At 67.8% G+C, this 55,549-nt stretch carries 58 protein-coding genes and 1 other RNA gene (1 of these 59 cut by a window edge); 29 read left to right on the top strand and 30 right to left on the bottom strand.

Annotated features, from left to right (window positions below; genetic code table 11):
• On the bottom strand, positions 1–299 hold the 5' end (the start) of the coding sequence (locus ABD768_RS30695; RefSeq protein ID WP_343980289.1) for an SDR family NAD(P)-dependent oxidoreductase. Its footprint begins 520 nt before the window's first position; 299 of the gene's 819 nt are visible here — the first part of the coding sequence; its start codon is at positions 297–299; the stop codon falls past the left edge of the window.
• Positions 296–2,107 (bottom strand): hypothetical protein, encoded by a 1,812-nt coding sequence (locus tag ABD768_RS30690; protein WP_344846454.1) that lies wholly within the window; start codon positions 2,105–2,107, stop codon positions 296–298. The genes ABD768_RS30695 and ABD768_RS30690 overlap by 4 nt, the downstream gene beginning before the upstream one ends.
• An 86-nt stretch (positions 2,108–2,193) precedes the next feature.
• Here ABD768_RS30690 and ABD768_RS30685 point away from each other — a divergent pair, with 86 nt between their 5' ends.
• From ABD768_RS30685 to ABD768_RS30670, 4 genes are all read left to right on the top strand, one after another.
• Positions 2,194–2,952 carry a MerR family transcriptional regulator gene (locus ABD768_RS30685; RefSeq protein ID WP_343980283.1) on the top strand — a complete coding sequence of 253 codons (759 nt, stop codon included), beginning with the start codon at positions 2,194–2,196 and terminating at the stop codon, positions 2,950–2,952.
• 41 nt (positions 2,953–2,993) lie between these two features.
• Complete coding sequence (locus tag ABD768_RS30680) at positions 2,994–3,554, top strand: GNAT family N-acetyltransferase (protein WP_344846452.1); 561 nt, start codon at positions 2,994–2,996, stop codon at positions 3,552–3,554.
• Between the two features lie 46 nt (positions 3,555–3,600).
• Complete coding sequence (locus ABD768_RS30675; protein WP_344846450.1) at positions 3,601–4,176, top strand: hypothetical protein; 576 nt, start codon at positions 3,601–3,603, stop codon at positions 4,174–4,176.
• 87 nt (positions 4,177–4,263) lie between these two features.
• Entirely contained in the window at positions 4,264–5,793 is a 1,530-nt protein-coding gene (locus ABD768_RS30670) for a WD40 repeat domain-containing protein (protein ID WP_344846448.1), read from the top strand.
• Here the strand turns inward: ABD768_RS30670 and ABD768_RS30665 are convergent.
• From ABD768_RS30665 to ABD768_RS30655, 3 genes are all read right to left on the bottom strand, one after another.
• Positions 5,756–5,977, bottom strand: a complete 222-nt coding sequence (locus ABD768_RS30665; RefSeq protein ID WP_344846446.1) for a hypothetical protein — start codon at positions 5,975–5,977, stop codon at positions 5,756–5,758. The two genes, ABD768_RS30670 and ABD768_RS30665, sit on opposite strands and share 38 nt — an antisense overlap.
• Positions 5,974–7,335: a hypothetical protein gene (locus tag ABD768_RS30660; protein WP_344846444.1), complete on the bottom strand. Its 1,362-nt coding sequence runs from the start codon at positions 7,333–7,335 to the stop codon at positions 5,974–5,976. The genes ABD768_RS30665 and ABD768_RS30660 overlap by 4 nt, the downstream gene beginning before the upstream one ends.
• Positions 7,336–7,418: 83 nt before the next feature.
• The gene (locus ABD768_RS30655) at positions 7,419–8,864 is read right to left on the bottom strand and encodes a flavin-containing monooxygenase (protein WP_344846442.1); all 1,446 of its coding nucleotides are present in this window, start codon (positions 8,862–8,864) and stop codon (positions 7,419–7,421) included.
• A 112-nt stretch (positions 8,865–8,976) separates the two neighbouring features.
• Between ABD768_RS30655 and ABD768_RS30650 the strand changes: the two genes are divergently transcribed.
• The 10 genes from ABD768_RS30650 (at position 8,977) to ABD768_RS30605 (ending at position 18,076) form a co-directional block, all read left to right on the top strand.
• Complete coding sequence (locus ABD768_RS30650; protein ID WP_344846440.1) at positions 8,977–9,648, top strand: TetR/AcrR family transcriptional regulator; 672 nt, start codon at positions 8,977–8,979, stop codon at positions 9,646–9,648.
• A 208-nt stretch (positions 9,649–9,856) separates the two neighbouring features.
• Positions 9,857–10,711 carry an EamA family transporter gene (locus ABD768_RS30645; RefSeq protein WP_344846438.1) on the top strand — a complete coding sequence of 285 codons (855 nt, stop codon included), beginning with the start codon at positions 9,857–9,859 and terminating at the stop codon, positions 10,709–10,711.
• Between the two features lie 286 nt (positions 10,712–10,997).
• Complete coding sequence (locus tag ABD768_RS30640) at positions 10,998–12,419, top strand: glycosyl hydrolase family 18 protein (protein WP_344846436.1); 1,422 nt, start codon at positions 10,998–11,000, stop codon at positions 12,417–12,419.
• 222 nt (positions 12,420–12,641) lie between these two features.
• On the top strand, positions 12,642–13,541 hold the full coding sequence (locus ABD768_RS30635; RefSeq protein ID WP_344846434.1) for an ABC transporter ATP-binding protein: 900 nt from the start codon (positions 12,642–12,644) through the stop codon (positions 13,539–13,541).
• Entirely contained in the window at positions 13,538–14,272 is a 735-nt protein-coding gene (locus ABD768_RS30630; protein WP_343980251.1) for an ABC transporter permease, read from the top strand. The genes ABD768_RS30635 and ABD768_RS30630 overlap by 4 nt, the downstream gene beginning before the upstream one ends.
• 24 nt (positions 14,273–14,296) lie before the next feature.
• Entirely contained in the window at positions 14,297–15,451 is a 1,155-nt protein-coding gene (locus tag ABD768_RS30625; RefSeq protein WP_344846432.1) for a sensor histidine kinase, read from the top strand.
• Positions 15,448–16,056 (top strand): response regulator transcription factor, encoded by a 609-nt coding sequence (locus ABD768_RS30620; RefSeq protein WP_343980245.1) that lies wholly within the window; start codon positions 15,448–15,450, stop codon positions 16,054–16,056. The genes ABD768_RS30625 and ABD768_RS30620 overlap by 4 nt, the downstream gene beginning before the upstream one ends.
• Position 16,057: 1 nt before the next feature.
• Positions 16,058–16,612 (top strand): 3'-5' exonuclease, encoded by a 555-nt coding sequence (locus ABD768_RS30615; protein ID WP_344846430.1) that lies wholly within the window; start codon positions 16,058–16,060, stop codon positions 16,610–16,612.
• Positions 16,613–16,634: 22 nt separating this feature from the next.
• A complete protein-coding gene (locus tag ABD768_RS30610) occupies positions 16,635–17,744 on the top strand; it encodes a sulfite oxidase (RefSeq protein WP_344846428.1) in 1,110 nt (369 codons plus the stop codon).
• Between the two features lie 92 nt (positions 17,745–17,836).
• Positions 17,837–18,076 carry a hypothetical protein gene (locus ABD768_RS30605; RefSeq protein WP_343980238.1) on the top strand — a complete coding sequence of 80 codons (240 nt, stop codon included), beginning with the start codon at positions 17,837–17,839 and terminating at the stop codon, positions 18,074–18,076.
• A gap of 5 nt (positions 18,077–18,081) precedes the next feature.
• Here ABD768_RS30605 and ABD768_RS30600 read toward each other — a convergent pair whose 3' ends face one another.
• The 4 genes from ABD768_RS30600 to ABD768_RS30585 are packed head-to-tail and all read right to left on the bottom strand — an operon-like array spanning position 18,082 to position 21,330.
• A complete protein-coding gene (locus tag ABD768_RS30600; protein WP_344846426.1) occupies positions 18,082–18,852 on the bottom strand; it encodes a DUF3592 domain-containing protein in 771 nt (256 codons plus the stop codon).
• Between the two features lie 45 nt (positions 18,853–18,897).
• Positions 18,898–20,292 (bottom strand): multicopper oxidase family protein, encoded by a 1,395-nt coding sequence (locus ABD768_RS30595; RefSeq protein WP_344846424.1) that lies wholly within the window; start codon positions 20,290–20,292, stop codon positions 18,898–18,900.
• A 28-nt stretch (positions 20,293–20,320) separates the two neighbouring features.
• Positions 20,321–20,731, bottom strand: coding sequence for a hypothetical protein (locus ABD768_RS30590; protein ID WP_343980230.1), 411 nt, complete (start codon positions 20,729–20,731; stop codon positions 20,321–20,323).
• Positions 20,728–21,330, bottom strand: coding sequence for a DUF1707 SHOCT-like domain-containing protein (locus ABD768_RS30585; RefSeq protein ID WP_344846422.1), 603 nt, complete (start codon positions 21,328–21,330; stop codon positions 20,728–20,730). Before ABD768_RS30585 ends, ABD768_RS30590 begins: the two co-directional genes overlap by 4 nt.
• A gap of 321 nt (positions 21,331–21,651) precedes the next feature.
• Here ABD768_RS30585 and ABD768_RS30580 point away from each other — a divergent pair, with 321 nt between their 5' ends.
• The 3 genes from ABD768_RS30580 to ABD768_RS30570 are packed head-to-tail and all read left to right on the top strand — an operon-like array spanning position 21,652 to position 24,013.
• Positions 21,652–22,452: an ABC transporter ATP-binding protein gene (locus tag ABD768_RS30580; protein ID WP_343980224.1), complete on the top strand. Its 801-nt coding sequence runs from the start codon at positions 21,652–21,654 to the stop codon at positions 22,450–22,452.
• Positions 22,449–23,237, top strand: coding sequence for an ABC transporter permease (locus ABD768_RS30575; protein WP_344846420.1), 789 nt, complete (start codon positions 22,449–22,451; stop codon positions 23,235–23,237). Before ABD768_RS30580 ends, ABD768_RS30575 begins: the two co-directional genes overlap by 4 nt.
• Positions 23,234–24,013, top strand: a complete 780-nt coding sequence (locus ABD768_RS30570; RefSeq protein WP_343980218.1) for an ABC transporter permease — start codon at positions 23,234–23,236, stop codon at positions 24,011–24,013. Before ABD768_RS30575 ends, ABD768_RS30570 begins: the two co-directional genes overlap by 4 nt.
• Here the strand turns inward: ABD768_RS30570 and ABD768_RS30565 are convergent.
• Both ABD768_RS30565 and ABD768_RS30560 read right to left on the bottom strand, forming a co-directional pair.
• A complete protein-coding gene (locus ABD768_RS30565; RefSeq protein WP_344846417.1) occupies positions 24,010–26,136 on the bottom strand; it encodes an alpha-galactosidase in 2,127 nt (708 codons plus the stop codon). The genes ABD768_RS30570 and ABD768_RS30565 overlap by 4 nt on opposite strands.
• A 107-nt stretch (positions 26,137–26,243) precedes the next feature.
• Positions 26,244–27,158: a nucleotidyltransferase domain-containing protein gene (locus tag ABD768_RS30560; RefSeq protein WP_344846415.1), complete on the bottom strand. Its 915-nt coding sequence runs from the start codon at positions 27,156–27,158 to the stop codon at positions 26,244–26,246.
• Positions 27,159–27,217: 59 nt separating this feature from the next.
• Here ABD768_RS30560 and ABD768_RS30555 point away from each other — a divergent pair, with 59 nt between their 5' ends.
• The 3 genes from ABD768_RS30555 (at position 27,218) to ABD768_RS30545 (ending at position 29,833) form a co-directional block, all read left to right on the top strand.
• Entirely contained in the window at positions 27,218–27,790 is a 573-nt protein-coding gene (locus tag ABD768_RS30555) for a helix-turn-helix domain-containing protein (protein WP_343980211.1), read from the top strand.
• A complete protein-coding gene (locus ABD768_RS30550) occupies positions 27,787–28,503 on the top strand; it encodes a hypothetical protein (RefSeq protein ID WP_344846413.1) in 717 nt (238 codons plus the stop codon). The genes ABD768_RS30555 and ABD768_RS30550 overlap by 4 nt, the downstream gene beginning before the upstream one ends.
• A gap of 133 nt (positions 28,504–28,636) precedes the next feature.
• Positions 28,637–29,833: an SGNH/GDSL hydrolase family protein gene (locus ABD768_RS30545; protein ID WP_344846411.1), complete on the top strand. Its 1,197-nt coding sequence runs from the start codon at positions 28,637–28,639 to the stop codon at positions 29,831–29,833.
• A 137-nt stretch (positions 29,834–29,970) separates the two neighbouring features.
• Here the strand turns inward: ABD768_RS30545 and ABD768_RS30540 are convergent, their stop codons facing one another.
• A complete protein-coding gene (locus ABD768_RS30540; RefSeq protein WP_343980202.1) occupies positions 29,971–30,621 on the bottom strand; it encodes an O-methyltransferase in 651 nt (216 codons plus the stop codon).
• A gap of 59 nt (positions 30,622–30,680) precedes the next feature.
• Here ABD768_RS30540 and ABD768_RS30535 point away from each other — a divergent pair, with 59 nt between their 5' ends.
• Positions 30,681–31,253, top strand: a complete 573-nt coding sequence (locus ABD768_RS30535) for a TetR/AcrR family transcriptional regulator (RefSeq protein ID WP_344846409.1) — start codon at positions 30,681–30,683, stop codon at positions 31,251–31,253.
• Positions 31,254–31,304: 51 nt separating this feature from the next.
• On the opposite strand, the gene ABD768_RS30530 is transcribed toward ABD768_RS30535, so the two are convergent.
• The 11 genes from ABD768_RS30530 to ABD768_RS30480 all read right to left on the bottom strand — a co-directional run bounded on the left by ABD768_RS30530 (position 31,305) and on the right by ABD768_RS30480 (position 40,229).
• Positions 31,305–33,611 (bottom strand): M4 family metallopeptidase, encoded by a 2,307-nt coding sequence (locus ABD768_RS30530; protein ID WP_343980197.1) that lies wholly within the window; start codon positions 33,609–33,611, stop codon positions 31,305–31,307.
• Positions 33,612–33,926: 315 nt separating this feature from the next.
• Entirely contained in the window at positions 33,927–34,169 is a 243-nt protein-coding gene (locus tag ABD768_RS30525; protein WP_344846407.1) for a hypothetical protein, read from the bottom strand.
• Positions 34,166–34,615 carry a MarR family transcriptional regulator gene (locus tag ABD768_RS30520; RefSeq protein WP_343980192.1) on the bottom strand — a complete coding sequence of 150 codons (450 nt, stop codon included), beginning with the start codon at positions 34,613–34,615 and terminating at the stop codon, positions 34,166–34,168. Before ABD768_RS30520 ends, ABD768_RS30525 begins: the two co-directional genes overlap by 4 nt.
• A gap of 89 nt (positions 34,616–34,704) precedes the next feature.
• Positions 34,705–35,081, bottom strand: a transfer-messenger RNA (tmRNA) gene (gene ssrA, locus ABD768_RS30515).
• A 98-nt stretch (positions 35,082–35,179) separates the two neighbouring features.
• Positions 35,180–35,737, bottom strand: a complete 558-nt coding sequence (locus ABD768_RS30510; RefSeq protein ID WP_344846405.1) for a DUF1707 and DUF4870 domain-containing protein — start codon at positions 35,735–35,737, stop codon at positions 35,180–35,182.
• Between the two features lie 102 nt (positions 35,738–35,839).
• Positions 35,840–36,310, bottom strand: a complete 471-nt coding sequence (gene smpB / locus ABD768_RS30505) for an SsrA-binding protein SmpB (RefSeq protein WP_343980186.1) — start codon at positions 36,308–36,310, stop codon at positions 35,840–35,842.
• A gap of 21 nt (positions 36,311–36,331) precedes the next feature.
• Positions 36,332–37,777: a peptidoglycan DD-metalloendopeptidase family protein gene (locus ABD768_RS30500; RefSeq protein ID WP_343980183.1), complete on the bottom strand. Its 1,446-nt coding sequence runs from the start codon at positions 37,775–37,777 to the stop codon at positions 36,332–36,334.
• A 57-nt stretch (positions 37,778–37,834) separates the two neighbouring features.
• Complete coding sequence (ftsX, locus tag ABD768_RS30495) at positions 37,835–38,746, bottom strand: permease-like cell division protein FtsX (RefSeq protein ID WP_343980180.1); 912 nt, start codon at positions 38,744–38,746, stop codon at positions 37,835–37,837.
• Between the two features lie 60 nt (positions 38,747–38,806).
• Positions 38,807–39,496: a cell division ATP-binding protein FtsE gene (gene ftsE / locus ABD768_RS30490; RefSeq protein WP_328320325.1), complete on the bottom strand. Its 690-nt coding sequence runs from the start codon at positions 39,494–39,496 to the stop codon at positions 38,807–38,809.
• Between the two features lie 198 nt (positions 39,497–39,694).
• Positions 39,695–39,856, bottom strand: coding sequence for a hypothetical protein (locus ABD768_RS30485; RefSeq protein WP_328320323.1), 162 nt, complete (start codon positions 39,854–39,856; stop codon positions 39,695–39,697).
• The gene (locus ABD768_RS30480; protein WP_343980176.1) at positions 39,849–40,229 is read right to left on the bottom strand and encodes a hypothetical protein; all 381 of its coding nucleotides are present in this window, start codon (positions 40,227–40,229) and stop codon (positions 39,849–39,851) included. The genes ABD768_RS30485 and ABD768_RS30480 overlap by 8 nt, the downstream gene beginning before the upstream one ends.
• 150 nt (positions 40,230–40,379) lie before the next feature.
• Between ABD768_RS30480 and ABD768_RS30475 the strand changes: the two genes are divergently transcribed.
• Entirely contained in the window at positions 40,380–41,429 is a 1,050-nt protein-coding gene (locus tag ABD768_RS30475; RefSeq protein WP_343980173.1) for a carbohydrate kinase family protein, read from the top strand.
• Here ABD768_RS30475 and ABD768_RS30470 read toward each other — a convergent pair.
• The gene (locus ABD768_RS30470; protein WP_344846400.1) at positions 41,347–42,582 is read right to left on the bottom strand and encodes an MFS transporter; all 1,236 of its coding nucleotides are present in this window, start codon (positions 42,580–42,582) and stop codon (positions 41,347–41,349) included. The two genes, ABD768_RS30475 and ABD768_RS30470, sit on opposite strands and share 83 nt — an antisense overlap.
• A gap of 238 nt (positions 42,583–42,820) precedes the next feature.
• Between ABD768_RS30470 and ABD768_RS30465 the strand changes: the two genes are divergently transcribed.
• From ABD768_RS30465 to ABD768_RS30445, 5 genes are all read left to right on the top strand, one after another.
• Positions 42,821–44,101 (top strand): ABC transporter substrate-binding protein, encoded by a 1,281-nt coding sequence (locus ABD768_RS30465; RefSeq protein WP_344846398.1) that lies wholly within the window; start codon positions 42,821–42,823, stop codon positions 44,099–44,101.
• Complete coding sequence (locus tag ABD768_RS30460) at positions 44,101–45,054, top strand: carbohydrate ABC transporter permease (protein WP_344846396.1); 954 nt, start codon at positions 44,101–44,103, stop codon at positions 45,052–45,054. Before ABD768_RS30465 ends, ABD768_RS30460 begins: the two co-directional genes overlap by 1 nt.
• A gap of 1 nt (position 45,055) precedes the next feature.
• Positions 45,056–45,904 (top strand): carbohydrate ABC transporter permease, encoded by an 849-nt coding sequence (locus ABD768_RS30455; RefSeq protein WP_344846394.1) that lies wholly within the window; start codon positions 45,056–45,058, stop codon positions 45,902–45,904.
• A 22-nt stretch (positions 45,905–45,926) separates the two neighbouring features.
• A complete protein-coding gene (locus ABD768_RS30450; protein WP_344846392.1) occupies positions 45,927–47,282 on the top strand; it encodes an FAD-binding oxidoreductase in 1,356 nt (451 codons plus the stop codon).
• A gap of 130 nt (positions 47,283–47,412) precedes the next feature.
• Positions 47,413–48,795 (top strand): polysaccharide deacetylase family protein, encoded by a 1,383-nt coding sequence (locus tag ABD768_RS30445; RefSeq protein ID WP_344846390.1) that lies wholly within the window; start codon positions 47,413–47,415, stop codon positions 48,793–48,795.
• On the opposite strand, the gene ABD768_RS30440 is transcribed toward ABD768_RS30445, so the two are convergent.
• Genes ABD768_RS30440 through ABD768_RS30420 form a run of 5 tightly spaced genes read right to left on the bottom strand, consistent with a single transcriptional unit; the run spans position 48,792 to position 53,054 of the window.
• Positions 48,792–49,784 (bottom strand): TIGR03842 family LLM class F420-dependent oxidoreductase, encoded by a 993-nt coding sequence (locus ABD768_RS30440; RefSeq protein ID WP_344846388.1) that lies wholly within the window; start codon positions 49,782–49,784, stop codon positions 48,792–48,794. The genes ABD768_RS30445 and ABD768_RS30440 overlap by 4 nt on opposite strands.
• Before the next feature lie 10 nt (positions 49,785–49,794).
• On the bottom strand, positions 49,795–51,201 hold the full coding sequence (gene hydA / locus ABD768_RS30435) for a dihydropyrimidinase (RefSeq protein ID WP_344846386.1): 1,407 nt from the start codon (positions 51,199–51,201) through the stop codon (positions 49,795–49,797).
• A 17-nt stretch (positions 51,202–51,218) separates the two neighbouring features.
• Positions 51,219–52,061 (bottom strand): nitrilase-related carbon-nitrogen hydrolase, encoded by an 843-nt coding sequence (locus tag ABD768_RS30430; protein ID WP_343980144.1) that lies wholly within the window; start codon positions 52,059–52,061, stop codon positions 51,219–51,221.
• Between the two features lie 60 nt (positions 52,062–52,121).
• Entirely contained in the window at positions 52,122–52,820 is a 699-nt protein-coding gene (locus ABD768_RS30425; protein ID WP_344846384.1) for a PhzF family phenazine biosynthesis protein, read from the bottom strand.
• Between the two features lie 48 nt (positions 52,821–52,868).
• Positions 52,869–53,054 (bottom strand): hypothetical protein, encoded by a 186-nt coding sequence (locus ABD768_RS30420; protein ID WP_343980129.1) that lies wholly within the window; start codon positions 53,052–53,054, stop codon positions 52,869–52,871.
• A gap of 91 nt (positions 53,055–53,145) precedes the next feature.
• Between ABD768_RS30420 and ABD768_RS30415 the strand changes: the two genes are divergently transcribed.
• Both ABD768_RS30415 and ABD768_RS30410 read left to right on the top strand, forming a co-directional pair.
• Positions 53,146–53,565 carry an SRPBCC family protein gene (locus tag ABD768_RS30415; protein WP_343980127.1) on the top strand — a complete coding sequence of 140 codons (420 nt, stop codon included), beginning with the start codon at positions 53,146–53,148 and terminating at the stop codon, positions 53,563–53,565.
• Complete coding sequence (locus ABD768_RS30410) at positions 53,562–54,110, top strand: TetR/AcrR family transcriptional regulator (protein WP_344846382.1); 549 nt, start codon at positions 53,562–53,564, stop codon at positions 54,108–54,110. Before ABD768_RS30415 ends, ABD768_RS30410 begins: the two co-directional genes overlap by 4 nt.
• On the opposite strand, the gene ABD768_RS30405 is transcribed toward ABD768_RS30410, so the two are convergent.
• Positions 54,089–55,246 carry a serpin family protein gene (locus tag ABD768_RS30405; protein WP_344846380.1) on the bottom strand — a complete coding sequence of 386 codons (1,158 nt, stop codon included), beginning with the start codon at positions 55,244–55,246 and terminating at the stop codon, positions 54,089–54,091. The two genes, ABD768_RS30410 and ABD768_RS30405, sit on opposite strands and share 22 nt — an antisense overlap.
• Between the last annotated feature and the right edge of the window lie 303 nt (positions 55,247–55,549).

Raw genomic sequence — 55,549 nt, 5'->3', positions numbered from 1 at the left:
GCATCCGGCACTTCCCCGGCGAGTGCCGGTACGCCGATGCCCGCATTGTTGATCAACAGGTCCAACCCGCCGAGCCGCTCAACCGCCTCGGCCACGGCCCCCGGAATCTGATCCGCCTGCGTCAGATCACACTCGATGACGTCATCACTCTTCTGCAGATCGAGCCCGACAACCGAAGCACCCCGAGCCCGCAACTGCTCGACAGTCGCCGACCCGAAAGCCCCAGCCGCACCCGTGACCAGCGCCTTCTTCCCGCGCAGATCCCAGGCACCCTTCCGCAACCCAGCCCGCCCACTCACGCGGACTCCCGCTCACGCCGCGACCCCTGAGCCTCCAGGTGCGCAGCCCGCAGGCGCCCACCGCGAGCTCCACGCCCGACCAGCCAAGCGATCCCGGCGATCTCCAGCGACCCGACGACGGCGAGCAACGCATACCCGCCGTTCCACATCCACCGCGGTACGTCGGTCCGCTCCTCCCGCCGCAACGTCTGCTGCTCCCCGATGAACTCGACCGTCTGCCCGTTCGACACCTGCTCGGCCGGCTTCTCGATCTTCAGGTCCTCCGGCGCGTAGACCCACATCGCGACCATGTCCCGCGCCCCTTGATGCAGCCGGATCATCGACTTCCACTTGCCGTACATCGGCAGCGGCTCGGTCGACCGGTAGGTGCCGTCAGCAACCTTCTCCATCGCGTGCGTCATCGACCCGCCACCCTGCCAGGCCAGCGCCTCGAACCACCGCGCCCCGTCCGCAGCGTCGACCGGATTCATCGAGACCGTCACGTACGCCGTCGGCTCCGACCCGATCGACGCCGGCTCCAGCGACACCGTCGCGCTCACCCCAGGGTCGGCCGACCGAGGTACGCAGAAGAAGAGCGCTGCCAGTACCACGACCAGCCCGACCGCCCCGAGCTGATGCGTCAACCGCACCGGCGGAGTCATCCGCACCTCGCCCGCCACCTCGGCGTACCGGGTAGCCAGCCATGCCCCGAGAAGCCCAGCACCAAGACCGGTCACCAAGCCGAAGCCAAGAGCCGGCGGAAGCATCGAGGCGGGCCAGTGAATCGGCATCCACACCTGCGACCACCCGTACTCCACAACCACGCCGACCGTGCCGATCAGCGCACCCGAGACGAGTCCCAGCCGGAACCGGTTCTTGTTGCCCAGAGCAAACGCCGCGAGCTCGACCAGTACCGCCTCGGCGATCAGCAGCGGGAAGTGACCGAGGATCTCGCCCAGCGGCTGATCCACCGCCCAGGCAATCCCGCCGCGAATCACCAGGTACGTCGCGAGCGCGCCGAACGTCACGAAGGGCCCGCGCCGCGCCCGCAGCAAAGTGAAGGCCAGCGTCGACCCGAAGACGATCAGAATCGGCTGCAAGATCAACGGAAACTGCGGTACCCCGTAGTTGAACTCGGTGCTGAACAGGTCCCACGCGATCAGCAGAGCGCCGACCGCGATGATCTCCTGCGCCCGCCGGCGCCAGTTGAGACCGGCCAGTTGCTCGACCTCGGCCGAAGCGAGCAGCCGGGCGAAGATCGAGAAGACCACACCGCCGATCATCAGCAGGTGCGTCGGCCCCCAGAGCGTGACGTCCTCACCGAACAATCGGTGCCAGACGTCGTCGAGCGGGAAGCCGACCAAGGCGAACGTGCCGCACACCGTCACCAGCGCCGCGCTGCACGGGATCCGCCAGCCCTTGGTCAGCTTGATCGTCCGGGCCGGCAACGGCTTGCGGGCCAAGGCGATCGGCAGGACGCCGGAGATGATCACGCCGAGGATGCCGAAGAAGATCGGGTAGTGCGCCGGCGTACCGAACGGGCCGGTGTCGCGGCCGCGGTCGATGTGCACCGCGATGTCCCACCAGACCCCGAAGGCGCAGGCGAGCAGCGAGACGGCGTGCAGGTACGGCGTCAGCGCAGCCCATCGGGGGACTCCGTCCAGTCTCCCGATGGTGTCCGCGAGGCGCCCTACCAGCGTCACCCGGCCGGTGCGTTCCCGCCACAGCAGCACGGCGAGTGCGAGGTACATCAGCGAGACCAGCCCGGTGACGATCGCGATCTGGCCGAATGACGCGGTTCCGGTGGTGGCCGCCAGAGGGACCGTCATGGGGAGCTCCTTCGACATACGCCAGAGGCAATGTTACATAAGCTATGTAACGTGTAATCTGGGAGACTGTCAAGGTGGGAGGACAGATGCCGGCCGAGTCGGGGCCAGAAGCCGAGTTCACGGTCGACCAGCTCGCGGCCAAGGTGGGCATGACGGTGCGGAACGTGCGCGCGTACGCCGGCCGCGGCCTGATCCCGCCCCCTCGCCTGGCCGGCCGCACCGGGTACTACGGCGCCGACCACGTCGCCCGGCTGACCCTGGTCCGCGAGCTGCTCGACAAGGGCTACACGCTGGCCGCGGTCGAGCGGATGATGAGCGAGCTCCCCGACGGCGCGCTGGCGCTGGGCGTGTTCGAGACGCTGGTCAGCCCGTGGACGCCGACCGAGCCCGAGGTGATCACCGAGCAGCAGCTGGCCGATCGGGCGGGCATCCCGCACAACCCGGACACCATCGCCAAGCTGGTCGAGCTGGGCATCGCCGAGCGGCAGGACGACGGCCGGCTCCGGATCCCCAACCCGGACCTGCTCCGTACCGGCCTCGAGGTGATCAAGCTCGGCGTACCGCTGGAGGCGATCTTCGAGATGCTGCCGAAGCTGTTCGAGCACGCCGACGCGGTCGCGAAGGTCTACGTCGAGCTGTTCCGCAGTACCGTCTGGCGGCAGTTCGCCGACGCGGGCCTGCCGGCCGACGGCTGGCCCGAGATCCAGCGCACCCTGGAAAACATCATCCCGCTGGCCGGCCAGGCCCTGGTGGCCTCCTTCCGCGAGGCGATGGGCCGCGAGATCGAGGTCGTCGCCTACGAAGAACTGGGCCTCGCCCCCGACACCCTCCCCTCGACCGGCTGACCCGCGTAGTCCCCGACCAGCCTGCCGTCAGGAGCCCACCGGTGAACTTTCGCCCGAGCTATCCGATCAAAACCGAGCGCCTCGATCTGCGTCCGCATCGGATGGACGATCTCGACGACCTCCTCGCCTTCCACTCCGACCCGGAGGTCGTCCGGTACGTCCCCTGGCCGGTCCGCAACCGCGAACAGGTCCGCGCCGCCCTCGAGGTCAAGCTCACCCAGGACGCGCTCACCGAGCCCGGCCAATGGCTCGTCCTCGCGATCGAGCTCCGCGAAACCTCCACCGTCATCGGCGAGGTCCTCCTCAAGTGGGACAGCGATATCAACCGCCAAGGCGAGCTCGGCTACGCCCTCCACACCGGCTACCACGGCCGCGGCCTGGCCGCCGAAGCCGCCCGGGCCATGCTCCGGATCGGCTTCGAGGACCTCGGCCTGCACCGCATCCAGGCCAGCGTCATCAACGGCAACACCGCCTCCACCAAACTCCTCGAACGCCTCGGCATGCACCAGGAAGCCCACCTGATCGAAAGCCTCTATTTCAAAGGCGAATGGTGCGACGACCTCATCTGGGCCATCCGCGAGCAAGAATGGCGGTCCAAGTAACAACCAAGAGGGGGAACACGCCACCGCCGGCACCTGTTCGATGGTGATGCCGGCCCGCTTCACCATCCGGGCAGCCGTCACCAACTTCACCATCCAGCTGGCGCAGAACTGCCGCACCGCCGGGCTCGAGAGCGCCACCTGGAACGGTTCGACCACCGGGTCGACCTGGCCCGAGCTGCTGATCTTCGACTCTCCCGGATACACCGACAAGCTCACCATGTACGCGAACCTCACGCCGGTCGGCCGGACCACGTGGATCGGCACCAGTGCCTACGACCACGACTTCAACGACGTCACCCAGACCAATGCGACGTCGTACACGAAGTACGGGTCGTCGGCGACCATCATCGGGGGCCGGAAGGGGACGAAGACGGCACTGGTGGCGACCGTCGGGTACTACAACCCGAAGCTCAACCAGTACGTCCGCTGGCCGAACAAGCCGGTCACCTTCCAGTACCAGGACAAGGGCAGCACGGTCTGGAAGTTCCTGAAGTCGGTGACCACCAGCAAGACCGGCCAGGCCGCCTACACCTACTACCCGAACAAGACCAGGACCTACCGGGCGTACGTCCCGCAGAACGCGACTTTGTGGGACTACTACACGGTGGCGATCAGCCGCTGACCCGAACCGCGTAACCTCAGGCTGAGCCGACAGTTATCGTTTGGTCGCACTATGTCACGATCGCCCGGCTCAGTCCTGAGGACATTGATGAAGAAGGCAGTTCTGGTATTGGTCACGGCCGTGGCCGTGATCGCCGCAGCACTGATCCCCTCGGGGCGGCCCGTCGTGGCCGCGACCTCGGCTTCGGGGCCCGGGTTCGGGTCGGCGTTGTCGGCGGTCCGGCAGTTGGCCTGGCAGACGAATGCGAGCGTCAACACGCTCGCTGTCGCAGGCAACACCGTGTACGCCGGTGGGCTGTTCACCCGGATCCGGCAGCCGGGCAAGGCTGCCGGCCAGGGCGAGTCGGTTCGGACGTACCTGGCCGCCTTCAACCGGACCACCGGCAAGCCGCTCGCGTTCGCCCCGAAGCTCAACGGCGCCGTGTGGTCGATCGCGACCAGCCCGAACGGGCGCTGGGTCGTGGTCGGCGGCGACTTCACCACTGTGAACGGGCTCGCCCGCAAGCACCTCGCGATGTTCAGCGTCGCCACCGGCAAGCTCGTCGTCGGCTGGCATCCGGCGGTCGCCTACCGGGTCTCCGCACTCGCGATCGGCGGCAATAGCGTGTACTTCGGTGGCTCGTTCGGCCGGGTCGACAACACCGAGCGCAACAACGTCGCCGCGGTCACCCTGTCCACCGGCGCGCTGCTGCCGTGGGACCCGGACGCCGACGACGACGTCTACGCGATCGACCTGGCCGACAGCGGCCGGCGGGTCTTCATCGGCGGCGGCTTCAACGAGATCCAGGGCGAGGACCACTACGCGCTGGCGATGGTGAGCCCGACCACCGGGGCCCCGATGCGGATGCCGGCCGCGGCCGCGATCCCCGAGCCGTCGCCCGACTGCCAGAGCCGGGTCAAGGACATCGACACGCTCGGCAGCAAGGTGTTCGTCTCCAACGCCGGCAGCGGACTGGGGTGCTACGACGGCGTACTGGCCGCCGATGCTGCCACCGGCAAGCTGCTCTGGCAGAGCAACTGCCTGGGCGCGACCGAGGCGATCAAGGCGATCGGGAACTGGCTCTACAAGGGTTCCCACGCGCACGACTGCAGCCGGGACGGCGGCTTCAAGGACGGGAGCGGCACCCACCACCTGCTGGTCGAGAGCACGATCAACGGCAAGCTCGGCCCCTGGCACCCGAACACCGACGCCGGCGGTACGACGGACGTCGGCCCGCTCGCCTTCGCCTCGGGCGGCAACGACCTGTGGGTCGGCGGCGACTTCTCCCGCGTGAACGGCGCCCTCCAGCAAGGGCTCGGGCGCTTCACCAATGCCGCTGGTGGCGCTCAGCCGGCGCTCCCGGCGGCGCCGAAGGTGTCCAGCACGGTCAAGAACAAGGCGACGGTCAGCTTCGCGACCGTGGTCGACGCGGACAACATCTCGCTGATCTACTCGCTGTTCCGCGGCACCACCAAGGTCGCGAGCTGGAAGCGCAACTCCTACCCGTGGACGAAGCCGGTCGTGACGACCTTCACCGACGCCAAGGTGAAGAGCGGCAAGACGGTCAGCTACCGCATCCAGGTCAGCGACGGCCGCAACGTCAGGACCGGCCGGGCAGCCGCGGTGAAGGTTCGCTAGCCGGTTCAGCAGGCTTCTCGATATCGCCGAGGTCGGCGTCCCAGTCGTCCTCGTCGTCGTCGACGGCGTTCGCGTCGTTGCGCCGGGCGATCCGGACGAACGCGATGATCAGCAGGATCGGCCCGAGGAACATCGCCGCCTCGGGCACACCACCCATGTGCAGCGCGATCAGCTGGGCGATCATGACGCGGTCACCAGCGCGATCCCGCCCGCGGTGAAGGCGACCATCGCCGCCAGCATCGGGTACTGCGCCCGCCGCAACTGCCGCCGCCGGAACAGGTGGGTCGCGCGATCGTGCGCGGACACCACCCCGAGCACGTGCCCGAGCACGATCGCGCCGATCTGGACGGCCGCGATCAGCCCGGTCCCCAGGAACGCGTAGTCGATGCGGGTGCTCCCGACCCCGAACAGATCCCAGCCGCGCCCGAACGGATCCGTTGCCAGCAGCAAACCTTCCTGCCCCTGGAACATCGCGAACGAGAAGTAGTGCGCGACGGCGTACCCGATCGCGATCGGCACCAGCGAGTGCACGAATGCCCCCGGCAGACCCGCATTGCCCAGCCCACCAGGACGGATCCGAGCCGCGCCCGTCGCCCGGGCGGCCAGCAGGAAGAGCATTGACACGACTGCGACCGCGACCAGCAGGCCGAGCGTGTAGACGAGCAGATGTCCGCCATGCCCGAGCTCACCGGTCTGGTTGGTCCAGGCCGACCACCGGCTGATGCCGTCGAAGGCGGTCGATCCGAGCAGCAGGCAGAGCAGCCCGACCATCCCCCGCTCCTGCGGGATCGTCGCGAGCCCAGCGAGCGGATTGCGCAGCACGAGCCGGCGATTGGAGTCGCGACCCAACGGGCTGAGCTTGGCGAGCGCCTCGGCGTACACCTCGAAGCTGTCGCCGATCGCGAACCAGGGCGGGCCGTAAACGATGCCCGCGGCAACATTCACCATCGCGTAGCCGGTCACGAAGACGGCGACGACGAGCGGCTCCGAGCCGTCGGGGAAGACGAGCTCCAGCCACAGAAACCCGAACAGCCCCGCGACCGCCGGCCAATAGGCGATCCCCTGAGGCAGCTCCCGGTACGCCGTACGCGGCACCCACCCGGCGATCGTGCGCAGCGGATTGGCGAGCCGCCACACCGGCCCGAACAGCAGCGACACCGGGATGATCCCGACCCAGATCCAGACGTAGAGCCAGGTCGGCGCCGGATTGCGACTCGGCGAATCACTCCCGAACCACGCCACCCCGAGCAACAACCCGAACGCCGCCAACCCAATTGCCTTGAGCAACCAACGAACGGTCCGGGCGTCGACCAACCCCGTCAGCCAGGCGAGCGGGACGTCGCCGGCCCCGGCCTGCCCGCGCAGCGGCGTACCGGCGCGCAGGCCCCCCGCAGTGGGTTCGAAGCGGGGTTTTGACCAGAAGGCGGCCAGGGCGAAGAAGGAGACGGCTACCGCGGCGGTTGCCGAGTAGATGGCGAGCCAGAGCGGTACCGGCAGGTCGCCCCGGCCACCGATGCCGTGCAGCGGGACCAGCAGCGTCACGGCGCCCTCCGATCGACTCGCTATCTGACCGATCGAATGTAACACGATCGATGTCACATAGCGACAGCTCGCGAGTGCACCGGTCAGCGAGTCCTGTACTCCGAGGCGTCGAAGTGCCGGGTCAGCTGCCGGAAGCGGAAGGTGAAGGACGGCCAGAGGGTCGTATTACGGCCGGCCGAGTCCAGATACCAGCTGGTGCACCCACCGCGGGTCCAGATCGTGTTGCGCATCGACGACCGGACGCCGTCCACGAACTCCCGCTGCACCTCCGGCCGCACCTCGACCTCCCGCAGCCCGGTCGCGTCCATCGTGCGCAGCGCGTCCAGGATGTAGGCGATCTGCGACTCGATCATGAACACCATCGAGCTGTGGCCGAGGCCAGTGTTCGGCCCGATCAGCAGGAAGAAGTTGGGGAAGCCGGCGATCGCGGTACCGAGGTGCGCCTCCATCCCGTCGGCCCACGCCTCGCGCAGGGTCTTGCCGTCGCGGCCGTGCAGCATGTCCATCACCGGCAGGTCGGTGACCCGGAACCCGGTGCCGTAGATGATCGTGTCGACCTCGTGCTTCACGCCGTCGTCGGTGACGATCCCGGTCGGGGTGACCTCGGTGATCGCGTCGGTGACGACGTCGACGTTCGGCTGGGCGACGGCCGGGTAGTAGTCGTCGGAGATCAGCACGCGCTTGCAACCGAGGGTGAAGTCCGGCGTCAGCTTCGCGCGCAGCTCGGGGTCGCGGATCTGCTGGGCGAGGTGGCGTTCGGCGATCTTCTGACCCTGCTTCATCATCGCGGGCAGCTTGGCGAAGCCGAGCACGAGCGACTCGCGGCTCCAGTAGATCCCGGCCCGGACGGCCTTCTGCACAAGGGGAAACGCGCGGTAGATGCGCTTCTCGGCAGCGCTGATCTTGCGGTCCGGCCGCGGCATCACCCACGGCGGCGTCCGCTGGAACAGGTGCAGCTCCTCGACGTCGGGCTGGATCGCCGGTACGAACTGGATCGCCGACGCGCCCGTGCCGATCACGGCCACCTTGCGGCCACTCAGGTCGAGGTCGTGGTTCCACTGCGCGGAGTGGAAGACCTCGCCCTCGAACTGCTCGATCCCGGGCAACTTGGGGATCGACGGCTCGGCCAGCGGACCCATCCCGGACAGCAGCACGTCGGCGGTGAAGTCGCCCTGGTTCGTGTGGATCAGCCAGTGATCGCCCTGCCAGTGCGCCGACTCGACGGCGTGGCCGAAGCGGATGTGGGGGCGGACCCGGAAGCCGTCGGTCACCTTCTGCAGGTACGCCTCGATCTCGGGCTGCGGCGAGAACGTGCTCGACCAGTCCGGGTTGGGCGCGAACGAGAAGGAGTACAGATGCGAGGGCACGTCGCAACGGCAGCCCGGGTAGGTGTTGTCCCGCCAGGTCCCGCCGACATCCTGCGCCCGCTCCAGTACGACGAAGTCGTGGTAGCCGGCCTGCTTGAGCCGGACCGCCATCCCGATCCCGGCGAACCCGGTCCCGATCACCACGATCCGATGCTGTTTCATACCTTCCCCACCCCGCCGCCCCGATCGGTGAGCAGTCATGAGTAACCCTCCAGAGGCCGACGACTTCGAACTTACTCCGAGTAAGTTACTCCGAGTCAGTTAGAGTGTGCAAGTGACCTCGACCACGGACAGCCCCGTACCGGCGACCGGCACCGCGGCCCCGGATGCCGTCGGCGGCGTGCCGGTGAAGCGGCGGCGGGACCGCGCGGCGCGGGAGCGGGAGATCCTCGACGCGGCCGAGCGGATCTTCGGCGAGCGGGGCTACCAGGGCACCTCGATGGACGACATCGCCGCCGCGGTCGGCGTCTCCAAACCGCTCGTGTACCAGTACTACGGCTCCAAGGACGGCCTGTTCCTCGCCTGCCTGTCCCGCCTGCGCGCCCAACTCCTGGACACGGTCTCCGACGCGGTCCTCGCCGCCGCCGACCCCGAGCAGGCCATGTACGCCGGCTTCGTCGCCTGGTTCACGTTCCTCGACGAGCACCCGAGCGCCTGGTCGGTGATGGTCGACGAGGGCATGCTCGCCGCCGGCCCCGCCGCCCAGGCCGCCGACGAGGTCCGCGCCGAGTTCGTCGCCCTGATCGCGATGATGGTCCGCCTCAACCTCCCCGCGGATCACCCACACGACGAGGAAGAAATCCAGATCGTCGCCCAGTCGGTCTCCGGCGCCACGGAACGCCTAGCCATCTGGCGCACCCGCAACGGCGGCACCCCCACGCCGGAGAAGTTGGCGGCCACCCTGCAGCGACTCCTGTGGCAGGGGTTGGACTCGTTGCGGGGGTGACCTTCGTCGGCGACACCGGCGCGCTAGCCGTCGAGCCGTCCCAACCGCCAGCCCATCAATCACCTCCGGTCACCCCTCCCCTCGCCCCCTCCACGCCTCCCTCCCGCCTCCCTCCCGCCTCCGGCGCGCCTGGGTCGTCGCGGCCTGCGATGGGATTGATGGGGTGGAGGTCGGCGCTCCCGATCCCCCCATGATCTGATTGACGTTTGTGCGTACATTCAGGGTCCCGCCGACCGCCATGGTCCTGGGCGGCGTCGTGTCCGTGCAGTTCGGTGGGGCGCTGGCCGCCAAGCTGATCCAGCAACTGGGGGCCGCAGGCACCGTCTCCCTGCGACTGGCACTCGCCGTACCGATCCTCCTGCTCATCGCCCGCCCGAGCCTGCGCAACCGCACCAAGCGAGACCTCCTGGCAGTTGTTGCCTTCGGCATCGTCCTCGGACTGATGAACCTCTCCTTCTACCTGTCCCTGGAGCGACTCCCGCTCGGCGTCGCCGTCACCATCGAGTTCATCGGGCCGCTCGGCCTGGCCGCCGCGATGTCCCGCAAACGCCGCGACCTCTTCGCCGTCGCCGGGGCCGCGCTCGGCGTCGTACTGGTCAACGGCCATGAACTGGGCAAGGTCGACTGGCTCGGCGTGGGATTCGCCGGGCTGGCCGGTGCCTTCTGGGCCGGCTACATCCTGCTCAGCGCGGAGACCGGCCGCCGCTTCGCCCAACTCGACGGCCTGGCGCTCGCGATGATCGTCAGCACCCTCATCACGGCCCCCATCGGCCTGATCACCGCCGGCAGCGACCTCCTGCACTGGCACTCCCTCGCGATCGGCCTGGCGATCGCCGTGCTCTCGTCGGTACTTCCCTACTCACTCGAGACGCTCGCGCTGCGCCGGATGAAGCCGGTCGTCTTCGGCATCCTGATGAGCATCGAGCCGGCCGTCGGCGCCACCGCCGGCTTCCTGATCCTCAGCCAGCGGCTCGCCGTCATCCAGCTGGCCGGGATGGCCTGCGTGGTGGCCGCCTCGATCGCCATCACCCGCACCTCCCGCTCCGAGGCGCCGGACATCTAGACCGCCGGATTTCCCAGCGGCCAGGGCATCCAAACATAGGATCTCCGCCGCGAGAATGCGCATTCTGAGTTGCTCTGACGTCTTGACGGCGGTCAGACATCCGAGCAAACTAACGATGACTTCGGTCAGATCTCTTCTATATTCACCTTCGCAACAGCCGCCCCCGGAAGGTGCTTGAGAAGATGCCACCGCTCGATCGCCTCTGCCCGCGACCGAGCGGCTGTCGTCGATCTGTGTGAGCCTGCCGGGTGCGGCGCGAGGGTCCATCCGAAAGGACACCGCCCCCATGAAGTCGTCAAGGATGAAGCTGCGAAGTCGCGTGGCCATCGCGGCCCTCGCGCTCGCCACCGGCACCGCCGGGTTGATAGCGACCTTCGCCCCGGCCCCCAAGGCCGACGCCGCCTCGACCGCCGCCACCGCAAGTAGCGCCGCCGCGGCGCTGCCCGCCGGGTTCAAGAGCATCGGCTACCTGCCGTCGTGGGCCGGCAGCGTCAGCGCCGTCCAGTACAGCAAGCTCACCCACATCAACTACGCGTTCGTCCTGCCGAACTCCAACGGCACCCTGCAAGGCGTCCCCGACAGCGGCAAGCTGTCCTCGCTGGTGAGCACCGCGCACGCCAACGGGGTCAAGGTGTCGCTGTCCATCGGCGGCTGGAACGACGGCAACGACTCCGCGTTCGAGTCGTTCGCGGCCAGCTCCGGCGGTCGCACGACCTTCACCAACGCGGTGATGGGCCTGATCAACCAGTACGGCCTGGACGGTGTCGACATCGACTGGGAGTACCCGGACCCGGGCGCCTCCGGCGACCACTACACCCTGCTGATGCAGCAGCTGAGCAACACGCTGCACGGCCAGGGCAAGCTGCTCACCGCGGCCGTCGTCTCCGAGGGTGACACCGCGAACGGCGTACAGCCGGCTGTCTTCGGCTATGTCGACTGGCTGAACATCATGGCGTACGACGGCGGCAGCCCGCACGCCAACTACGACTGGTCGATCGCCTCGGCCAACTTCTGGAAGAACCGCGGCCTGCCGAAGGCCAAGACCGTGCTCGGCGTGCCGTTCTACAGCCGGCCTGGCTACCTGACCTACTCGCAGATCGTCGCGATGAACCCCAACAACGCGAACGTCGACTGCATCCAGGCCAACGGCGCCCAGCAGTGCTACAACGGCATCCCGACGATCAAGCGCAAGACCACCTGGGCGGTGGCCAACGCCGGCGGCATCATGAACTGGGAGCTGTCCCAGGACACCACCGGCAGCACCTCGCTGGTCAGCGCGATCTTCGACGCGGCGGGCGGTACCGGTACTCCGCCGACCGGTGGCAAGACCGGCCCGATCAAGGGCATCGCCGGCAAGTGCGTCGACGTCGCCGGCGGCAACAGCGCGAACGGTACGGCGGTCCAGCTCTGGACCTGCAACAGCAGCGCCGCGCAGACCTGGACCGTTGGCACCGACGGCACGATCCGGGCCCTCGGCAAGTGCCTGGACGTCGCCGCCGCCGGTACTGCGAACGGCTCACTCGTGCAGCTCTACGACTGCAACGGCACCGGAGCCCAGGGCTGGCAGGCCCAGTCGAACGGCAACCTGCTGAACCCGAACTCCGGCAAGTGCCTGGACGCCACCGGCCAGAGCTCGGCCGACGGCACCCGGCTCCAGATCTGGACCTGCGCAGGCAGCGCCAACCAACTCTGGACCCTCCCCGCCTAACCACCCCGAACCCCGGCAAGCCCACATGTGGTGGGCATGAACACCAAACGGTGGGCTTGAACAAGGTATGTCTTGTTCAAGGCCACCGTTACCTGTCCGAGCCCACCACAGGTGGGCTTGCCACCCTGACGCTCGACCCTGAGTGGGCGCTGACGGATGTCATGGGTGGGTCGTGACGGCCGATCCAGGGCCGGAACGGCCGGCACCGGCAGCATTCTGGGTATGACGACAACGACTGCGGTCACCCTGAGCGGTGTGACCAAGAGGTACGGCAACGTACAGGCTGTCGCCGGGGTGGATCTGACCATCCGCTCGGGCGAGGTGGTGGCGATGCTGGGCCCGAACGGCGCCGGCAAGTCGACCACGATCGAGATGCTGCTCGGCCTGGTCCGGCCCGACCAGGGCAGTGTCCAGGTCTACGGCACCTCGCCGGCCGAGGCGATCGCCGCGAGCCGGATCGGCGTGATGCTGCAGAGCGGCGGCATCATCGAGGACGCGAAGGTCGGCGAGCTGCTGAACCTCGTCGCCGGGTTGCACAAGGATCCGATGCCGGTCGGCGAGGCGCTCGAAGCGGCCGGGATCGCGGACCTGTACGGCCGCAAGATGAAGGGCCTGTCCGGCGGGCAGAAGCAGCGGGTCCGGTTCGCGATGGCGATCATCCCGCAGCCCGACCTGATCGTGCTCGACGAGCCGACCACCGGGATGGACGTCGAGTCCCGGCGTGACTTCTGGGCCTCGATGCACGCCGAGACCGCCCGCGGCCGGACCGTGCTGTTCGCCACCCACTACCTCGAGGAGGCCGACGCGTACGCCGACCGGGTGGTGCTGATGCGCAGCGGCCGGGTCGTTGCCGACGGCACCGCCGCCCAGATCAAGGCGAGTGTGTCCGGCCGGACGATCCGCGCGACCGTACCGGGTGCCGACCTCGCCACGCTGGCGTCGCTGCCCGGAGTACGGAATGTGGAGACCCGTGGCGACGTCGTGCTGCTGCAGTGCGGCGACTCCGACCACACGTTGCGCTATCTGCTGAACAACACCCCGGCCCATGACATCGAGGTGACCTCGGCCGACCTCGAGGACGCCGTACTGGCGCTGAGCGCCGACCAGGAGGCAGTCGCATGAACCTCGACTATCTGAAGTTCGACATCCGGCGGACGCTGCGGAACCGGCGGGTGGTGATCTTCGCGATCCTGATGCCGGTGATCCTGTTCGCCATCTTCGGCCTGACCATCCCCAAGGACGCCAGCGAGAGCGGCATCTCGGCGATCGCCTACGTGATGGTGAGCATGGCGATCTTCGGTTCGATGTCAGCCGCGATGAGCAGCGGCGGCATCATCGCCGCCGAACGCGACGGCGGCTGGAACCGGACCCTGCGGCTCACCCCGCTGAAGCCGCAGGCCTACGTGATCAGCAAGGTGATCTTGTCGCTGCTGCTGGCGATCCCGCCGCTGGTGGTCGTCTTCCTGTTCGGCATGACGGTCGGCGACGTGCACCTGAGCGTCTCCCAGTGGGTCTCCGTGGCGCTGGTCTCCTGGCTCGGCGCGCTGCCGTTCGCGGCGATCGGCCTGGTCATCGGGTACGTCGCCAAGCCGGACAGCGTGCAGCCGATCACCGGTCTGAGCACGATGCTGATCGCGGCCTTCGGCGGACTGTGGCTGCCGGTCGACTCGATGCCGTCGCTGATGAAGCACATCGCCCAGCTGACCCCGGCGTACTGGACCGGGCAGAGCTCGCGCAGCGCACTGTCGCAGAACGGGCTGGACATGAACGCGGTGCTGGTGGTGCTGGCCTGGACGGTCGTCCTCGGATTCATCGCACTGCGCCGGTACCGCGCCGACACGGCCCGGGCCTGAGCCCCGACCGGTTAGCGTGAGTTCGTGAGCACTCCCCAGCCACCGTCGCCGCTGGACCGGTTCGAGGCCATCGGCGACGGGCTCGACAACGTCCGCCGCCGGCCCGGCTTCGGCTGGCTGCTGGCGGGCGTCTGGCTGTTCTTCCTGAACAAGCCGTTCGAGAACATCCTGAAACACGACAACATGGCCGAGCGGGTCCTCGGGCTGGCGGCGGTGGTCCTGTTCGTCATCGCCTACATGGGGTTCTTCTGGTACGCCCGCGCCCGGAACATGGCTCGGGTGAGGGCGCCGCTCGGGGTCCAGATCGGCTTCGTCGTGGTGCTGCTCGGGCTCGGGGCCCTGATGCTGCCCGCGGCCGGCGAGAGCGCGCTGACCACGCTGGTGTTCGTCGAGGCGATGGGCATGATGATCCTGCCGCTCCGGTTCGGCGTCGCGCTCGGCGTGGGCCTGCTGGCGCTCGCCGAGCTGGTGCTGCGAACGGTTCCGGGATGGAAGGACGACGGCAGCTACAGCCTGGCGATCGTGCTCGGCGGGCTCGCGGTTTTCGCCATGCGGCGGGCCATGTTGCGCAGCGTCGAGTTGGCGGTGGCGCGCAAGGAGTTCGCTGAGCTGGCGGTGCAGGAGGAGCGCGGGCGGTTCGCCCGGGATCTGCACGACATCCTCGGGCACTCGCTGACGGTCATCACGGTGAAGGCCGAGCTGGCCGGGCGGCTGATCGAGGGGCATCCGGAGCGCGCGGCCGCTGAGGTCGCTGACGTCGAGCGGCTGGCTCGCGCGGCGCTGGCCGACGTACGGGCTGCTGTTGCCGGGTACCGGGAGTTGAGTCTGGCCGGGGAGCTGGTGTCGGCACGGTCGGCGTTGCAGGCGGCCGAGATCAAGGCCGAGCTGCCGACGGTGACGGACGAGGTTCCGGAGGCGAATCGGGAGTTGTTCGCGTGGGTGGTCCGGGAGGGCGTGACGAATGTGGTCCGGCACTCCGGGGCGAAGAGGTGCACGATCAAGCTGGCCGCGCAGCAGGTGGAAGTACTGGACGACGGTAGCGGGCCGGCGCCTGGTGGTGGTGTGTCCGGGCACGGGCTGGTCGGGTTGCGTGAACGCGCCGACGAGGCCGGGGCGAGCCTGCAGATCGGGACCGCGCCGGGTGGCGGCTTCCGGCTGGCTGTCAGAGTTGGCTCGTGACGATACGGCTGCTGATCGCTGACGACCAGGCGCTGGTCCGGGGAGCGCTGGCCGCGCTGCTGGATCTCGAACCCGATCTCGAGGTGGTCTCCGAGGTCGGCCGCGGCGACGAGGTGGTCGAGGCGGTCCGGTCGGCCAAGCCCGACGTGGCGCTGCTCGACGTCGAGATGCCGGGACTGGACGGGATCGAGGCCGCGGCGGCGTTGCGCCGCGCAGTACCGGAGGTCCGGGTCTTGATGGTGACGACCTTCGGCCGACCGGGATACCTGCGGCGCGCGATGGAGGCCGGGGCGGCCGGTTTCGTCGTCAAGGACACGCCCGCGGCGCAGCTCGCCGACGCCGTACGCCGGGTCCACCAAGGCCTGCGCGTGGTCGACCCATCGCTGGCCGCCGAAACTCTCGTGGCCGGGACCAGCCCACTGACCGCCCGCGAATCCGACGTACTCCGGGCTGCCCGCGAAGGCGGCACCGTCGCCGACATCGCCCGCGGCCTGCACCTGTCCGAAGGCACCGTCCGCAACCACCTGTCCGCCGCGATCGGCAAGACCGGCGCCCGCACCCGCGCCGAAGCCGCCCGGATCGCCATCGACAACGGGTGGCTCTGACATGTACCTGAACGTCGTGGACGTCGAAGCGACCTGCTGGTCCAAGGAGCCGCCACCCGGCGAGCGGCAGGAGATCATCGAGATCGGGCTGACCGTGGTCGACCTGGTCGCGCGGGAACGGGTCGCCAAGCATCGGATCCTGGTCCGGCCGGCCACCTCGCGGGTGAGTGCGTTCTGTACCGAACTCACCGGGCTGACCCAGGACGAGGTCGACGGTGGGATCAGCTTCGCGGAGGCGTGCAAGGAGCTTGCCAAGGCCTACGGCTCCGGACAGTTCCCCTGGGCGAGTTGGGGCGATTACGACCGCAAGCAGTTCATCACGCAGTGCGACAGGACCGGGGTGCGGTACCCGTTCAACCAGGTGCACGTGAACGCGAAGCTGGTGTTCACCGAGGCGCGTGGGCTGCGGCGGCGACCGGGGATGGCGAAGGCACTGGAGCTGGCCGGGTTGCCGCTGGAAGGCCGGCATCACAGCGGGGCCGACGACGCCTGGAACATCGCGGCTTTGGTGCTTCAGCTGGTCGAAGCTGGTGACTGGCCAACGCCAGTGAATTAAGGTGTGTCATCAGGGGGCTGACATGTCGATCGAGCAGTTCAGTGGCAAAGGGCGGTTGGCGGACACCGGGGAGGGCATCACCGGGGACGAGCTGCAGTTGGCGGCGCGTAACCACGGGATGCCGCTGGAGGCGTTGCGGTACGACCTGACGCCGGCCGGGCTGCACTACGTGCTGGTGCACTACGACATTCCGGCGGCCAGCGCGACGAACTGGCGGCTGACCGTTGATGGTTGCGTCGAGCAACCACTGTCGTTCGGGATGACCGAGTTGCGGGCGATGGGGCGGCAGACCGTCCGGGTGACACTGGAGTGCGCGGGCAACGGCCGGGCCGGGTTGCAGCCGCGGCCGATCAGCCAGCCCTGGTTGATGGAAGCCGTCGGCACGGCGGAGTGGACCGGCGTACCGCTGGCCGCGTTGATCCGGGCGGCCGGGATCCGCAAGGACGCGATCGACGTGGTGTTCACCGGCGCGGATCACGGGTTCGAGCGCGGTATCGAGCAGGACTACCAGCGCGGGCTGACCGTCACCGAGGCACTCGACTCCGGCGCGATCGTCGCCTGGGAGATGAACGGCGCGCCGCTGCCGCCGCAGCACGGGTATCCGCTGCGACTGATCATGCCCGGCTGGTACGGGATGGCGAGCGTGAAGTGGTTGCGCTCGATCGAGCTGATCGACCACGAGTTCACCGGGTACCAGAACGCGGTCGCCTACCGGATCCGGCAGGAGCCGAACGAGGTCGGCGTCGGGATCACCCGGATCGAGCCGCGCGCTCTGCTGATCCCGCCGGGGAATCCGGACTTCATGAGCCGGCACCGCTTCGTCCCCGCCGGACCGGTCGTCCTGCAGGGCCGCGCCTGGTCCGGCTGGGCGCCGATCGAGCGGGTCGAGGTCAGCGTCGACGCCGGCGTCAGCTGGCAGGACGCGAAGCTCGATGCCGACAGCAACGACCTGTCCTGGCGCGGCTTCTCCTTCGACTGGGACGCCGTCCCCGGCGAGCACGTCCTCACCGTCCGCGCCCACGACGCCAGCGGCCGGGTCCAGCCGATCGAGGCCCCCTGGAACCGCGGCGGCTTCGCCAACAACTCCGCCCAGCGGATCACCGTCCTGGTGCTGTCCCAACCTTCTGCCTAGTCCGCGTGTCGAGCCGGGGTTCGGCGGCTGCCCGTCTCATGATGGAGACAGGTTTTCGTCAGCTGTTTCTCGACTTCACGGGGATGCGAGCGATGAGCGACCTTGACACCCAGATCCACCTGCACGCGCGCGTCTTCCGCACCGGCTGTGACTGGTACGCCGATATCGACGACCACACGGATCCACAACCCGACGATCCCTACTGGTACGGCTACTACTCCTCCCAGCGGGCCGCCATCGACGCGGCCTGCGAGCGGATCGCCGCCCTCAACCGCGACCGCTGCCGCCGGCTCAGCCAGCAATTGTTGTTGAGAGCAACTAGTTCCGCATGAGGTGATCACCACAGCAGCATGCTGCTGAAGCCGGCCAGGACCAGGCTGACGGCGATGCACAGCACGTACCAGTACCAATGCATGGTCCAGTCGGCGTCGGCGGCAAGGACGTTGCCGGGATCGTGCGGATCGACGTACACGCCGATCTTGTCGCCGACCGCCGGCCGCGGGTCGATTTCGTCGGCGCCGTAGATCTCGACGGTCCCGCCGTCGCCGGGGCGGGCGACCTTGATGGTGAGGTCGTGGTTCTTCGACCACTTGTCCTCGTCCACCGAGACCACGACAGCCTGCTGCACCGGCGCGGTCCGGGCGAGGCGCTCGTCGGAGCGCCCCGCCCCCAGCCCGAACGGGATGATCGCCAGCGACCCGAGCACCAGCACCAGGCCGAGAAGTCTCACCAGGAGATCCTCGATCCGGAACCGCCGCCGCCCGGCATGCCGACCCTGGCCCTCGCGCGCTTTCCCATCGCGCTCCTGCCGCCGGTACTCGCGCTGCAGCTTCCGCTCACGCTCCGCGGCCCGCTCCCGCCGCGCGACCGTCCACTGGGTCGGCTGCTCGAGGCGCTTCCACCACGCGAACCGCTCGACCAGGAGCCGTGCCGGGTAGCAGGCGCCGCCGGCGATGGCGAAGGCGACCAGTGGGCCGTCCCACATCCAGTTCGGTCGCGCCAGCCACGCGATCAGCAACAGCAGTCCGGCGGTACCTCCGAAGAACAGCAGGAGCAGGACGAGCTGCCTGCCGTACAGGTCGTCGGTACCCTCGTCGTCATCACTCATCTCGTCCAGTAGACGACACGAACCGGTCTTGGGTTCCTCAGTCGGTCACTCGGGCTTGTTGTGGGTGCTGCCGCCGATCCGGTACGGCGTACTGACGCCCTCGTACGCCAGATGCGTCATCAACCCCTCCGACGCGTGCGGCAGGTTGTGGCAGTGATCCATCCAGACGCCCGGATTGTCCGCGACGAAGGCGATCTCGTACGTCTCCTTGTCGCCCACCTCGAGGGTGTCGATCCACCACGGCGACCCGGTCGCCGCGACGCCGTTCCTGGACAGCACGACCGCATGGTGGCCGTGCAGGTGCATCGGATGCGCCTGGCCGCTGGAGTTGCCGATCGTCATCACCACGACGTCCCCCTCGGTGACCATGAACATCGGTACGTCGGGGAACTTGTGCCCGTTGATCGTCCACCACAGGCCGGGCACCCCGTCGAGAAAGCCTGCGCTGCGCCCGATCTTGTACTCGAAGCGCCGGTCGGCCTTCGACGGATCGAGGCCGAGCGGCGCCGGCGTACCGTAGGTCAGCAGATCGACGCTTGCACTTGGCAACGATCCTGCCGCCTCGCCCTCTCCCAGCACCAACGACACCGTCCCAGCCTCGAGCTTCAAGGCTCCTGTCGCGGGCATTACGGCTTCAAGGTCGACTCTTGCGCCTGCAGCGAGCGGAAACGCCGCCGTCGTCGGCGTCGGACCATGCACGTCTCGGCCGTCGACGGCGACCACCTTGTACTCCGCGCCGGTGAGCCCGGTCCGTACCAGCGTGTTGTCGGTGTTGATCACCCGGACTCTGAGCTTCTTGCCTGGGGCGACGGATAGTCGCTGCTGGCCGGTCCGGCCGTTGATCGTGCGTTTGCCGTCATAGGTGTGGATGGCCGCGATCACGTCGTCTTGCGCGCCGCCGATGACGATCGTGCCGAACAGGCCGTCGCGGACCTCCTCGCTCGACACCTGGTGTGAGTGGTACCAGTACGTGCCTTGCTGGTCGGCCTTGAAGCGGTAGACGTGTTTGCCACCGACCGGTACCGCGTCCTGGGTGACGCCGGCGACGCCGTCCTCCGCGTTCGGTACGTCGATGCCGTGCCAGTGCAGGGTGGCACCGTCCGGGACCGACTCGTTGACGAGGGTGACCTCGACGAGATCGCCTTGCCCGGCTCGGATCAGCGGGCCGGGCGACGAGCCGTTGAGGGTGAAGCCGTCGATCTGTTCACCACTCGCGAGGGTGAACTTCTGCTTCCGGGCGGTCAGGATGACGGCGACGTCCGGCTTGCCTCGGCGCGGTCCGGTCAGGTCGGTGAGGCTGGTCCCACCGTGGTGCATGTGGCCGGACATCGACGGGCCGCCGCCGTAGTCGGCGTACCCCATGTCCATGGCCGAGTAGTTGTCAGGGACGAGGCTGGTCGCCCAGAGGTACGCCAGCGGTACGAGTACCGCCAGCGTCACCCCCAGAGCGATCAGCCGTCCCCTCCACCTACGCACTGACCGGCTGGGCTGGTGTCGCTGCCCGACGTGACGCCATCCCAGCGACTGCCGCGACGGCGAGCCCGTTGATGCCGTGGAGTATTCCCAGCGCCGGCAACCCGAAGGACACGACCGCGAGCACGAACTGCAGCACCACCAACCCGAGCACGATCCCGGCCAGGGCACGGCCGCGCGGTACGTCGGTCAGGAAGGACACGATCAGGAAGACGAGCGCGAGCACGGCGATCGCAGTACCGGCGATGCTGTGATAGCTCTGGCCGAAGTTGCTGTAGTCGGCCCCGATCGTCTTCCCGTCCTCGGCATCACTCGCGACGGTGAACCCGGCCAGCGCGATCGACGCGATCTGCAGTACCACCGCCACCGCGATCGACGACGCCAGCACCCGGTACGCCGCTCTCATGCCCGTCGCTCCTGCCGACGCCGCTTAGCGATCACCACGCCAGCCACCAGCAACACCAGCGGCAGTACCGGCGGATGCCCACCGAACACCACACACCCGATGGACGCCAACACCCCAGCCACCGCCAGCACCACCAACAACGGCAACGGAACCCGCCCCAGCGGCCCCCGCCCACCCCAAGGCGGCCCGTAGCCCCGCCCACCCCACGGCGGCCCGTACTGCGCTCCGTCGCGCCCACTCCAGGCCCCCTGCCTCCGCGGGTCCTGTCCAGCACCTGGCCTGCCACCCGGCCCAGCGCCCTGCCCTGCTGCGTGCGCCGCGCCCTGGTCCTGCGGCGTCGTCCACGGCGGCCGCGACCATCCCCACGGCCCAGCCCACTGCTCGCCGTCGCCCGCCTCCTGCGCTCCAGCGGTCGGCTCCCCCGGCAGATCCGCGAACAGCGCCGCCAACTCCACCTGCGTCTTCGCCTGCAGCGCCTCCCCGACCCGCTCCTGGTGCTCCTCAGCAGTCAGCCGCCCGGCCTCGTAATGCGCACCCAGCCGCGAGACAGCCTCCTCCCGCTCCTGATCGCCGATCCGAACCGGCTTCTCCTCGTTCATGACACTCCTCGCTGTAATCGCAGTTTTCCGACCACATCGATCGTGTCGCCCACCCCCTACCCAGCGCGTCGCCTCCGCGGCTACACCTCATCTACTCCCCAGGAGGCACCTCCCCCATCAGCCGCAGTAGGACGTACTCCCTCTGGAGTACGTCACCCCAGGGACAACCCTTGCCGGGAAAACAAGCTGAACCAGGGGTGCATCTCGGGTTAGGGTCGAACCAGGTCGCACCGATGCCAGGTGCACCCGCCGGCAGGCCGTTCCGGCTCTCCAGTGTGGCGACCTCCCCAGTCTGCGCCGGGGTCGCAGATTGGATGACCTATGCCCGCGATCCAGACCGAAGCCCTGACGAAGAGCTACCGCTACACCGAGCAACGCCCAGGACTCAGCGCGGCCGTACGAGGCTTGTTCCGTCCCGACCGTCGTGAGCGGCTGGCGGTCGACGCGCTCGACCTCACTGTGCCTCGCGGTCAGGTGATCGGCCTGCTCGGCCCGAACGGCGCCGGCAAGACGACCACGATCAAGATGCTCTGCGGCCTGCTGCGACCGACCGCCGGCGAACTCGAGGTGCTCGGCCATCGCCCGTCGAAGCGCGGCTACGACTTCCTGTCGCGGATCTCCGTCGTCTTCGGCCAGAAGTCGATGCTGTGGTGGGACGTCTCGACGTACGACTCCCTGCTGATCCACAAGGAGATGTACGCCCTGGCCAAGCCACGCTTCGACCAGACCGTCGAGGACCTGTCGAACCGGCTGCAGATCCAGGACATCCTGAACATCGCGGTCCGCAAGCTCTCCCTCGGCCAGCGGATGCGCTGCGAGCTGATGCTGGCCCTCCTGCACGGCCCGGAACTGCTCTTCGCCGACGAACCGACCGTCGGCCTCGACGTCGTCGCCAAGCTCACCGTCCGTACCTTCCTGGCCGAGCTCAACCGCGACCTCGGCACCACCATCGTGCTCACCAGCCACGACATGAACGACGTCGCCGCGCTGTGCGAGCGGATCGTCGTGATCAACCACGGCCGCCCCGTCTTCGACGGCGACCTGCCGGCGTTGCGTGCCCGGTCCCACGACGGCGACGACCTCGACCAGGTGATGTCGAAGCTCTTCACGGCGCAAGCATGAGGACCGTACGGATCCTCCGGGTACTGATCGCCCGCGAGCTCACGACGACGCTGACCTACCGCTGGTGGCTGCTCTTCCTCCAACTCGCCACCGTCATCTCGCCGGCGATCTCGCTGCTCGTCTGGCGCGGCGCCATCGCCCAGGGAGCGACCCCGCCGGTCACCGAGTCGTTCCTCACGACGTACCTGGTCATGGTCGGCCTGGTGGTGATGCTGACCGCCAGCTGGACCTCGGGCTTCATGGCCGAGAGCATCCGGCTGGGCAAGCTGACCAGCTGGCTGGTCCGGCCATGCTCCACCCATCTGGCGAACATCGCCAACAACCTCGGCGAGAAGCTGATCAAACTGCTGCTCGCCGTCCCGCTGGCCGTCGGGCTCGGCATCATCTTCCGCGACCAGGTCAAGCTCCCGTCGTCGCCGGGCCGATGGCTCGCCTTCGCCATCGCGCTGACACTGGCCGGTGGCATGGCCTACACCCTGGACGTCGTGATCGGCTCGCTGGCGTTCTGGTTCGAGGACGTCACGGCCGTGAACCGGCTGCGTTTCCTGGTCTCCGGCCTGCTGTCGGGCGCGATCATCCCGCTCGCCCTCTTCCCGTCCGCCTTCGCCGGTTTCCTCGCGATCCAGCCGTTCCGCTTCATGGTGTCGTTCCCGCTCGAGGTACTGCTGGGCCACCCGACGGCCGGCAGCTTCGCCTGGCAGGCAGGCTGGTCCGCCACCTTCCTCGGGGCCGCGATCCTCACCTGGCGGCTAGGATTGCGCAGCTATCAGGGAGCCGGCGCATGAGGCGCTACGGACGGCTGTGGACAAGTTGCCTGAGGCAAGCGATCCGGCGCGACCTGCAGTTCCGCAGCCAGACGCTCATCAACGCGATCGCCTCGGCCGCCGAGCTGGCGCTCGGCCTGATCCCGGTCCTCGTCCTCACCGACCTGTCGACCACGGCCACCGGCTGGAACGGCCCGCTGACGCTAGTCGTCGTCGGCCTGTACGGCGCCTGTACCGGCCTGATGGACTGCTTCGTGACACCGAACCTGCGGCGGATCGACACCTACGTCCGGCAGGGTGAGCTCGACCTGATCCTGATCCGCCCGGTGAACGCCCAGCTCTTCGCCCTGTTGCGGTGGATGGAGCCGGCCGAGTTCGGGCGCGTCGTCACCGGCCTCGCTCTGGCGGCGGCCGGCGCGCAGGCGGCGCAGCTGTCGATCGACCCGGCGCTGCTGGCCAAGGCCGCGATCTGGCTCGTGACCGGTTTCATCGGCTACAGCCTGCTCTGGGCCAACCTCGCGTACCTCGCGTTCTGGACCGAGAGCGCGGCGCCCATCAACGATGTCGCGCAACAGGCCCGCGAAGCCGGGAAGTACCCGCAGACGTACTTCCCGAAGTCCGTCCAGCTCGTCTTGGCGACGATCGTGCCGGCCGGGCTGATCGCGGCGGTACCAGTTGGCGTTCTGACCGGTACCACCGCGGCGCTTTCAACAGCCGCGCTAGTGCTGACGGCCGGCGCCCTGCTCACCGTGTTGCATTGGCAGGTCGCCAGCCGTCGCTACAGCAGTGCGAGCTAGTCGATCGCCTGGACCTCCAGCAGTACTGCGGTTTCGGGCCACTGGGCTGGTACCTGTACGCCGACCGCGGCCAGGGCTGCGCCGTTGAGTTGGACCGTGCCGCCGTCTTGCCACCAGGGGGCCGAGTGGCGGGGTTGCGGGCCAGGCGTGGCTAGTTTGCTGACTCGGTAGGTGCGGTCCTTGTCGAGGCCTGGCAGGCGGACGCGGCCGAGGTCGGAGGTGATCGACTGGGCGACCTGTACTGCGGAGAAGACCCCCCGCGAGCCGTCCTGAGCGACTACTCCGTGGAGCAGGAAGTCGTCCGAGCCGCGGTCGGCGCGGACTACCCGGCCGGTGTGGAGCAGCGGGCGGAGGGCCTTGTGCAGGGCGACCCAGCCGGCCAGCTCTTCGCGCTCCTCGGGGGACGCCAGGCTGATGTCCCACTCGATGCCGAAGTGGCCGAAGAGGGCCGTCGACGCACGGAAAGCCAGGCTCTGGGTGCGGCCGGTGGTGTGGGCCTTCGGCGGGCCGACGTGGCAGCCGATCAGCTCCGGCGGCAGCAGCAGTTGGGTGTAGCGCTGGATCTTCTGGCGCTCCAGCGCATCGTTGCTGTCGCTGCCCCAGACGCGGTCGGTCCGCTCGAGGATGGCGAGGTCGACCCGGGCGCCACCGGACGAGCAGGACTCGATCTCGACCTTGGGGTGGCGGCGCTTGAGCTCGTCCAGCAGCCGGTACACGCCGAGCGTCTGCTCGTGGATGCCCGCCGTACCGGTCAGCTGGTTGCCGCCGTCAACGAAGTCGCGGTTGTGGTCCCACTTGATGTAGCTGATGTCGTACTCGGTCAGGATGCTGTCGATCCGCTCGAGCAGGTAGTTCCAGGCCTCCGGGATGCCGAGGTTCAGGCCCTGCTGGTGCCGGGCGGTCGGCGGCATCCGGTTGCCGGTGGCAAGGATCCAGTCGGGGTGCTCGCGGGCCAGGTCGGAGTCGGGGTTGACCATCTCCGGCTCGAACCACAGCCCGAACTGCAGCCCGAGGCCGGTGACGTGGTCGACGAGCGGGTGCAGGCCCTTGGGCCAGATGCCTTCGTCGACGTACCAGTCGCCGAGCCCCGCGTGGTCGTCGCGACGGCCGCGGAACCAGCCGTCGTCGAGCACGAACCGCTCGGCGCCGACCTGGGCGGCCGCGTCGGCGAGCGCCTTGAGCTTGTCGAGGTCCAGGTCGAAGTACACGGCCTCCCAGGTGTTCAGCACCACCGGGCGATCGGTCTTCGGGTGGGTGTCGCGCGCCCGGAGGTACTCGTGGAAGCGGGTCGACATCTGGTCGAGGCCGATGCCGTACGAGCCGTAGATCCACGGAGTGCCGTACGAGCCCTGGGGCTGGAGGCGGCCTTCGCCGGGGAGGAGCAGTTCGCCGCCGCCGATCACGGCGTACCCGCTCATGCCGCGTTCGGCATACGAGCGGTGGTTGCCGCTCCAGGCGGTGTGGACGGCCCAGAGCTCGCCGGTGCTGAAGTCGAAGCCGGGGGTTCCGGCGATCAGCAGCAGAGTGGCGTCGGCGCCGGTGCGACCGCGGCGGTTGTCGCGGATGTGCGCGCCCTGGGTGAACGCGTGCCGCTGCGGGTGCCGCTCACCGATGTGCCGGCCGGTCATGTCGAACAGCTCGGTCGCCTCGGTCGGTACCGGCAGAGCGAGCAGCAACTGGTCGACCGTGTAGACGGACGTACCGGTGTTGGTCAGCTCGGCCTTGGCCCGGACCAGGCCAGAGTCGGTCAGCTCGATCACCAGGGCCAGGCTCAGCCCGGCCTGCGGATCGGTCGCGGTGACCTGGACCGCGTTGCCGGACTGCGCGACCTCGGTGAGCTGGAACGACGCGGAGAAGTCCTGCCCGTCCCGGTGACCGTTGAGCCCCGGCAGTCCGAACCAGCCCGCGGAGTACTCCGGGATGATCGCGACCGGCTTGTTGTCATCGAGCCCGTTACCGGTCTGGACCGCACCCGCGCCTGTCCTCAGATCGGCCAGCGCGGCCTCGTCCAGCGGGCCGAGATCCGCACCCCAGTGCAGGACGGACGGAAGAGCCGGACCGGAGCAGTCCAGGACCAGGCTGACACCCGCCGAGCGGAGCTGCAGCACCTTGGCGTTCGACACTGTTGATTCACTCTGCTTTCTGATTGTTTTCAGGACGAAACTATTTCCCGCCACAGAGCAGATGTCAATAGCTTCACAGAGTTAAGTAATACCCCGCCCGAGCGCTCTCAGACAGAGATGCTCCTTCTCCGGACAGACCTGAGCCAGGCGTCGACCTTGGCGACGTTCGGCACTGCCGGGAGAACTGTTTTCTGTAAGGCGTTTTCGAGGTCGTGGTGGAGGTCGAGGCGCCAGCGTTCTACCTCGTCCCACGGGAGCTCACCTCGTTTGACCGCCAGCAGGCGGTCGCGGTTCGGGCCGACATCGACGATCAGTTCACCTTCGGTGAGGAGGGTGCGGACGGCTAGCAGCAAGCGGATCAGGTGCATGACGTGCTTCCACTTGGGCGCGCCGTCGCGTCGGTAGTCCGCTTCGATCTTCTTGAACTGGCTGAGGACATAGCCCGAGTAGGTCTGGTAGGCCAGTTGCGACAGGAAGTCTCGTCGCAGGTCGACCAGCTCCTCGCCGAGTGGCGTCTGCTTGACCACCAGCGGTGAGTGGAGCACCTCGAGCAGGTTGGGGTTCGCCTTCAGGGCGAGTTCGCAGAAGCGCTCGACCTCCCACGAGAACCACTCCTCCGCCGGCCCGTCGACATGCATCGGCGGCTTGCCGAGCGACCAGAACGCTTCGGTCGGCGCGACGTAGACGCCACGGGTGTCGGTGTCCGAGGCATCCGTGTCCAGCCCGAACGCCCGCGACCCGACGACGGCCGCATAGATCGTGTGCTCCAGCACCAGCCGATCCCCATCCGGCTGATCCACGGCAACGGCTTCACTCTGGTACGCCGTACGCAGGCTGAGCTGATCGCGTTTGGCCGTCGCCTCCCGCCCGTCGACCAGCGTGACGACGTACTGGCCGTCGGGAGTGACCCCGGTGACCCGGCCGGTCGCACCGCGTTGCGCAGTACCGCCGGCCTTGTCGCGCCGCTCCACCCGCAACACCACCTGCGTCCCCACCGACAACTGCGGCCCCTCGATCACCATGCGCTCATGCTCCCTCATCTGTTATTGACAAATGAAACTGTCAATAACAAGCTTGACGGGTGAGGTTGCTGGAGGAGCCGGAGAAGGTGCGGGCTGCGTTGTCGCCGTTGCGGCGGCAATTGCTCGACCTACTGCAGGAGCCTGCGTCGGGCACCCAGTTGGCGGCGGCGTTGGAGTTGCCCCGGCAGCGGGTGAATTACCACTTGCGGGAGCTCGAGAAGGCCGGGCTGGTGGAGCTGGTCGAGGAGCGTCAGCGGCGGGGGTGCGTCGAGCGGATCCTGCGCGCGACCTCTGGTTCCTTCGTTGTGGATCCGGCTGTGATGGGCCGGGCCTTCAGCCGTCTGGGTGATCAGTACGCGGCTGAGCATCTGGTGGAGGTTGCCGCCGGCACTGTTCGCGACGTCGCCCGGATGCAGAACGCGGCCGATGCCGAGGGCAAGCGTCTGCTGACGTTCACGCTCGAGGCGTCGGTGCGGTTCGCGGAGCCGGGCGATATGCATCGCTTCACCGATGCGCTGGCCGAGGCGGTGCGGCAGGTGGTCGAGACCTTCGACAGTCCTGATGGGCGGGCCTATCGCGTGATCGCCGGCGGGCACCCGGCGCCCCGCAGTACAGAAGGAGAGAAGGCATGAGCAAGGAGACGCCCGAGATCGTGGTGGTCGTGGCCGCGCCGGTCGATGCGGTCTGGGATGCCCTGCGGGACAAGGAGAAGATCCGGCACTGGCACGGGTGGGAGGATCCGCAGCTCGATGCCGAGATCGACCTGATCTACTTCAGCGACGGCACGGTCGAGGACGGCCACACGCTGACCAGCCCGAACGGCGACCGGTTCGTGGTGGAGCCTTGGGAGGGTGGCTCGAGGGTGATCTTGACGCGGGCGGCGTACGGGGCGAATCCGGACTGGGACGCGTACTACGACGACATCACCGAGGGGTGGATCACATTCCTCCACCAGCTGCGGTTCGCGCTCGAACGGCACCCGGGGGCAGGGCGTCGAACTTTGTTCTACTCGGGGATCGGAGTTCGTAGCGCGGGACCGGCTGAGTTGCTCGGGCTCGATGGCGCTGTCGGTTCGGAGTACAGGGCCGACGTTGTCGGTGAGGCTGTGAGCGGGTCGGTGTGGTTCCGGTCCGAGCATCAGGTCGGGCTGACTGTGGACCAGTGGGGCGATGGGTTGCTCGTGCTCAGCTACATCGCGCCTGGCGAGGAGAAGCCGTCGGGGGCTGCGATGGCCGTACTCACCTTGTACGACCTCGGCGACAACGAGCGCGAACAACTCGGCGAACGCTGGCAGGCCTGGTGGTCAACGCGTTACCCAGCTCCGCCTCAACCGGACAATGATTGACCCGGTGGTGACAGGGCGCAAACGTGCCAGCACGCTCGGTCTGTTTTCCTTGATTACCCGGGAGTACATTCTCGCTGCACGGTGACCATCACGGGGTCCGAATGGTCGCCGCCGCCCCGGCGAGGAGGCCCTTGTGCCCAGACGACTTTCCTTGACCATCACCGCACTCACCCTGACGGCCGGCAGCCTGGTCGTCACCACCCCAGCAGCCCACGCGGACGGCCCCGGCACCGGTACGCCATACGTCGTCACCGTCGGCGACTCGTACATCTCCGGCGAAGCGGGTCGCTGGGCCGGAAGCTCCAACGACTCCGAGGCACCGGCCGACGCGCTCGGCGCCCACGCGTACCACGACAACGCCGCCGGTACCGCCGAGACGATCCCCCGCTGCCACCGCAGCAAGTCCGCCGAGGCCTACATCGGCGGCGGGGTCGGCGGACTCAATCTCGCCTGCTCGGGCGCGACGACCGGCACCACGACTGGGGACAACTTCAAACCCGGGCTCGACTTCTACGACGACGGCGCTGGTCATCTCGGTCAGGCCAAGCTGCTGCAGCAGTTCGCGGCCGGGCACAACGTCAAGCAGGTGGTGGTGTCGATCGGCGGCAACGACTTCAACTTCGCGTCGGTCGTGCAGTCCTGCGTGACCGACTTCCTGACCTCACCGTCCTGGAACCCCGACTACTGCCGCGACGACTCATCCGTCGTCGCCAACTTCACCTCGGCCAACGTGACCGCGGTACGCAGCCGGATCGCAACCGCCTTCCAGAACGTCCGTACCGCCATGCGCAACGCGGGCTATGGAGACACCGCGTGGACGCTGCTCGTTCAGACGTACCCGTCCCCCATCCCTGCTGCTAGTGGCTTCCGCTACGGCCAATCCGGCTTCACCCGGCAGAGCGTCGGCGGCTGCGGCTTCTGGAACGCGGATGCAGACTGGGCCAACGCGACCGCCCTCCCCACGATCAACAGCACGGTGCGCGCCGCCATCGGCCAATCCGGCCTGACCAACACGCGCCTCCTCGAACTCCAGTCGACCTTCAACGGCCGACGCCTCTGCGAGAAGACAGTCGGCCTGTACGAAGAGGTAGGCCTCTCCTCCTGGACCCAGCCGACGGCCGTGGACCGCACCGAATGGGTCAACCAGATCCGCACGGTCACGACGGTCGGCTCCAACTACTTCATCCAGGAATCCATCCACCCCAACTACTGGGGCCAACTGGCCCTCCGCTCCTGCGTACGCCAGACCTACACCCAAAACCGAGGCGGCACCTGCACCATCGCCGGCACAGGCCTCCTCAACGCCGAACCCCGCATGACCCTGAACTAACCCCCACCGCCCCCGGCACGCGACGACCTGCGAGCCATTTGAGGGGATAACCCCGCAGATGGTGGGTTGCCTCGTCAGATACTGGCGAGGCAACCCACAAACTGAGGGGTTGCCCCCTCAAATGGGGGTCGGACGATTCAGGTGCGGCAGCTGATTTCCATGCCGTCTTCGACCGGGAACTCGGTGGTGACGTAGCCGTTGGTGGGGGTGCGGACGTAGGTGAGGTAGTCGGACATGGTGGTGAAGGTGATGTCGTCGGCGACGACCAGGGCGCCGGGGGCGAGGCGGTCTTCGAGGAGGCGTAGTACGGGGAGGCAGAGGTCTTTCCAGCCGTCCAGGAGGAGTAGGCCGATCGGGCCTGGGACGTCGGCGAGGGTGGTCAGGGCGTCGCCGGGGAGGATCTTCACCTGGTTCGCGACGCCGGCTTCGGTCAGGTTTGCTTGGGCGGCGGCGATCTTCGTCTCGCTCAGTTCGGTCGTCAGCACCTGGCCGATGCCGTTGTCGGCGACGGCGGCTGCGAGATAGATGGTGGAGATGCCGTACGACGTACCGAACTCGACGACGGTCGTCGGCCGGGCGGCCCGGACCAGCGAATAGAGCAGGGCGCCTCCGGCCGCGGAGATCGGCATGTAGATGCCGGCGAGGGCGTCGGCGCGTTCCTGCGCGGTCGCCGACTCGTAGGAGAAGCCGTCGCCGCCGGGCGAACGTACGTCGTCATCGCGCTTGGCATCCTCGAAGAGGCGGTCGAGGACCTTCTGGACCGCGGGACTTTGCAGGGTGTTGGTCATGCTCGCTAGGCTAGACGCAACGTATGGTCTAGGCAAGAGACCATGGAGGAGGCAGGACTGTGCACCACGGGAACAGGCACGGGCGGAGCGAAGAGGCGCGGCAGGCAGTCCTCGAGGCGGCCGACGATCTGCTGGTGGAGAAGGGTTTCGCGGGCCTGACGGTCGAAGGGATCGCCACCCGGGCCGGCGTCGCGAAGCAGACGATCTACCGCTGGTGGCCGTCCAAGACGGAGATCCTGATCGAGGCGTTCGTCGACGACGCGGCGCAGTACCTGACCCCGCCCGACACCGGCGACCTGGCCACCGACCTCCGCCGCCACCTCGCCAGACTCGCCGACTTCCTCACCAAGACAGACGCCGGCGCAGTCTTCCGCGCCCTGGCCGGCCAGGCCCAGCACGACCCCACGGTCGCCGACCGCCTCCGCGCCGACCACCTGACCCACCAACGCGCCCGAGACAGCCAGCCCCTCCTCAACGCAATAGCCCGCGGCGACCTCCCCGGCACCACAGACGTCGACTCCGCCGTAGAACAACTCGTCAGCCCCATCTACTACCGAGTCCTCCTCACCGGCGAGCCAGTCCCCCGCAAATACACCAACCACCTGGTCACCCAGTACCTGAGCCAGACATGACGAGGCCCCGGCAACCCATTGGGGAGTTGCCGGGGTCTCGCTTAACTCAGGTCAGCTCAGGTTCAGGCCCGTGTCGTCTACGACGAAGGAGGTCTGGAGGGAGCTGTCTTCGGTGCCGGTGAAGGTGATGGTGGACGTCGTGCCCGCGAGGGACGAGACGTCGAAGGACCGGAGCGTGTAGCCCGCGGCCTTGTTGAGGTTGGAGTACGTGGCCAGGGTGGTCGCGCCGGCCTTCACGGTCAGCTTGTCGTACTGGACCGTGGTGGTCGTCTCGGCCGTGTCGATGTGCAGCCAGAAGGACAGGGTCCCGTGGCAGCCGGCCGGGATGGTGACGGACTGGCTCAGCGTGTCGGTGTGAGTCGTTCCGTAGCCGTCGAGCCACGCCTTCTTGGCGCCGCCGTGAGCCGGCTGACTGGCGGAGCTGTCGATCACTCCGGCGGTAGCCGTCCAGGGTGCCGCCGTAGCGGATTCGAAGCCCGGGTTGCCCAGTACCTGACCGGAGCATCCGCCGCCGCCACCGGTGATGGTGAAGGTGAACGAGGTGCTACCGGATCCACCGGCACTCGCGGTCGCCGTTGCGGTGACGTTGTAGGTGCCGGCCGCGGTCGGCGTACCGGAGATGGTGCCGGTCGACGAACCGATCGTGATGCCGCCCGGCAGGCCGGTGGCCGACCAGGTGTACGGCGCGGTGCCGCCGGTGGCCGTCAGCGTGAACGACGCGATCGCGGTACCGACGACGCCGGACTTGTTGCCCGGGTTGCCGACGGTGACGCCGCCGCTGACGCTGCAGGTCGGGTCGGCGGCCTGCGCCGGAACGCTCACCGCGTCCCACGCCGCCTTGACGGTGTTGAACTCGGTGCAGCTGCCCGGGTACAGGTTCTTGGCAGCGGTCAGCGTCCAGGTGCGGTACTTCAGGTACGAGCTGCTGCTCGTCTTCATCAGCATCGCGTTGTACATGATCTTGATGGCCTTCTGGATGCCCAGACCGGTCACCGTCGAGCTGTTGCAGGTCGGCACGTTCGGGCTGCCGCCGCTGCCCTGGGACAGCAGCACGAACCAGTGGTTACCCGGACCGGCCGCCGCGTGCACCTCGGTGCCCGGGATCGAGCTCGAGTAGCAGTTGGGGTCGCCGAGCGCCGACGGGTCGTACATGTTGCGGATCGGGCCGCTGCCGACCAGGTTGACCTCTTCGCCGACCAGGAAGTCCGGCGGGTCGTACGAGGCGCCCTGGTTGCTGTAGAACTCGGTGGCCGCGCCGAACGTGTCGGCGACGAACTCCTGCGTTCCCGAACCCGAGATGCCACCCGGGGTGTGGTCGTCGATGCCGTGGCCCATCTCGTGCGCCAGAACGTCGATCGAACCGATCCAGGCGCCGGCGGTGTTCTTGCCGATCTGGACCTGGGAACCGTCGTAGTACGCGTTCTGGTCGTTCAGGCCGACGCGGATCGGCCAGGCGCCGCCCGAGCCGTCCATGGCGTTGCGGCCGAGCCAGTCGTTCAGCATCTTCTTCTCGGTCTGGGCGGCGAAGAGCGCGTCGACGCAGCCCGTCTCCTTGTTCGTACCGACGCCGTTGCCCCAGACGTCGTCCGGACCACTGAACGTGGTGTTGTTCGCCGCGTCCTGGCAGGACAGGTTCGTCGTGCCCGGGTCCTTCATCGAGTACGTGCTACCGGTCAGCGTGGTCGCCAGGGTCAGCGGGGCGGGCCCGCTGTAGACGCCCGTACCGGTGCCGGCCATCACGTGCTCCTTGGTACCGAGCACCTTGCCGGAGGCCGCGTCGACGTACACCGACAGGCTGGACGGCTCGTGGCCGTTGCTGCCGGTGACACGGGACTGCCAGGCCAGCTTGGGGGTACCGCTGAGGGCGTACACGGCCAGCGTCGGCGTGGTGCTGGAGGTGACGACCTTGAGTTGCTTGGTCGCGGTCGCCTTGGCGGTCGCGGCGCTGATACCGGCCTTCGTCGCTAGGTCGGGGATAGCGGTGGTCTGAGCGACCGAGGTTGCCTTGACGGCGCCGTCTCCGTCGGTGACGACGACGAAGTCACCGCCGATGACGGGCAGGCCCTTGAAGGTCCGCTCGTACGGGACGTACTGCAGCCCGGACGGTTCGGAGATCACGGGCTTTGCGATGAAGCTGTCCGACTTGCCGGCATGCAACGCGGCAGGACGGGCCGCCACCAGCGACGTCGCGGTCTTGGCCGCGAACGCCTTCGACTGGGCCTGTGTCGGCCGTGGGGGCGGTGCCGCGCCCGGCGCGGCGCTGGAGGCCGAGGTCCCCAGCGCGGCAGCGGTGGCTACCGAGAGGCTGAGGATCGCCAGAACGGTGGCGGGTTTACGGGAACGCTGAAACAAGACCATCGGTGTGGTCCCTTCGCGAAAATGGTGCTGGGCGGATCGCGCAACGCCGGGCTGGCAGGCAGCTGCACCAATCTCCGCCTGGAACGCACCGGCTCCCCACCCGACGTGCTGCAGGTCCTCACCTTCGTTTACCGTCCGGTAGAGCGCGCGGACGGACACTATGCCCGCGCATATTCCCCGGCAAGGCGCGGAAATGCCGCTGGCACCAACACGCCAAGTGACCACGTTGTCACGGTCCGGACATCGCTTTCCTGACCCGCTGGACAGGACATAGTCCGCCCGTGGCCGCCACTTTCCGGCGGTTTTCCTCGTGGGTCAGCGGTGGGCGGTAACGCGGGGGTGGTCGCGCCAGGCGGGCATGGTGGCCATGTAGGCGAGGGTGTCGGCTTCGATCTTCTCGCGCGGGTCGTCGGGGTGGCGGCGTTCCTGCCAGGAGACCATCGAGGCGAACCGGGTGTCGAAGTCCTGGAGGTTGCCGTCGGCATCTACGCAGTGTTCGCAGTACCGGCCGCTCTCGATCGGCATGCTGCAGCTCTCGCAGCTGGTGGTCGTGGTCATCGCGGGTCTCCGTTCGTTCGTACCAGGGTTGAGAGGGTGGTGAGCAGGCCGGCCCGGTCGCCGGGGGCCAGGGCGGCGAACGCCTCGGCCAGGGCTGGGACGCTGAGGACGTCGCGGTCAGCGCGGAGTACGGCGAAGCCATCGGGCGACAGCCACACCAGCGTGCGGCGCCGGTCCTCCGGATCGCGCTCCCGCTCCAGCACGCCCTTGGACTCGAGCTGAGTGACGATGTCGCTGACCACCGACTGCGCCCGATCCAGATGCAGCGCGATGTCACCAACCGTCAACGGCCCGGTCTGCGAAAGATGCTGCAACACTGCCCGGCTGGCCCCCGACATCTCACTCCGCTTCCCGTCCCGCCGGTGAAACCGCAGATACGTCTCCCGGAACAGATCGGCGAACGCCTGAGCGTCCTCGTCAACAGTGCTCACACGCAGAATCTCCATCGCCACCGATCCATCGTCAATCCCGATGGAATCCGCCCGGACAGACGAGAAGGCCGGCCCCCGAGGGGACCGGCCTTCTCAACTCATAGGGGTGGAGGTGGCGGGAATCGAACCCGCGTCCTTCAGCGTCGCTCCAAGACTTCTCCGGGCGCAGTCTGCAAAATCGTTGTTCTCAGCCCCAGCACTCGTGCAGACACGTTGCTGACAGACTCATTCGCTGTAAATGTCCCGCGTCAACCCCGCGACCGGGTTGACGAAGCAAGCTTCCTAGCTGAGGCCAGGAACCGGGTCGGAAGCACCCCCGGGCTGACCGCTTCTTTTAGCTCAGGCCGTCAGGCGGCGAGAGCGAAGCTCTGCTGATTTGCATCGGCAGTTATTTTTTTCCAGAGATCGTTAACGAGATAACCCTGGATCCTCGGCCCGCTTCTCATGGAACGTACGTCCAAAGTCGAAACCGTTCACCCCCTGTTGAGTTGTCAAACCTCCGCGGACCGATAGCGCTCTGACTGTCCGCAGAAGACCAACACTACCAAGTACAACCAGTCACCCGCACGTGGGATTCCCTCAGTGGATCATGCGGAGGGTGAAGGGGTAGCGGAACTCGGAGCCGAGCAGGGCCGCGATGCCGCCGATGCCGGTCAGGACGAACCAGACCAGGCCGACGAGCGGGAACAGGAAGCCGGTGAAGCCGCCGGTCACCCCGGTCACGATGCCCAGCAGGGCGAAGAGGCCGAAGGCGCTGAGCTGGAAGTTCAGCGCCTCCACCGCGTGCTTGCGGATGACCGGGTTCTGCTTGCCCGCGCCGGCCGCGACCAGCGCCGGACCGACGAAGAAGGTGGGGAACCCGAGCCAGTGGGTGACCAGCCCCATCCCGCGCCCTTCCGACTGCCGGGCCGGTAGCGGCGGCCGGGTGAAGGCCGCGGGAGCGAAGGTCGGGACGGGCCGGGAGACGAGGCCGTCGAAGGTGCCGTTCAGCTCGGCCCGGGTCCGCGACTTGAGCGCCAGCTCCAGCCTGGTGTCGAACTCGAACCGGTCCAGGCGCCCGTCGGCGTACATCTCTTGAAGAATCTCGACGGCGCGGTCCCGTTGGGCCGGCGTCACCAGCAGGTCTGAAGTGGACATGCCTTCAGCCTGCCCCGCACCGGACGGCGACCCCATAGGGTGACGCCCGGAGCGGCCCCTGAGCAGACCCCCGCCCGCCCTCAGCAAGGCCGCCGGCCAGTACTACCCCCGGCGGCGGTCGCTGAGTGCGCGCTGTGCCTCGCGGTCGGCCTGGCGCTCGGCCAGGGCGTGCCGCTTGTCGTAGTCCTTCTTGCCGCGCCCGGTGGCCAGCTCGACCTTCGCGTACCCGTCCTTGAAGTACAGCGACAGCGGGATCAGCGAGACGCCCTGCTGCTCGACCGCCTTGATCAGCTTCTGCATCTCGTCCTTGTGCAGCAGCAGCTTGCGGGTCCGCCGGGGCTCGTGGTTGGTCCACGTGCCGTGCGTGTACTCCGGGATGTGCATGTTCTGCAGCCAGAGCTCGCCGCCGCGCACCGACGCGAAGGCGTCGACGAGGGAGGCCCGACCCAGCCGCAGGGACTTCACCTCGGTCCCGGTCAGCACGAGTCCGGCCTCCACCACGTCGTCGATGTGGTAGTCGTGTCGCGCCTTACGATTCTGCGCGATCGGCTTGTGGCCGGTCTGTTTCACCATCCGACCAGTATCTCAGACCACTCACAGCCACTTCATCGGATTAACCACGTTGCCGTCCTGGTAGACCATGAAGTGCAGGTGACAGCCGGTCGAGTAGCCGGTCGTCCCGACGTACCCGATCACCTGGCCCTTCTTCACCCGCTGGCCGACGTGGACGTTGTACTTCGACAGGTGGTTGTAGACCGTGGTGATCGACGATCCGTCGATCACACCGTGTGACACGAACAACCGGTTGCCGTAGCCGCCGTTGTAGTACTTGTCCGTGACCCGCCCACTGGCCGCCGCGTGGATCGGCGTACCGCAGCCGGCGCCGAAGTCGGTGCCGTCGTGCAGCTTCCAGATGTGCAGGATCGGGTGGAACCGCATCCCGAACGGCGAGGTGATGTAGGTGTTGATCGGGTAGCTCAGCCCCGACGAGTTGTCCGGCGGATCATCCGGGATGCTCCGCGGCGGCCGGTGCTCCTTGCGCGCCTTCTCCCGCTCGGCCTTCTGGCGGGCGGCCTTGCGACGCGCCGCGGCCTCCCGCTCCGCCTTCGCCCGGGCGACCAGGATGCGCTGCACCCGGTTCCGCTCCGCGACCAGTGAGTTGTACTGCGCGAGGTCGGCGTTCTTGTCCCGCTGCGCCGCCTGGTACGTCGTCAGCTTCGCCTGGGCCAGCCGTGCCGCCTCAGCCTTGTCGGCGGCGACCTGCAACGTCAACGCGGTGACGTCCTTCACCGTTTGCGCTGCTTCGGCACGCTGCGCCGACACGGCCTTCTCGGCCGCGACCAGCTTGGCCCGCTTGTTCGCGAGTTGCGCCTGGGCGTCGTTCAGCCGGGTGATCGTGTTGCTCTGGATGCCGAACACGTTGCGCTGCACCTGGATGCCGTTGGCGACATCGGCCGGCGAGGCGCCCTGCAGCACGATCGACAGCCCGACCAGGCTGTTCTGCTGCTGGAACGCCGACTGCGCCGCACGGCCGGCCAGCCGGCGCTGCTTGTAGATCGCCAGCTCGCCGTCGTCGACGTCGGCGATCGCTGTCTGCAGCGCCGCCTCGGCCTCCCTGAGCTTGCCCGCGGCAACCTGATCGGCGGCCTTCGCGGCGGCGAGCTTGCCCTGCGCAACGGCGTACCGGATCTGGACGGCCTTGTACTGCGTCTCGGCCTGGTTGTACGCGGCAACGGACTGCGCGACCTGGTCGGTGGACTCTTTCAGGTCGGCACGCGACTCGTTGATCTGCGAGTCGAGCTGCTTCTTCTTCGCGGCGGGGTCCGGTGGGTCCGCCTGGGCAGACGGGACCACCGCCAGTGCTCCGGCGGACATTGACAGGACAACGCAGCAAGCGGCGATGACCGTCTGCCGATGCGGCGAACCGCGCAGGCGTTGCCTGGCGGAGCGCTGAACCGGTACGGCGGCGGCGCCGATGCTGTCGTCTCGCTTGATGCTCCCCCGCTTGCGCGGGTTCGCACCGGGGAAGTGCGGGACCACAGTCGACCCCTTGCTATGGGTGATGGTGACGTGCTACTGCACGATAAGTCACCCAGGTCAGACTTTGAGGTATTTCCGCGTTGTCAGGAATGTCGGGATGATCGCCAGCACCAGACCGACCACGACCATGATGAGCGTGGCCCGGAAGGTTTCGGCCGCGCCGACCCACTGCCAGACCCGGAACGTCTCCTCGGCCTGTCTCTTCACGAACAGGAAGACGCCGAGCCACAAGGTGCCGCAGGCAAGGACCGCGCCGAGCAGGGCGGCCAGGATCGCCTCCAGCAGGAACGGCAGCTGGATGTAGAAGTTCGAGGCGCCCACCAGGCGCATGATCCCGATCTCCCGTCTCCGGGCGTACGCCGCCAGCCGGATCGTGTTGGAGATCTGCATCAGCGCGGCGACCAGCAGCAACCCGGCGGCCGCCAGGGTCGCCCATTTCAGCTGGTTCAGCGCCTTGAAGAGTGGATCGAGATACTGTCTCAGGTCCTGCACGGTGTCGACGCCGGGCAGCCCGGCGACCGCGCTGACCAGGTTCTGGTAGCGCTGTGGATCCTTCAGTTTGACCCGGAAGGACTCCTGCATCTGGTCCTCGGTCACCGTCGAGACGATCGGCGAGTCCTTGTAGAGCTTCTTGAACTGATCGAAGGCTTCCTTCTTCGACTCGCCGAAGACGCCTTCGGGCGCGGTGTCCGGGTTCGACTCGATCACCTGCTTGATCCGGTTCTTCTGCTCCGTGGTCACCTCGGCGCCCGAGCAGCCGCGGCCGCCGGAGTCCTTGGTGCAGAGGAAGACCGAGATCTGGATCTTGTCGTACCAGTTCCCCTTCATCAGGTCGACCTGCTCGCGGGCGAGCAGCGCGCTGCCGAACAGCGACAGCGAGACCCAGATGGTGACCACGACGGCGATCGTCATCGAGAGGTTCCGGCGCAGGCCGATGCCGAGGTCGGAGAGGATGTAGTTCAAGCGCATCAGTCAGTCAGTCCCTGTAATCAGCCCTGATCGGCCCGGTCCGGGCAGGTCAGGCAGCGGTCAGTGCTGGTAGCCGTAGACGCCGCGCGACTCGTCGCGGACGACATGGCCGTTCTCCAGCTCGATCACGCGCTTGCGCATCTGGTCGACGATCGAGACGTCGTGGGTGGCCATCACCACGGTCGTCCCGGTCCGGTTGATCCGGTCCAGCAGCTTCATGATGCCGACCGACGTACCGGGGTCGAGGTTTCCGGTCGGCTCGTCGGCGATCAGGATCATCGGCCGGTTGACGAAGGCCCGGGCGATCGCGACCCGCTGCTGCTCACCGCCGGACAGCTCGTCCGGCATCCGGTCCTCCTTGCCGTCCAGACCGACCAGCTCGAGCACCTCGGGCACCGTCTTGCGGATGTGCGAGCGGGGCTTGCCGATCACCTGCAGGGCGAAGGCGACGTTCTCCGCGACGGTCTTGTTCGGCAGCAGCCGGAAGTCCTGGAAGACGGTGCCGATCTGCCGGCGCATCTGCGGGATCCGCCAGCTGGCCAGCCGGTTCAGGTCCTTGCCCGCCACCATGATGTGACCCTTGGTGGTCCGGTGCTCGCGCAGGACGAGGCGCAGGAACGTCGACTTGCCGGAACCGGAGGTACCGACCAGGAAGACGAACTCGCCTTTTTCGATCTCGACGTCGACGTTCAGCAGGGCAGCCTTGGACTGGCCCTCGTACGTCTTGGAAACATTCTCGAAGCGGATCACGTGAGATTCCGGCCGTGGTCGGGAACAGGGAGTGACACAACGGTGTCCACGAAGGCACCGTACGCCACCGGAGCGGCCGTCGATCAGTGTAGGGGCTCCACCAGCGTGCTCCGACAAGGCGTGCCGCACCGTCCGCTAACCGGTGTTGGAGCTCCGGTACTACGTGACGCCAAGCCCGGCCCGCGTGCGTAGTACAGGTCAGGCAGGAGCCGGGGCGCCGGGACCTGTCTCGGGACGCGCGCTCGCGATCCGCGCCACGCCGGCGTCGGGCTTGCGGCCGGCCTTGCGGGCGGCCTCCACGTGCAGCCGTGCCAACTCGACGGCCTGGCGGGAGACCTTGACGGTCTTCTTCTCACCCATCGGCACTGTCTCCCTCGATCACGTCCGCGCCCTCTTCGGCAATATCAGCGTACGCGGCCGAGCCGACCCGGTCGATCGCCACGGCGGCCGTCAGCGCGGCGACCAGGTCGTAGTCCTCGGGCTGTAACAGTTCCGATCTCATCAGTGAGCGCAGTGTCACCACACCGGCGTCCGTGCCGGCCTCATCGCCGGCGAGGATCTGCTCGACCGCCCAGCGGACCATCCGCATCGTCTCCTCGCGGTGCCGCCAGGTGTCCAGCTCGCGATCGGACTTGCGGGTCAGGTAGCCACCCAGCGCCACCCCGCCGAGCGCGATGAACGGGCTCAGCACGGTCGCGATCACGCCGATCACGCCGATCCAGGTCGGGATCACGAACACACCCCAGAACTCATCGCGTTCCTCCCAAATCCATGGTGATGGCCGGTCGATGATGCTACGAAGGACAGCACATCATCAGCCACCGACAATGCCGCCCCGCCACCGCCCGGCCGCCCGGCCGTCACCGAAGGAGCGAGTGTCACCGTGAAGGACGAACCGGACTGCTACGACGTGTTCGTACAGGGGACCGTGTTCCTGGACATCGTGCTGACCGGCCTGGAGTCCGCCCCGACCACCGGGACCGAGATCTTCGCCGAGGGGATGGGGTCGTGCCCCGGCGGCGTCGCCAACTTCGCCATCGCCGCCAGCCGGCTCGGCCTGCGCAGCGGCCTGGCCGCCGTCTTCGGCGACGACGTGTACGCCGACTTCTGCTGGCGCACGCTCGCCGACCAGGAGGGCGTCGACCTGTCGCACTCGCGCCGGATCGGTCACTGGCACTCACCCGTCACGGTCTCGATGTCGATCGACCGGGACCGCGCGATGGTCACCCACGCGCACGACGCGCCGGGCGACCCGAGCAAGCTGGTCGGCCCGGGACTGCGGACGCGGTCGGCGATCGTGCCGGTCGCGGAGGAGCTGCCGAGCTGGACCGCCGAGGCCCGCGAGTCGGGTGCATTGCTCTTCGGCGATGTCGGCTGGGATCCCACCGAATCCTGGTCCCCCGCCGTGCTCGACGTACTCGAGGGCTTCCACGCCTTCACGCCGAATGCGGGTGAGGCGATGGCCTACACCCGCACCGACACCCCGAAGGCCGCTCTTCACAAGCTCGCCGAGAGGGTCCCCCTCGCCGTGGTCACCAACGGCTCCGACGGCGTACTGGCCATCGACTCCCTGACAGGCGAAGAGGAGCACATCCCAGCTCTCCCTGTCCGCTCCTACGACCCCACCGGCGCAGGCGACGTCTTCCTGGCCTCGCTGGTCCTAGGCACCCTCCGAGGCTGGCCCCTGGCCCACCGCCTAGCCTTCGGCAACCTCTGCGCCGGCCTCTCGGTCCAGCACTTCGGCGGCTCCCTGGCGGCCCCCGGCTGGGGCGACATCATCGACTGGGTCCGCGACCACAGCCGCTCCCGCCCCGGCGACGTAGACCCCGAAATCCTCCGCCACTACACCTTCATCGGCGACGTCCTCCCCGCCGGCCCAGTCCCCATAGTCCGCCGAGCCAGCGCCACCATCGCCCGCCTCTCGGACGCATAACCACCAGTACTACGCACGCCAGCAACGCGGCTCCGGCGAGGAAGCCCTGGGATGGGGTGGTCTGGTCCAGGGCTAGGCCCGCCAGGGACGAGCCGGCTGAGCTGCCTAGGTTGTTGGCGGTGTTGATCCAGGTGCTGGCTTCGGTGCGTTGGTGGGCGGGAGTCAGGTCGTCGGAGGCTAGGTAGGAGACGACGTAGAGCGGGGCTATCGCTAGGCCGGTGCACGCCATTACTGCGCCTAGTACGAGCAGGTTGGTCGTTAGGGAGGCTGCTAGTAGGCCGGTGGCTAGTAGGGCGATCAGGACGGCCAGGTGGGTGTGCGGGGATCTGGTGTGGTTGCGGCGGGCCCAGAGGAGGCCGCCTATGACGCTGCCTACGCCGATGCCTGCTTCTAGGTAGCCGGCGGCTCCTGGGCGGCCTTGGGATTGGGCTACTGCGGCCAGGCAGATGTACGCGACGCTGATGCCGGCTGCGGTGGCCATGATGATCAGGAGGATGCGGCGGAGTCCGCCGATCGTCAGGGGCCCGAGTAGGTGCTGCTTGGGTGGGGTTGGGCTGGTGTGCCGGGCGTAGGGGTTGGTGACCATCAGGAGGGTGCCGACCAGCAGCAGGATGGCAGTACAGGTCAGCGCCAGGCGCGGGGACCAGAGGGTGATCAGTACGCCGGTGAGCAGCGGCCCGAAGAGGTACAGGGTCTCCTCGCAGATCGCGTCGAGGGCGTAGGCGCGTTCCTTGAGTTCGGAGCCCTCGGTGATCAGTCGCCAGGTCGCGCGCATCGACGGGCCGAGTGGTGGCGCGAAGAGGCCGGTGATGCCGACCAGGGTGATCAGGAACGCGGCGTTCGTAGTACGGGCTGAAGCGGTCAGGCCCAGGCCGAGTGCGCACAGCAGCGCCAGGACCGGGAGGACGCGGCGTTGGCTGAAGCGGTCGACCAGGCGGGCCTTGAGCGGCATCGACAGGGAGGCCAGGCCGAAGGCGGCCACGGCGGCGCCCGCGGTCGCGAACGAGTCGGTTGATTGTTGAACGGTGAACAGGGCAGACAGCGGGAGCAGACCGTAGGCCAGCCGGCCGAACAGCGCGGGCACGAAAGTGCGCAGCGCGTGCGGTAGCAGCAGGACGTCACGGTAGCTCCCGGCACGGGTTGTGCCAGGCATGAGAAGGCGCTCCTAGAGAGCCCCGGCTCCGTCAGCGGAGCGGGGTGCGAAATGGGCTCGGCGACTGCGAGCGCTCTCTAGGCACGGGGAGCTGACACGGCACGAAGCTTAGCGGAGAAACCTGTCGGGGAAGTTGCTTTTTCACCGGCGGAAATGGCGCGACGTCAACCCCCTGCGGTCGTAGGGTCGGAGGGCTGCGTGGCTCGGGGCCGCGCCGGGACTGCGGAGGTACGTCGAGATGCCAAGCGCGGGTGGATTCAACCGTCGGAAGTTCCTGGCTGTGGGTGGCGGGCTGGCCGCGATGGCGGTCGCGGGCTGCGGCTCCAACACCGGGCGGGCGTCCGACAGTGGATCGAGTGGCGGCAAGCCGGCGCTGGCGCAGTGGTACCACCAGTACGGCGAAGCGGGCACCCAGCAGGCCGTGGAGAAGTACGCCAAGGCCTACCCCGACGCCACCGTGACCGTGCAGTGGTCCCCCGGCGACTACGACAAGAAGACCGCATCGGCGCTCCTCACCGACGGCGGGCCGGACGTCTTCGAGTACGTCAACGGCCCGAGCATCGACATGATCAAGGGCGGCCAGGTCGTCGACCTGACCGACCTGCTCGGTGACACCAAGTCCGACTTCACTCCGTCGCTGATCGCCCGGATGACGTACCAGGGCAAGCTGTACGCGATCCCGCAAGTGACCGACATGCAGCTTCTCGTCTACCGCAAGAGCCTGCTCTCGACCGCCGGCATCCAGCCGCCGACGACCGTCGACGAGCTGATCGCCGCCGCCAAGAAGCTCACCACCGACAAGGTGAAGGGCCTGTTCGTCGGCAACGACGGCGGTGTCGGCATCCTCGGTGGACCGGCGCTCTGGTCGGCCGGCCTCGACTACCTCAAGGACGACAACACCTTCGGCTTCGACGACCCGGCCGCGGTCGAGTCGCTGCGCAAGCTGCGCGAGCTCTTCACCAGCAAGGCTTTGTTGCTCGGGGCACCGACCGACTGGTCCGACCCGTCGGCCTTCACCCAGGGCCTGACCGCGATGCAGTTCACCGGGCTGTGGACCTTCCCGCAGATCCAGAAGGCGCTGCCGGACGACTTCGGCGTACTGCCCTGGCCCAAGCTGAACAGCACGACCGGCGCACCGAGCGTGCCGGTCGGCGCCTACGGCTCGGTGGTCAGTGCCAAGTCGAAGAACGTCGACGCCGCCAAGAAGTTCGTCAAGTGGCTGTGGGTGGACCAGACCGAGGACCAGCTCGACTTCGCCCAGTCCTACGGCTTCCACATCCCGGCCCGCAAGAGCCTGGCCGAGAAGGCGGACAAGCTGAAGTCGGGCCCGGCCGCCGACGCGGTCAAGTTCGTCAACGAGAACGGGCACGCCCAGACCCCGCTGCTCTGGACGCCCAAATCCGGTACCGCGTACTCCGACGCCCTCAACCGGATCATCAAGAACGGCTCCGACCCGGCCACCGAGCTCAAGGCCGTCAAGGCGATCGCCGAAGCGGAACTCAAGCGCGTAGCAGGCTGATGACTGCGTCGATACCTTCCCCACCCCACCGCCCCGGTCGGGTAAGCACCAGGCTGCGTGGCCGCCACGACCGCAATCTCTGGTTCGCCGTCTTCGTCGGCCCCTTCGTCCTGGGGCTGGCCGTGTTCGTCTACGTCCCGATCCTGTGGTCGGTCTGGCTGAGCTTCTTCAACGCGCACAACACCGTCACGCCGACCGAGTTCGTTGGCCTGGGCAACTATCTCGACATGCTGAAGGACGAGGCCTTCCGCTCCAGCCTGCTCACCTTCGTCGTCTTCGCGCTGTTCATCGTGCCGGCCACCTTCGTCGCGTCCCTCGGCCTGGCCCTGCTGGTCAACCGCGCCCGCTTCGCCAAGACCTTCTTCCGCTCGGTCTTCTTCCTGCCGACCGCCTGCTCCTACGTCGTCGCCTCGCTGATCTGGAAGCTCTCGATCTTCTCCGGCGTTCGTTTCGGCCTGATGAACACGGTTCTCGGCTGGTTCGGCATCGACCCGATCGCCTGGCTCTCGGTCACCCAACCACCGTGGTACTGGCTGGTCATCGTCACCGCCCGGATGTGGCTGCAAGCCGGCTTCTACATGATCCTCTTCCTGGCCGGCCTGCAACGGATCTCGCCGTCGCTCTACGAAGCCGCCGCGATCGACGGAGCGACAGGCTGGAAGGTGCTCCGCTTCCTCACCCTCCCCCAGCTCCGCGCGACCTCGACCGCAGTCCTGCTACTCCTTCTGATCAACGCATTCCAAGCCTTCGACGAGTTCTACAACCTGCTGTCCAGCTCCGGGCAATACCCGCCGTACGCCCGCCCGCCCCTCGTCTACCTGTACTACGCAGCCCTCGGCCAGGGCCAGGACTTCGGCCACGGCAGCGCCGGAGCCGTGATCCTCACGCTGCTCATCGCCCTGGTCGCACTAGGCCAAGGACGCTTCCTGGGACTCGGCCGGAGGGAGGACTGAGATGGCGGTGATCCAGCGATCGCGCACGGACAAGACGGGCAGCGTTCTGCGGTACGTCGTGCTGGCGATCGGCGCACTCCTGTTCCTGCTGCCCTTCTATCTCCTGATCCGCAACGGCTTGTCGACCGAGCAGGACATCACCTCCCCGGACTGGAAGCTGTTCCCGTCGACGCTGCACTGGAGCAACGTCGCGGACCTGTTCGACGACCCAGCCGTGCCGATGTTCAGATCGCTGGTCAACTCGCTCGTGATCGCGGTCGTCCAGACGATCGGCGTCCTGGTCATCTCCGGCCTGGCCGGCTACGGCCTGGCCCGCATCCCGTTCCGCTACGCCGACGCGGTCTTCTACTTCATCGTGGCGACGCTGCTCATCCCGGCGGCGGTGACCTTCGTCCCGAGCTTCGTGCTCGTCTCGTCGCTCGGCTGGGTCAGCACGCTGCGCGGCCTGATCATCCCGGGCCTGTTCCAGGCGTTCGCGACGTTCCTGTTCCGGCAGTACTTCCTCAACTTCCCGCGCGAGCTCGAAGAGGCCGCGGCGCTGGACGGTACGGCGTACTGGGGCACCTTCTGGCGGATCGTCGTACCGAACTCGAAGGGCTTCGTCGCCGCCATCGCCACGATCACCTTCATCGGCTCCTGGAACGCGTTCCTGTGGCCACTCGTGATCGCACCCGACAAGTCCGCGTGGACCGTGCAGCTCGCGCTGTCCACCTTCCTCACCGCCCAGACCATCAATCTCCCCCAGCTGTTCGTCGCGGCGAGTGTCGCGATCCTGCCGCTGGTGGTGATGTTCGTGTTCCTGCAGCGCTGGATCGTCGAAGGCGTCGAGCGCTCCGGAATCAGTGAGTAACCCCCTGCACAAGAGAGGCATCATGACCCTGATCGACCAGCTCCGCGACTCCATCACCGGCCCTGTCCTGGGCCCGGCCGACGACGACTTCGCCGCGGAGGTCGCGGCGTGGGTCCTCAGCACCCAGCACACCCCCGACATTGCCGTCGGCCTCACCTCGGAGGAGGACGCCGCAGCCCTCGTCCGCCTCGCAGCAGCCGCCGGTACGCCGGTACGCGTGCTCGCCTCCGGCCACGGCTCGGCCGTCGCCGTCACCGACGGCATCCTCGCCACCACGTCGCGTCTCACCGGCGTGACCATCGACCCCGAGACCCGGATCGCGCGCATCAACGCCGGCTGCCGTTGGGCCGACGTGATCGAGGCGGCCGGCGAGCACGGCCTCACCCCGATCACCGGCGCGTCGGCCAACGTCGGCGTCATCGGCTACACGCTCGGTGGCGGTCTCGGGCCGCTCTCCCGGACGTACGGATTCTCCTCGGACTGGGCTCGCGGCTTCCGGGTCGCGGTCGCCTCGGGCGAGGTGGTCACGGCCAGTGCGACCGAGAACCCGGATCTGTTCTGGGCGCTCCGCGGCGGCAAGGGCGGCTTCGGCATCGTCACCTCGATGGACTTCGAGCTGGTCGAGCTGTCCACGATCTACGGCGGCTCGGTGTTCTTCGACGCTCCGCAGATCGCGAGCGCGGTGCCGACCTGGATCGAGTGGACCAAGACGCTGCCCGAGACGGCGACCTCGTCGTTCGTCATCCTGCGGCTGCCACCGATGGAGTTCATCCCGGAGCCGTTGCGCGGCAAGACCGTGATCAGCGTGCGGTTCGCCTTCGTCGGCGACGCGGCCGAGGGTGAGCGGCTCTTCCAGCCGATCCGCGACATCGGGCCGACCATCATCGACGCGGTGGCGCAGATGCCGACGACGGCGATCGCGACGATCCACAACGACCCGACCGACCCGAGCCCGTCGTGGGACCGCGGGCTGCTGCTGAACGAGCTCGACGCGGACTTCGCCAAGACGTTCCTCGACGTGGCCGGGCCGGACCAGCAAGTTCCGTTCGTCGCCATCGAGATCCGGCACCTCGGCGGGGCGACCAAGCGCGACGTACCGGAGGGCAGCGCGGTCGGTGGGCGCGGCGGTGCGTACACGTTCTTCATGGCCGGCGTCCCGGACCCCAGCCTGTTCGCCACGGTCCTGCCGCCGGCGGCCGACGCGATCCTCACCGCGATCGGTCCCTGGACAGCGGCGGAGACGACCATCAACTACGCGGGCGGCCTGACCGTGCCCGGCGTCTACGAGGCGTCGTGGCCCGCCGCAACGTTCGCGCGGCTGGCGGAAGTACGGGCCACGTACGACCCGAACACGCTCTTTCCCTACGGCCCCGCGTAAAACGCTCACATGAGCAGGGAATGAATACCTGACCGAACTCTGGTCGACGTCGTTGCCAAGTCGTAACCTCTGCTGTGGAGGGTCTCCCTGGGGGCAGGAGCGAGACCCGGCACCAAATGGGGGATAGACCATGCGTCACCGCTTCGCCCTGCTCTGCGCCGCGGTCGCGCTGGCTGCCGGATCGCTCGTCGCGATCATCCAGCCGGCCACCGCGGCAACCAACACCATCGTCAGCCTGACCTTCGACGACGGTCAGGCGTCCCACATCGACACCCTGCCGATGCTGCAGTCGCGCGGGATGCGCGGGACGTACTACATCAACTCGGGCTGGGTCGGTGACTCCGACTACTACATGACCTGGCCGCAGATCCACCAGCTCGCCGACGCGGGCAACGAGATCGCCAGCCACAGCGTGCACCACACCGTCCTGACCAGGGTCAGCCAGACGACCGCGATGCATGAGGTGTGCGACGACCGGGCCAACATCGTTGCCCAGGGCTTCCCGGCGCCGGTGTCGTTCGCCTATCCGGAGGCCGAGTACAACAGCACCGCCGAGCAGATCGTCCGCAACTGCGGCTTCACCAGCGCCCGTGGCGTCGGTGGCGTCAGCGAGGACGGCTGCGACCAATGCCCGTACGCCGAATCGGTGCCGCCGGTGGATCCGATGGCACTGCAAACACCCCAATCGCCCGACGAGAACACGACCGTCGCGCAACTCCAGTCGTATGTGACGGCGGCCGAGACGCATGGCGGCGGCTGGGTCGTACTCACCTTCCACGGGGTCTGCTCCGACCGGTGCACCGATGAACTGTCGTTCAGTACGGCAAAGTTCACCGCATTCCTCGACTGGCTGAAGGCGCGAGAGGCCAATGGCACCGTCGTCCAGACGGTCGGCGACGTGATGGGCGGGGTGCCGGTCACGCCTCCGCCGCCGGGTCCGCCGACGACGAGCATCGCTTGTGGTGGGACGACGTGCTCGACCGGCTGGTACCGGAGCAGCTCGGTGGATGTTGCGCTGAGCACGTTCGATCCGGACGGCTCGGCGGTCGCCTCGACGCGGTACACGACGGATGGGACCGACCCGGTTTCGAGTGCTACCGCTGTCGCTTACACCGGGCCGTTCGCGGTATCCGGTGCTTCGACCACGGTCCAGTACTACTCGACGGATGTGGACGGGCATGCGGAGCCGGTGAAGTCTGCGCTGATCCAGATCGACGCGGTGGCGCCGACGGTCGCACTGACGAGTCCGCTCGCCGACTCGTCGTACCGGCGGGGGACGTCGATCCCCCTGGCGGCGACCGCCGCCGACGCTGGTGGGTCAGGGATCGCGCGGGTCGTCTTCCGGGACGGTTCTTCGACCCTCAGAACGGACACGTCGGCGCCGTACAGCTGGAGCTGGGCGACCTCGAGCAACGCGCGGACCGGCCCTCACGTCCTGACAGCAGTGGCAACCGATGTCGCCGGAAACACCGTCACCTCGGCATCGGTGACCATCAACATCACCAGGCGCTAGAGGCTCGGGATGATCTGCTTGCCGTAGGCAGCCAGTGTTTCTTCCTTCGCGTCATGTTGGAGGTAGACCGCGAACTGGTCGACGCCGAGTGATTTGAGCTCCTCGAGCCGGGCGAGATGGTTCTCGACCGGCCCGAGGAGGCAGAACCGGTCGACGACTTCGTCGGGCACGAAATCGGTGTGGGTGTTGCCCGCCCGGCCGTGCTCGGCGTAGTCGTAGCCCTTGCGGCCGGCGATGTAGTCGGTCAGCGCCTTCGGCACCCCGCCGTCGGCACCGTAGCGCTCGACGATGTCCGCGACGTGGTTGCCGACCATGCCGCCGAACCAGCGGGTCTGGTCGCGCTGGTGCTGCAGGTCGTCTCCGACGTACGCCGGGGCCGCCACACAGAAGGTGATCTTGTCGGGGTCACGGCCGGCCTGCTCGGCGGAGCGGCGTACCGCCGAGATCATCCATTGCGCGATGTCGGGGTCGGCGAGCTGGAGGATGTAGCCGTCGCCGACCTCGCCGGTCGCCTGCAGCGCCTTCGGACCGTACGCCGCGACCCAGACCTCGAGCTTGCCGTCCTCGACCCAGTTGAACTTGAGCTGCTGGCCGCGGTACTCGACCGTCCGGCCGGCCGCCAACTCGCGCACGACCTCGACGCACTGCTTCATCTCGGCGATCGTGCCCGGTTTGGCCCCGAGCGTGCGCAGCGCCGAGTCGCCGCGGCCGATCCCGCAGACCGTGCGGTTGCCGAACATCTCGTTCAGGGTGGCGAACTGCGAGGCGATCACGGTCCAGTCGCGGGTGCCCGGATTGGTGACCATCGGGCCGACGACGACGCGTTCGGTCGCGGCCAGGATCTGGCTGTAGATGACGAACGGCTCCTGCCAGAGCAGGTGCGAGTCGAACGTCCAGACGTAGCCGAACCCGGCCGCCTCGGCCTTGACCGCGAGGTCCACCACCGCGGACGCGGGCGGATCGCACTGGAACACCACTCCGAAGTCCACGGTTCTCCTCTTAGAGCAGGTACGACGAAAGGCCGCGCTTCAGGTACCGGCCACGACCCTTGCGGCCATGGTAGTTGCCATCAGCCACGATCACCTCGCCGCGCGAGATCACTGTGCCCACCCGGCCCGCGATCTCTACCCCTTCGTACGCCGAGTAGTCCATGTTCATGTGATGGGTCTCGACACTCAGGCGCGTTGTCCCTTGCGGGTCGTAGATCACGATGTCGGCGTCCGAGCCGGGCGCGATGATGCCCTTCTGCGGATAGAGCCCGAACATCCGGGCCGGTGTCGTCGCGATCGTCTCGACCCAGCGCTCGAGGCTGAGCTGACCGTCCACGACGCCTTGGTAGATGAGGTCGACGCGGTGCTCGACGCCGCCGACACCGTTGGGGATCTTGGAGAAGTCGCCGAGCCCCAGTTCCTTCTGGTCCTTGAAGCAGAACGGGCAGTGGTCGGTCGAGACGACTGCCAGATCGTTGGTCTTGAGGCCCTTCCACAGGTCCCTGGCGTGGTGTTCGTGCTTGCTGCGCAACGGCGTCGAGCAGACCCATTTGGCGCCTTCGAAGCCGGGTGCGCCCAATTGGTCTTCGAGGGTCAGGTACAGGTACTGCGGGCAGGTCTCCGCGAAGACGTTGCGGCCGTCGTTGCGCGCTGCCGCGACCGCCTCGAGGGCACCGCTCGCCGACAGGTGCACGATGTAGAGCGGGCAGTCCTGCGCGACCTCCGCCAGAGTGATCGCGCGGCTCGTCGCCTCGGTCTCCAGCGCGGCCGGCCGGGTGATCCCGTGGTAGATCGGGTCGGTCTCACCGCGGGCGAGGGCCTGCTGGACGAGGACGTCGATCGCGATCCCGTTCTCCGCGTGCATCATGATCATCGCGCCGTTCTCGCGCGCCGTCTGCATCGCCCGCAGGATCTGCCCGTCGTCGGAGTAGAAGACGCCCGGGTAGGCCATGAACAGCTTGAAGCTGGTGATCCCCTCGTCCGTGACGAGCTGGTCCATCGCCTTCAGCGACTCGTCGTCGACGCCACCGAGGATCATGTGGAACGCGTAGTCGATGTGACAGTTGCCATCGGCCTTCGCATGCCAGGCGGCGAGCCCGTCCTGCACGACCTCACCGGTGCGCTGGACGGCGAAGTCGATGATCGTCGTCGTACCGCCCCAGGCCGCCGCCCGGGTCCCCGTGTCGAAGGTGTCGCTGGCCGCCGTACCGCCGAACGGCAGCTCCATGTGGGTGTGCGCGTCGATCCCGCCCGGGATCACATACTTGCCGGTGGCATCGATCACCTCGTCGGCGGTCACCTCTTGCCGGTACCCGGAGTCGAAGAGCGCGACGATCTTCTCCCCGTCGACCAGCACATCAGCCTTCTGGGCACCCGTCGGCCCGACGACCGTCCCGCCCTTGACCAGCAACGACATCGGCTTGTCCCCTTCGGCTACGGCTTGGTCAGGTCCCCATAAGCATCCGGCCGGCGATCCCGGTAGAACTGCCACCGGTCCCTGACCGTGTCGAGCAGGCTCAGATCCAGATCCCGCACGATCAGCTCGGGGTCATGATCGTGCCCGACCTCCCCCACGAACTTCCCCTCCGGATCCACGAAGTACGACGACCCGTAGAAGTCGTTGTCCCCGAACTCCGACTCGATCCCCACCCGGTTGATAGCCCCGATGAAGTACTCGTTGGCCACCGCACTCGCCGGCTGCTCCAGCTTCCACAGATACGACGACAACCCGCGACTCGTCGCCGACGGATTGAACACGATCTTCGCCCCCGCGAGGCCGAGCGCCCGCCACCCCTCCGGAAAGTGCCGGTCGTAACAGATGTAGACCCCGATCCGCCCGACGGCGGTGTCGAACACGGGATAACCCAGATTGCCCGGCCGGAAGTAGAACTTCTCCCAGAACCCGTTCACCTGAGGAATATGGTTCTTCCGGTACTTCCCGAGGTACTTGCCATCAGCATCGATCACCGCGGCGGTGTTGTAGAGGACACCGGCCTGCTCCAGCTCGTACATGGGCAGCACCATCACCATGCCAAGCTCCTTGGCCAACGCCTGGAACCGCTCGGTGGTAGGCCCCGGCACACTCTCGGCATACTCATAAAACTTGGGATCCTGCAGCTGACAGAAGTAGGGCCCGTAAAACAGCTCCTGGAAGCAAATAACCTTGGCCCCAGCCGCCGCAGCCTGCCGCGCATACTCCTCATGCGCCTTGGTCATCGACTCCTGATCACCGGTCCAGTTCGTCTGAACCAGCGCCGCCCTGACTATGTCCGCCACCTGAGACCTCCCTAGCCGAGCCCCCATGCTCCATCCGCCAACCACCCCCAGTCAACGACCTCAGGAAAGCAGGTGGGTTGGTGGCAGGTCGACTACGCGGGAGGGCTCGGGGACGACCCGGCCGCCGGCTGTGGTCCAGCCGTCTTCCAGGAGGGTGGTGTGGAGGTGGGAGCCGGCGCCTTGGATGACGTGGAGGTTGCGGCCGAGGTGGGCGGTTAGCTGGGTGGCGGCCGAACCGGTGGCTTCGTCTTCTTCGATGCCCATCGCGGGGGCGAACATCCGGGAGCGGATGGTGCCGGTGGGCTCGTTCAGCCAGGACCAGAGGTAGGTGTGGCCGGCGGAGTAGTCACGCGGTGAGGCGGCCAGTACTTCCGCAGCGGACTCCAGTTGGTGCCAGGTGAAGGTGCTGCCCCACGTGGAGTGGGCCCGGACCGAGGTGAGATCGCCGTCACGGGTTACCGGGATCTCGCCTGCCGGCACGCGGAGTACAGAAGCTTCGTACCCCTGGGAGTGGAGCCACCAGGCGGCGCCCACTGTGGGGTGGCCGGCGAAAGGCATCTGGGCCAGCGGGGTGAAGATCTGCAGGACGCCGGCGGCTGGGTCGTCGATGAAGACGGTTTCGCTGTAGCCGAGTTGGGCGGCAAGCGCTTGGCGGGATTCCAAGGGGACCTGGCGGCCGTCGACGATGCCCAGGGGGTTGCCGAAAGCGCCCGTAGGGTCGGTGAAGACCCGTACGACGTGGACGTCGACGGTGGTCATCTGGCGCGGCTCAGGTCAGCGAAGCGAACAGGAGTCAGCGAGCGAAGGTCAGAGGACGAAGATCGCGACGACGATCGCGAGCAGCACGACGGCGCCGCCGACGATTGCCAGCGTCCGGCCGTTCACCTTCGGCTCCGCGGCCGGCTCGGCCTTGGCCTCGTTGACGAACGCGCGGAACATCTGCGTGTTCGCTCCCGGGTCCTGCTCGTTTTCCGTGAAGTTCTGGTCAGACATGCGGCAGACCCTACCCGGCCGGTCGGCGCATCAGCACTTCAGCATCGCGAATCTGATCGACATCTGACGCAAAGTATGTACCATTTGGTACATGCGCTTCGATCATTCCGTCACCGTCCAGGCCCCGGCCGACCGCGTCTGGGCGATCTTCAGCGACGTCGCCAAGTGGCCCGAGTGGACCCCGACGATCGAGAAGGTGGAGCGGCTCGACGAGGGCCGGATCCATCTCGGCGCCCGGACCCGGATCCGCCAGCCCAAGCTCCCGGTCGCCGTCTGGGAGGTGACGGAGCTGGTCGAGGGCGAGTACTTCGAATGGGTCTCCAAAGCCCCCGGCATCAAGACCACCGGCGGCCACCGGGTCGCGGAGACCCCCGAGGGCACCGTCGTGACCGCGACGATCATCCAGGAGGGCCCGCTCGGCTGGGTGTTCGGCAAGCTGCTCGCCAAGCTGACCAAGGAGTACATCGCCATCGAGGGCGAGAGCCTGAAGAAGGTCAGCGAGCAGGCGTGAGCCGCGAGACCCTGCTGACCGACGCCGTCCAGTACTTCGCCGAGAACGGTATCGGCGACGCCAGCCTGCGCTCGATCGCGACCGGCATCGGGACCAGTCACCGGATGCTGATCTACCACTTCGGCTCCCGCGAAGGCCTGCTGGCCGAAGTGGTCCGTACGGTCGAGGCCCAGCAGCGCGACCTGCTGGCCACGCTCGACAACGAGGTACCGATCGAAGAACTGTCCGAGCGATTCTGGCGCCAAGTCACCGAGGCAGCGCTGATCTACGGCCCACTGTTCTTCGAGCTGTCCGCCCACGCCATGCAGGACCTTCCCTACACCGAGGCCCTCAAGGCAGACCTGATCAACGTCTGGCTGCCACCCCTGATCGAACTCTGTATCCGCGCCGGCCTCCCAGAAGACCAAGCACCCGCGTACGCCCGCCTAGGCCTGGCCGCCTCCCGCGGACTCCTCTTCGACCTACTCCTCACCGGCGATCAAGCAGGCGTCGACGAAGCGTCCGCCCTGCTCAACAAGCTCTTCTACGCAGGCTCCGTCGGCTGATCGATCCACCCGGCAACCACCGGCAGCCGCGAAGCACGATGTACGGCGACAAACCCGAACGGCCGATCCAGCGAAACCTCCAGCCGCTGCGACTGGGAGGTCTGCATCGACGCCCGCATCAACCCGATCGCCGTCACCGCGGCCGCCTCGAACCCAGTCGCGAAGAACCGCGCCAAAACCGTCTGCCGAGCCGACCCGACCACCAACTGCTCCGGGCTGATCGCACTGAAATGCCCAGCCCCGCGAGGCGGCGACGTCACCGCGGACAACCCGAAGAGCTCCCGTAAAGCCAGCAGATCGTGCTCAACCCGCACATTGAAAGCAGGCAGCGACACCCGGATCTCCGGCGCCGGCGCAGTCGTCGTCCCGACACTCACCCCCGGCGCCGCTCCACCCCCAGCAAGCAACTCCGCGCCACCCACACCGCCGTCGACATCAAGCGATGCCGCCAGCAACCCAGCCAGTACGTCCCCAGCAGACGCCTCAGCCGCCCCAATCCCGAGCAACACATCCACATCCGCGTCGCCGGCGACGGTCGCCACCGTCACCCCGTCGTACAGGCGAACCGACGACAGATCGCGATCACTTCGCTCCAGCCAATGCCACGACCCACCCGCCCACGGCCCGTCGTGCAGCCGCTTGACCTGCTCCTTGAACGCCCGCACCCAGGTCGTCCGCAGCGACAACGCCGACGCCAGCACAACGGCCAGGTCGGGCGTCACGTCGAGCGGCATCTCCCGGATCAACCCGTCCGTATGCTCCGCCGCCCAAGCATCAAGCTTCGCCTTGTCCGCCGCCTGATCCCCCGTCAGCGTCCCACTCAAAGCAGCCGGTACTACGGAGTCGAACGACTCACTCAACTTCAACTGCTCATGCACCCAAACCCCGAGCGCCGCATGCAGATCAGCCGCACTGTCCACGGCAGCCATCAACTCGACCGCCTGGGCAGCACCGCTAGCGGCATCAACTCCAGCCGCCTCCGCCAACTCACCACGCCCCGGCTCATCCGCCGCCGTCGCCAGCAACGCAAGCAACGGCCACAGCCCGAGCCCCGACACGACCGTGTTCCCCGGCTGCAACGACCGGACCCAGCGCGAAGTGAGTCGGTTGACGGCCCGTACGACGTCAGCATCCATACCGCCCACCCTGCCACGCCCGAACCACTCACGTCCTCCCCACGGCATCTCAGGGGTTAACCCCTCAAGTGGTGGGTTGCCACCCGCGATTCAGAGGTGGCAACCCACCATCTCAGGGGTTGTCCCCCGAGGTGGTGGGTGGGGACGCGGGCGGTCCCGGGTGGGGGTAGGCGGGGACGGGACGGGCGGGACGGGCGGAGGCGCGGGCGGGCGAGGCGGGGACGGGCGGGACGGGCGGAGGCGGCTGGAGTTGATGCCGCTAGCGGTGCTGCCCAGGCGGTCGAGTTGATGGCTGCCGTGGAC

The sequence above is a fragment of the Kribbella ginsengisoli genome (genome assembly GCF_039537185.1).
GTDB lineage: Bacteria > Actinomycetota > Actinomycetes > Propionibacteriales > Kribbellaceae > Kribbella > Kribbella koreensis.
The sequence above is the reverse complement of the archived record's forward strand: the minus strand, read 5'-3'. Positions and strand labels throughout refer to the sequence as shown.

What these genes read in the sequence shown, in the direction of transcription:
- ABD768_RS30540 (WP_343980202.1), bottom strand. Translation starts at nt 30,621, where the DNA reads ATGACCAACACCCTGCAAAGTCCCGCGGTCCAGAAGGTCCTCGACCGC.
- ABD768_RS30690 (WP_344846454.1), bottom strand. Translation starts at nt 2,107, where the DNA reads ATGACGGTCCCTCTGGCGGCCACCACCGGAACCGCGTCATTCGGCCAG.
- ABD768_RS30605 (WP_343980238.1), top strand. Translation starts at nt 17,837, where the DNA reads ATGAGCGACCTTGACACCCAGATCCACCTGCACGCGCGCGTCTTCCGC.
- ABD768_RS30560 (WP_344846415.1), bottom strand. Translation starts at nt 27,158, where the DNA reads ATGGTGATCGAGGGGCCGCAGTTGTCGGTGGGGACGCAGGTGGTGTTG.
- ABD768_RS30445 (WP_344846390.1), top strand. Translation starts at nt 47,413, where the DNA reads ATGCGTCACCGCTTCGCCCTGCTCTGCGCCGCGGTCGCGCTGGCTGCC.
- ABD768_RS30670 (WP_344846448.1), top strand. Translation starts at nt 4,264, where the DNA reads ATGAAGAAGGCAGTTCTGGTATTGGTCACGGCCGTGGCCGTGATCGCC.
- ABD768_RS30610 (WP_344846428.1), top strand. Translation starts at nt 16,635, where the DNA reads ATGTCGATCGAGCAGTTCAGTGGCAAAGGGCGGTTGGCGGACACCGGG.
- ftsX (WP_343980180.1), bottom strand. Translation starts at nt 38,746, where the DNA reads ATGCGCTTGAACTACATCCTCTCCGACCTCGGCATCGGCCTGCGCCGG.
- ABD768_RS30485 (WP_328320323.1), bottom strand. Translation starts at nt 39,856, where the DNA reads ATGGGTGAGAAGAAGACCGTCAAGGTCTCCCGCCAGGCCGTCGAGTTG.
- ABD768_RS30425 (WP_344846384.1), bottom strand. Translation starts at nt 52,820, where the DNA reads ATGACCACCGTCGACGTCCACGTCGTACGGGTCTTCACCGACCCTACG.
- ABD768_RS30525 (WP_344846407.1), bottom strand. Translation starts at nt 34,169, where the DNA reads ATGACCACGACCACCAGCTGCGAGAGCTGCAGCATGCCGATCGAGAGC.
- ABD768_RS30655 (WP_344846442.1), bottom strand. Translation starts at nt 8,864, where the DNA reads ATGAAACAGCATCGGATCGTGGTGATCGGGACCGGGTTCGCCGGGATC.
- ABD768_RS30665 (WP_344846446.1), bottom strand. Translation starts at nt 5,977, where the DNA reads ATGATCGCCCAGCTGATCGCGCTGCACATGGGTGGTGTGCCCGAGGCG.
- ABD768_RS30520 (WP_343980192.1), bottom strand. Translation starts at nt 34,615, where the DNA reads ATGGAGATTCTGCGTGTGAGCACTGTTGACGAGGACGCTCAGGCGTTC.
- ABD768_RS30470 (WP_344846400.1), bottom strand. Translation starts at nt 42,582, where the DNA reads ATGCCTGGCACAACCCGTGCCGGGAGCTACCGTGACGTCCTGCTGCTA.
- ABD768_RS30635 (WP_344846434.1), top strand. Translation starts at nt 12,642, where the DNA reads ATGACGACAACGACTGCGGTCACCCTGAGCGGTGTGACCAAGAGGTAC.
- ABD768_RS30570 (WP_343980218.1), top strand. Translation starts at nt 23,234, where the DNA reads ATGAGGCGCTACGGACGGCTGTGGACAAGTTGCCTGAGGCAAGCGATC.
- ABD768_RS30450 (WP_344846392.1), top strand. Translation starts at nt 45,927, where the DNA reads ATGACCCTGATCGACCAGCTCCGCGACTCCATCACCGGCCCTGTCCTG.
- ABD768_RS30550 (WP_344846413.1), top strand. Translation starts at nt 27,787, where the DNA reads ATGAGCAAGGAGACGCCCGAGATCGTGGTGGTCGTGGCCGCGCCGGTC.
- ABD768_RS30510 (WP_344846405.1), bottom strand. Translation starts at nt 35,737, where the DNA reads ATGTCCACTTCAGACCTGCTGGTGACGCCGGCCCAACGGGACCGCGCC.
- hydA (WP_344846386.1), bottom strand. Translation starts at nt 51,201, where the DNA reads ATGTCGTTGCTGGTCAAGGGCGGGACGGTCGTCGGGCCGACGGGTGCC.
- ABD768_RS30460 (WP_344846396.1), top strand. Translation starts at nt 44,101, where the DNA reads ATGACTGCGTCGATACCTTCCCCACCCCACCGCCCCGGTCGGGTAAGC.
- ABD768_RS30675 (WP_344846450.1), top strand. Translation starts at nt 3,601, where the DNA reads ATGCCGGCCCGCTTCACCATCCGGGCAGCCGTCACCAACTTCACCATC.
- ABD768_RS30640 (WP_344846436.1), top strand. Translation starts at nt 10,998, where the DNA reads ATGAAGTCGTCAAGGATGAAGCTGCGAAGTCGCGTGGCCATCGCGGCC.
- ABD768_RS30590 (WP_343980230.1), bottom strand. Translation starts at nt 20,731, where the DNA reads ATGAGAGCGGCGTACCGGGTGCTGGCGTCGTCGATCGCGGTGGCGGTG.
- ABD768_RS30580 (WP_343980224.1), top strand. Translation starts at nt 21,652, where the DNA reads ATGCCCGCGATCCAGACCGAAGCCCTGACGAAGAGCTACCGCTACACC.
- ABD768_RS30530 (WP_343980197.1), bottom strand. Translation starts at nt 33,611, where the DNA reads ATGGTCTTGTTTCAGCGTTCCCGTAAACCCGCCACCGTTCTGGCGATC.
- ABD768_RS30685 (WP_343980283.1), top strand. Translation starts at nt 2,194, where the DNA reads ATGCCGGCCGAGTCGGGGCCAGAAGCCGAGTTCACGGTCGACCAGCTC.
- ABD768_RS30465 (WP_344846398.1), top strand. Translation starts at nt 42,821, where the DNA reads ATGCCAAGCGCGGGTGGATTCAACCGTCGGAAGTTCCTGGCTGTGGGT.
- ABD768_RS30600 (WP_344846426.1), bottom strand. Translation starts at nt 18,852, where the DNA reads ATGAGTGATGACGACGAGGGTACCGACGACCTGTACGGCAGGCAGCTC.
- ABD768_RS30630 (WP_343980251.1), top strand. Translation starts at nt 13,538, where the DNA reads ATGAACCTCGACTATCTGAAGTTCGACATCCGGCGGACGCTGCGGAAC.
- ABD768_RS30585 (WP_344846422.1), bottom strand. Translation starts at nt 21,330, where the DNA reads ATGAACGAGGAGAAGCCGGTTCGGATCGGCGATCAGGAGCGGGAGGAG.
- ABD768_RS30455 (WP_344846394.1), top strand. Translation starts at nt 45,056, where the DNA reads ATGGCGGTGATCCAGCGATCGCGCACGGACAAGACGGGCAGCGTTCTG.
- ABD768_RS30615 (WP_344846430.1), top strand. Translation starts at nt 16,058, where the DNA reads ATGTACCTGAACGTCGTGGACGTCGAAGCGACCTGCTGGTCCAAGGAG.
- ABD768_RS30420 (WP_343980129.1), bottom strand. Translation starts at nt 53,054, where the DNA reads ATGTCTGACCAGAACTTCACGGAAAACGAGCAGGACCCGGGAGCGAAC.
- ABD768_RS30575 (WP_344846420.1), top strand. Translation starts at nt 22,449, where the DNA reads ATGAGGACCGTACGGATCCTCCGGGTACTGATCGCCCGCGAGCTCACG.
- ABD768_RS30415 (WP_343980127.1), top strand. Translation starts at nt 53,146, where the DNA reads ATGCGCTTCGATCATTCCGTCACCGTCCAGGCCCCGGCCGACCGCGTC.
- smpB (WP_343980186.1), bottom strand. Translation starts at nt 36,310, where the DNA reads ATGGTGAAACAGACCGGCCACAAGCCGATCGCGCAGAATCGTAAGGCG.
- ABD768_RS30405 (WP_344846380.1), bottom strand. Translation starts at nt 55,246, where the DNA reads ATGGATGCTGACGTCGTACGGGCCGTCAACCGACTCACTTCGCGCTGG.